Annotated in this window: 65 protein-coding genes (2 of these 65 only partly in view); 21 read left to right on the forward strand and 44 right to left on the reverse strand. The window is 35.8% G+C overall.

Translation table 11 applies throughout. The annotated features are described in order from the left end of the window. Together MHH95_RS13100 and dapF are read right to left on the reverse strand one after the other, a co-directional pair. On the reverse strand, window positions 1–1,016 hold the beginning of the coding sequence (locus MHH95_RS13100) for a diguanylate cyclase domain-containing protein (protein ID WP_340727944.1). It extends 1,018 nt beyond the left edge of the window; only the first 1,016 of its 2,034 coding nucleotides appear in the window; the start codon lies at window positions 1,014–1,016; its stop codon lies beyond the left edge, outside the window. Between the two features lie 24 nt (window positions 1,017–1,040). Next, complete coding sequence (dapF, locus tag MHH95_RS13105) at window positions 1,041–2,006, reverse strand: diaminopimelate epimerase (protein ID WP_340727945.1); 966 nt, start codon at window positions 2,004–2,006, stop codon at window positions 1,041–1,043. 383 nt (window positions 2,007–2,389) lie between these two features. Here dapF and MHH95_RS13110 point away from each other — a divergent pair, with 383 nt between their 5' ends. After that, window positions 2,390–2,938, forward strand: a complete 549-nt coding sequence (locus tag MHH95_RS13110) for a GNAT family N-acetyltransferase (protein WP_340727946.1) — start codon at window positions 2,390–2,392, stop codon at window positions 2,936–2,938. A 92-nt stretch (window positions 2,939–3,030) separates the two neighbouring features. Here MHH95_RS13110 and MHH95_RS13115 read toward each other — a convergent pair whose 3' ends face one another. The 10 genes from MHH95_RS13115 to MHH95_RS13160 all read right to left on the reverse strand — a co-directional run bounded on the left by MHH95_RS13115 (window position 3,031) and on the right by MHH95_RS13160 (window position 13,759). Beyond that, a complete protein-coding gene (locus tag MHH95_RS13115) occupies window positions 3,031–4,107 on the reverse strand; it encodes an undecaprenyldiphospho-muramoylpentapeptide beta-N-acetylglucosaminyltransferase (protein WP_340727947.1) in 1,077 nt (358 codons plus the stop codon). Between the two features lie 739 nt (window positions 4,108–4,846). After that, window positions 4,847–5,566, reverse strand: coding sequence for a CAP domain-containing protein (locus MHH95_RS13120; protein ID WP_340727948.1), 720 nt, complete (start codon window positions 5,564–5,566; stop codon window positions 4,847–4,849). Window positions 5,567–5,744: 178 nt separating this feature from the next. Beyond that, window positions 5,745–6,644 (reverse strand): CobW family GTP-binding protein, encoded by a 900-nt coding sequence (locus MHH95_RS13125; protein ID WP_340727949.1) that lies wholly within the window; start codon window positions 6,642–6,644, stop codon window positions 5,745–5,747. Between the two features lie 69 nt (window positions 6,645–6,713). After that, window positions 6,714–8,222 (reverse strand): lmo1851 family serine protease, encoded by a 1,509-nt coding sequence (locus tag MHH95_RS13130; RefSeq protein WP_340727950.1) that lies wholly within the window; start codon window positions 8,220–8,222, stop codon window positions 6,714–6,716. Window positions 8,223–8,389: 167 nt separating this feature from the next. Then, a complete protein-coding gene (locus MHH95_RS13135) occupies window positions 8,390–9,238 on the reverse strand; it encodes a DUF6612 family protein (RefSeq protein ID WP_340727951.1) in 849 nt (282 codons plus the stop codon). Window positions 9,239–9,454: 216 nt separating this feature from the next. Continuing rightward, window positions 9,455–9,916 (reverse strand): RND transporter, encoded by a 462-nt coding sequence (locus MHH95_RS13140; protein ID WP_191698958.1) that lies wholly within the window; start codon window positions 9,914–9,916, stop codon window positions 9,455–9,457. A gap of 219 nt (window positions 9,917–10,135) precedes the next feature. Next, window positions 10,136–10,675: a DUF2179 domain-containing protein gene (locus MHH95_RS13145; protein ID WP_340727952.1), complete on the reverse strand. Its 540-nt coding sequence runs from the start codon at window positions 10,673–10,675 to the stop codon at window positions 10,136–10,138. 150 nt (window positions 10,676–10,825) lie between these two features. After that, the gene (locus MHH95_RS13150) at window positions 10,826–11,761 is read right to left on the reverse strand and encodes a hypothetical protein (RefSeq protein ID WP_340727953.1); all 936 of its coding nucleotides are present in this window, start codon (window positions 11,759–11,761) and stop codon (window positions 10,826–10,828) included. 28 nt (window positions 11,762–11,789) lie between these two features. Beyond that, window positions 11,790–12,152 (reverse strand): hypothetical protein, encoded by a 363-nt coding sequence (locus MHH95_RS13155; RefSeq protein WP_340727954.1) that lies wholly within the window; start codon window positions 12,150–12,152, stop codon window positions 11,790–11,792. A gap of 86 nt (window positions 12,153–12,238) precedes the next feature. Next, on the reverse strand, window positions 12,239–13,759 hold the full coding sequence (locus MHH95_RS13160) for an SH3 domain-containing protein (protein WP_340727955.1): 1,521 nt from the start codon (window positions 13,757–13,759) through the stop codon (window positions 12,239–12,241). Between the two features lie 302 nt (window positions 13,760–14,061). On the opposite strand from MHH95_RS13160, the gene MHH95_RS13165 reads away from it, so the two are divergent. After that, window positions 14,062–14,298 carry a DUF2651 family protein gene (locus MHH95_RS13165; protein WP_340727956.1) on the forward strand — a complete coding sequence of 79 codons (237 nt, stop codon included), beginning with the start codon at window positions 14,062–14,064 and terminating at the stop codon, window positions 14,296–14,298. A 109-nt stretch (window positions 14,299–14,407) separates the two neighbouring features. Here the strand turns inward: MHH95_RS13165 and MHH95_RS13170 are convergent, their stop codons facing one another. Genes MHH95_RS13170 through MHH95_RS13180 form a run of 3 tightly spaced genes read right to left on the reverse strand, consistent with a single transcriptional unit; the run spans window position 14,408 to window position 16,054 of the window. Further along, entirely contained in the window at window positions 14,408–15,061 is a 654-nt protein-coding gene (locus tag MHH95_RS13170; protein ID WP_340728766.1) for a YesK family protein, read from the reverse strand. 17 nt (window positions 15,062–15,078) lie between these two features. Continuing rightward, a complete protein-coding gene (locus tag MHH95_RS13175; protein ID WP_340727957.1) occupies window positions 15,079–15,567 on the reverse strand; it encodes a hypothetical protein in 489 nt (162 codons plus the stop codon). A gap of 4 nt (window positions 15,568–15,571) precedes the next feature. Continuing rightward, a complete protein-coding gene (locus tag MHH95_RS13180; RefSeq protein ID WP_340727958.1) occupies window positions 15,572–16,054 on the reverse strand; it encodes an RNA polymerase sigma factor in 483 nt (160 codons plus the stop codon). Window positions 16,055–16,413: 359 nt separating this feature from the next. On the opposite strand from MHH95_RS13180, the gene MHH95_RS13185 reads away from it, so the two are divergent. Next, window positions 16,414–16,752 (forward strand): hypothetical protein, encoded by a 339-nt coding sequence (locus MHH95_RS13185; RefSeq protein WP_340727960.1) that lies wholly within the window; start codon window positions 16,414–16,416, stop codon window positions 16,750–16,752. 467 nt (window positions 16,753–17,219) lie between these two features. Here the strand turns inward: MHH95_RS13185 and deoD are convergent, their stop codons facing one another. Both deoD and MHH95_RS13195 read right to left on the reverse strand, forming a co-directional pair. Beyond that, window positions 17,220–17,927, reverse strand: coding sequence for a purine-nucleoside phosphorylase (deoD, locus tag MHH95_RS13190; RefSeq protein WP_191698952.1), 708 nt, complete (start codon window positions 17,925–17,927; stop codon window positions 17,220–17,222). A gap of 185 nt (window positions 17,928–18,112) precedes the next feature. Then, window positions 18,113–18,334 carry a YozE family protein gene (locus tag MHH95_RS13195; RefSeq protein WP_191698951.1) on the reverse strand — a complete coding sequence of 74 codons (222 nt, stop codon included), beginning with the start codon at window positions 18,332–18,334 and terminating at the stop codon, window positions 18,113–18,115. A gap of 104 nt (window positions 18,335–18,438) precedes the next feature. On the opposite strand from MHH95_RS13195, the gene MHH95_RS13200 reads away from it, so the two are divergent. After that, complete coding sequence (locus MHH95_RS13200; RefSeq protein ID WP_340727961.1) at window positions 18,439–20,217, forward strand: methyl-accepting chemotaxis protein; 1,779 nt, start codon at window positions 18,439–18,441, stop codon at window positions 20,215–20,217. Window positions 20,218–20,262: 45 nt separating this feature from the next. Here the strand turns inward: MHH95_RS13200 and msrB are convergent, their stop codons facing one another. The 5 genes from msrB to MHH95_RS13225 form a co-directional block, all read right to left on the reverse strand. Continuing rightward, window positions 20,263–20,691: a peptide-methionine (R)-S-oxide reductase MsrB gene (msrB, locus tag MHH95_RS13205; RefSeq protein ID WP_340727962.1), complete on the reverse strand. Its 429-nt coding sequence runs from the start codon at window positions 20,689–20,691 to the stop codon at window positions 20,263–20,265. Then, the gene (gene msrA, locus MHH95_RS13210) at window positions 20,692–21,219 is read right to left on the reverse strand and encodes a peptide-methionine (S)-S-oxide reductase MsrA (protein ID WP_340727963.1); all 528 of its coding nucleotides are present in this window, start codon (window positions 21,217–21,219) and stop codon (window positions 20,692–20,694) included. It abuts the gene before it with no gap. A 17-nt stretch (window positions 21,220–21,236) separates the two neighbouring features. Beyond that, complete coding sequence (locus MHH95_RS13215) at window positions 21,237–21,803, reverse strand: YpmS family protein (RefSeq protein ID WP_340727964.1); 567 nt, start codon at window positions 21,801–21,803, stop codon at window positions 21,237–21,239. 4 nt (window positions 21,804–21,807) lie between these two features. Next, window positions 21,808–22,710 (reverse strand): GDSL-type esterase/lipase family protein, encoded by a 903-nt coding sequence (locus tag MHH95_RS13220; protein ID WP_340727965.1) that lies wholly within the window; start codon window positions 22,708–22,710, stop codon window positions 21,808–21,810. A gap of 203 nt (window positions 22,711–22,913) precedes the next feature. Continuing rightward, a complete protein-coding gene (locus MHH95_RS13225) occupies window positions 22,914–23,759 on the reverse strand; it encodes a DegV family protein (protein WP_191698945.1) in 846 nt (281 codons plus the stop codon). A 199-nt stretch (window positions 23,760–23,958) separates the two neighbouring features. Between MHH95_RS13225 and trhA the strand changes: the two genes are divergently transcribed. After that, window positions 23,959–24,603 (forward strand): PAQR family membrane homeostasis protein TrhA, encoded by a 645-nt coding sequence (gene trhA, locus MHH95_RS13230; RefSeq protein ID WP_339216676.1) that lies wholly within the window; start codon window positions 23,959–23,961, stop codon window positions 24,601–24,603. 44 nt (window positions 24,604–24,647) lie between these two features. On the opposite strand, the gene MHH95_RS13235 is transcribed toward trhA, so the two are convergent. Together MHH95_RS13235 and MHH95_RS13240 are read right to left on the reverse strand one after the other, a co-directional pair. Further along, window positions 24,648–25,118, reverse strand: a complete 471-nt coding sequence (locus tag MHH95_RS13235) for a dihydrofolate reductase (RefSeq protein ID WP_340727966.1) — start codon at window positions 25,116–25,118, stop codon at window positions 24,648–24,650. A gap of 12 nt (window positions 25,119–25,130) precedes the next feature. Beyond that, window positions 25,131–26,111 (reverse strand): thymidylate synthase, encoded by a 981-nt coding sequence (locus MHH95_RS13240; protein WP_340727967.1) that lies wholly within the window; start codon window positions 26,109–26,111, stop codon window positions 25,131–25,133. A 162-nt stretch (window positions 26,112–26,273) separates the two neighbouring features. On the opposite strand from MHH95_RS13240, the gene MHH95_RS13245 reads away from it, so the two are divergent. After that, on the forward strand, window positions 26,274–26,828 hold the full coding sequence (locus tag MHH95_RS13245; protein ID WP_340727968.1) for a TVP38/TMEM64 family protein: 555 nt from the start codon (window positions 26,274–26,276) through the stop codon (window positions 26,826–26,828). Between the two features lie 25 nt (window positions 26,829–26,853). Further along, window positions 26,854–27,528 carry a serine/threonine protein kinase gene (locus MHH95_RS13250; RefSeq protein ID WP_340727969.1) on the forward strand — a complete coding sequence of 225 codons (675 nt, stop codon included), beginning with the start codon at window positions 26,854–26,856 and terminating at the stop codon, window positions 27,526–27,528. A 148-nt stretch (window positions 27,529–27,676) separates the two neighbouring features. On the opposite strand, the gene MHH95_RS13255 is transcribed toward MHH95_RS13250, so the two are convergent. Beyond that, window positions 27,677–27,868 carry an ABC transporter permease gene (locus tag MHH95_RS13255; protein ID WP_191698937.1) on the reverse strand — a complete coding sequence of 64 codons (192 nt, stop codon included), beginning with the start codon at window positions 27,866–27,868 and terminating at the stop codon, window positions 27,677–27,679. 378 nt (window positions 27,869–28,246) lie between these two features. Between MHH95_RS13255 and MHH95_RS13260 the strand changes: the two genes are divergently transcribed. From MHH95_RS13260 to MHH95_RS13270, 3 genes are all read left to right on the forward strand, one after another. Further along, window positions 28,247–28,603 (forward strand): DUF378 domain-containing protein, encoded by a 357-nt coding sequence (locus MHH95_RS13260; protein WP_340727970.1) that lies wholly within the window; start codon window positions 28,247–28,249, stop codon window positions 28,601–28,603. Between the two features lie 125 nt (window positions 28,604–28,728). After that, window positions 28,729–28,983: a translation initiation factor 2 gene (locus tag MHH95_RS13265; RefSeq protein ID WP_340727971.1), complete on the forward strand. Its 255-nt coding sequence runs from the start codon at window positions 28,729–28,731 to the stop codon at window positions 28,981–28,983. Window positions 28,984–29,275: 292 nt separating this feature from the next. After that, window positions 29,276–29,935, forward strand: coding sequence for a hypothetical protein (locus tag MHH95_RS13270; RefSeq protein ID WP_340727972.1), 660 nt, complete (start codon window positions 29,276–29,278; stop codon window positions 29,933–29,935). A gap of 55 nt (window positions 29,936–29,990) precedes the next feature. Here the strand turns inward: MHH95_RS13270 and MHH95_RS13275 are convergent, their stop codons facing one another. From MHH95_RS13275 to MHH95_RS13285, 3 genes are all read right to left on the reverse strand, one after another. After that, entirely contained in the window at window positions 29,991–30,362 is a 372-nt protein-coding gene (locus MHH95_RS13275) for a hypothetical protein (protein WP_339216694.1), read from the reverse strand. After that, window positions 30,355–30,579: a transcriptional regulator gene (locus MHH95_RS13280; protein ID WP_191698932.1), complete on the reverse strand. Its 225-nt coding sequence runs from the start codon at window positions 30,577–30,579 to the stop codon at window positions 30,355–30,357. Before MHH95_RS13280 ends, MHH95_RS13275 begins: the two co-directional genes overlap by 8 nt. Window positions 30,580–30,725: 146 nt before the next feature. Then, window positions 30,726–31,136, reverse strand: a complete 411-nt coding sequence (locus MHH95_RS13285; protein WP_340727973.1) for a VOC family protein — start codon at window positions 31,134–31,136, stop codon at window positions 30,726–30,728. A gap of 162 nt (window positions 31,137–31,298) precedes the next feature. Between MHH95_RS13285 and MHH95_RS13290 the strand changes: the two genes are divergently transcribed. Then, window positions 31,299–31,760: a DinB family protein gene (locus MHH95_RS13290; protein ID WP_340727974.1), complete on the forward strand. Its 462-nt coding sequence runs from the start codon at window positions 31,299–31,301 to the stop codon at window positions 31,758–31,760. A 66-nt stretch (window positions 31,761–31,826) separates the two neighbouring features. Here the strand turns inward: MHH95_RS13290 and MHH95_RS13295 are convergent, their stop codons facing one another. Further along, window positions 31,827–32,420 carry a YpjP family protein gene (locus MHH95_RS13295; RefSeq protein WP_340727975.1) on the reverse strand — a complete coding sequence of 198 codons (594 nt, stop codon included), beginning with the start codon at window positions 32,418–32,420 and terminating at the stop codon, window positions 31,827–31,829. Window positions 32,421–33,328: 908 nt separating this feature from the next. On the opposite strand from MHH95_RS13295, the gene MHH95_RS13300 reads away from it, so the two are divergent. Next, window positions 33,329–34,384, forward strand: a complete 1,056-nt coding sequence (locus MHH95_RS13300; protein WP_340727976.1) for a nucleoid-associated protein — start codon at window positions 33,329–33,331, stop codon at window positions 34,382–34,384. A gap of 288 nt (window positions 34,385–34,672) precedes the next feature. Here MHH95_RS13300 and MHH95_RS13305 read toward each other — a convergent pair whose 3' ends face one another. The 3 genes from MHH95_RS13305 to MHH95_RS13315 all read right to left on the reverse strand — a co-directional run bounded on the left by MHH95_RS13305 (window position 34,673) and on the right by MHH95_RS13315 (window position 39,533). Next, the gene (locus tag MHH95_RS13305; protein ID WP_340727977.1) at window positions 34,673–36,469 is read right to left on the reverse strand and encodes a M3 family oligoendopeptidase; all 1,797 of its coding nucleotides are present in this window, start codon (window positions 36,467–36,469) and stop codon (window positions 34,673–34,675) included. Between the two features lie 431 nt (window positions 36,470–36,900). Then, complete coding sequence (cls, locus tag MHH95_RS13310; RefSeq protein ID WP_340727978.1) at window positions 36,901–38,349, reverse strand: cardiolipin synthase; 1,449 nt, start codon at window positions 38,347–38,349, stop codon at window positions 36,901–36,903. Window positions 38,350–38,900: 551 nt separating this feature from the next. Beyond that, window positions 38,901–39,533 (reverse strand): hypothetical protein, encoded by a 633-nt coding sequence (locus tag MHH95_RS13315; RefSeq protein ID WP_340727979.1) that lies wholly within the window; start codon window positions 39,531–39,533, stop codon window positions 38,901–38,903. A gap of 604 nt (window positions 39,534–40,137) precedes the next feature. Between MHH95_RS13315 and MHH95_RS13320 the strand changes: the two genes are divergently transcribed. After that, window positions 40,138–41,136 (forward strand): formamidase, encoded by a 999-nt coding sequence (locus tag MHH95_RS13320; RefSeq protein ID WP_340727980.1) that lies wholly within the window; start codon window positions 40,138–40,140, stop codon window positions 41,134–41,136. A 190-nt stretch (window positions 41,137–41,326) separates the two neighbouring features. Here MHH95_RS13320 and rsgA read toward each other — a convergent pair whose 3' ends face one another. After that, window positions 41,327–42,388, reverse strand: a complete 1,062-nt coding sequence (gene rsgA / locus MHH95_RS13325) for a ribosome small subunit-dependent GTPase A (protein ID WP_340727981.1) — start codon at window positions 42,386–42,388, stop codon at window positions 41,327–41,329. Between the two features lie 610 nt (window positions 42,389–42,998). Between rsgA and MHH95_RS13330 the strand changes: the two genes are divergently transcribed. From MHH95_RS13330 to MHH95_RS13360, 7 genes are all read left to right on the forward strand, one after another. Further along, the gene (locus MHH95_RS13330) at window positions 42,999–43,514 is read left to right on the forward strand and encodes a GNAT family N-acetyltransferase (protein WP_340727982.1); all 516 of its coding nucleotides are present in this window, start codon (window positions 42,999–43,001) and stop codon (window positions 43,512–43,514) included. A gap of 9 nt (window positions 43,515–43,523) precedes the next feature. After that, complete coding sequence (locus tag MHH95_RS13335; protein WP_340727983.1) at window positions 43,524–44,126, forward strand: FMN-binding negative transcriptional regulator; 603 nt, start codon at window positions 43,524–43,526, stop codon at window positions 44,124–44,126. A 128-nt stretch (window positions 44,127–44,254) separates the two neighbouring features. Beyond that, window positions 44,255–44,782, forward strand: a complete 528-nt coding sequence (locus MHH95_RS13340; protein WP_340727984.1) for a YceI family protein — start codon at window positions 44,255–44,257, stop codon at window positions 44,780–44,782. Between the two features lie 670 nt (window positions 44,783–45,452). Next, complete coding sequence (locus MHH95_RS13345) at window positions 45,453–45,710, forward strand: hypothetical protein (RefSeq protein ID WP_340727985.1); 258 nt, start codon at window positions 45,453–45,455, stop codon at window positions 45,708–45,710. Window positions 45,711–46,011: 301 nt separating this feature from the next. Continuing rightward, window positions 46,012–46,488, forward strand: coding sequence for a DUF5412 family protein (locus tag MHH95_RS13350; protein ID WP_340727986.1), 477 nt, complete (start codon window positions 46,012–46,014; stop codon window positions 46,486–46,488). Window positions 46,489–46,490: 2 nt separating this feature from the next. Further along, window positions 46,491–47,144 carry an HAD hydrolase-like protein gene (locus MHH95_RS13355; protein ID WP_340727987.1) on the forward strand — a complete coding sequence of 218 codons (654 nt, stop codon included), beginning with the start codon at window positions 46,491–46,493 and terminating at the stop codon, window positions 47,142–47,144. A gap of 21 nt (window positions 47,145–47,165) precedes the next feature. Further along, window positions 47,166–47,423, forward strand: a complete 258-nt coding sequence (locus MHH95_RS13360) for a translation initiation factor 2 (RefSeq protein WP_340727988.1) — start codon at window positions 47,166–47,168, stop codon at window positions 47,421–47,423. 51 nt (window positions 47,424–47,474) lie between these two features. Here the strand turns inward: MHH95_RS13360 and MHH95_RS13365 are convergent, their stop codons facing one another. From MHH95_RS13365 to MHH95_RS13400, 8 genes are all read right to left on the reverse strand, one after another. Then, window positions 47,475–47,732, reverse strand: a complete 258-nt coding sequence (locus MHH95_RS13365) for a hypothetical protein (RefSeq protein WP_340727989.1) — start codon at window positions 47,730–47,732, stop codon at window positions 47,475–47,477. Window positions 47,733–47,785: 53 nt separating this feature from the next. Continuing rightward, window positions 47,786–48,037 carry a hypothetical protein gene (locus tag MHH95_RS13370; RefSeq protein ID WP_340727990.1) on the reverse strand — a complete coding sequence of 84 codons (252 nt, stop codon included), beginning with the start codon at window positions 48,035–48,037 and terminating at the stop codon, window positions 47,786–47,788. A gap of 473 nt (window positions 48,038–48,510) precedes the next feature. Next, window positions 48,511–49,242 carry an alpha/beta hydrolase gene (locus MHH95_RS13375; RefSeq protein ID WP_340727991.1) on the reverse strand — a complete coding sequence of 244 codons (732 nt, stop codon included), beginning with the start codon at window positions 49,240–49,242 and terminating at the stop codon, window positions 48,511–48,513. Window positions 49,243–49,251: 9 nt separating this feature from the next. After that, the gene (locus tag MHH95_RS13380) at window positions 49,252–50,037 is read right to left on the reverse strand and encodes an ABC transporter ATP-binding protein (protein ID WP_339216720.1); all 786 of its coding nucleotides are present in this window, start codon (window positions 50,035–50,037) and stop codon (window positions 49,252–49,254) included. Window positions 50,038–50,043: 6 nt separating this feature from the next. After that, complete coding sequence (locus tag MHH95_RS13385) at window positions 50,044–51,066, reverse strand: FecCD family ABC transporter permease (protein ID WP_340727992.1); 1,023 nt, start codon at window positions 51,064–51,066, stop codon at window positions 50,044–50,046. After that, the gene (locus tag MHH95_RS13390; RefSeq protein ID WP_340727993.1) at window positions 51,056–52,066 is read right to left on the reverse strand and encodes a FecCD family ABC transporter permease; all 1,011 of its coding nucleotides are present in this window, start codon (window positions 52,064–52,066) and stop codon (window positions 51,056–51,058) included. The genes MHH95_RS13385 and MHH95_RS13390 overlap by 11 nt, the downstream gene beginning before the upstream one ends. 136 nt (window positions 52,067–52,202) lie before the next feature. Next, window positions 52,203–53,189, reverse strand: coding sequence for an ABC transporter substrate-binding protein (locus MHH95_RS13395; RefSeq protein ID WP_445683026.1), 987 nt, complete (start codon window positions 53,187–53,189; stop codon window positions 52,203–52,205). A gap of 117 nt (window positions 53,190–53,306) precedes the next feature. Continuing rightward, window positions 53,307–54,113 (reverse strand): AraC family transcriptional regulator, encoded by an 807-nt coding sequence (locus MHH95_RS13400; RefSeq protein ID WP_340727994.1) that lies wholly within the window; start codon window positions 54,111–54,113, stop codon window positions 53,307–53,309. Window positions 54,114–54,378: 265 nt separating this feature from the next. Here MHH95_RS13400 and MHH95_RS13405 point away from each other — a divergent pair, with 265 nt between their 5' ends. Next, window positions 54,379–54,717, forward strand: a complete 339-nt coding sequence (locus tag MHH95_RS13405; protein WP_191699416.1) for a GlpM family protein — start codon at window positions 54,379–54,381, stop codon at window positions 54,715–54,717. 78 nt (window positions 54,718–54,795) lie between these two features. On the opposite strand, the gene MHH95_RS13410 is transcribed toward MHH95_RS13405, so the two are convergent. From MHH95_RS13410 to MHH95_RS13420, 3 genes are all read right to left on the reverse strand, one after another. Further along, complete coding sequence (locus MHH95_RS13410; protein ID WP_340727995.1) at window positions 54,796–56,040, reverse strand: hypothetical protein; 1,245 nt, start codon at window positions 56,038–56,040, stop codon at window positions 54,796–54,798. Further along, entirely contained in the window at window positions 56,027–56,545 is a 519-nt protein-coding gene (locus tag MHH95_RS13415) for an RNA polymerase sigma factor (protein WP_340727996.1), read from the reverse strand. Before MHH95_RS13415 ends, MHH95_RS13410 begins: the two co-directional genes overlap by 14 nt. A gap of 108 nt (window positions 56,546–56,653) precedes the next feature. Next, window positions 56,654–57,522, reverse strand: the 3' portion of a protein-coding gene (locus tag MHH95_RS13420) for a TraB/GumN family protein (RefSeq protein WP_340727997.1). It continues 484 nt past the right edge of the window; only the last 869 of its 1,353 coding nucleotides appear in the window; its start codon lies beyond the right edge, outside the window — the gene reads right to left on this strand; it ends in the stop codon at window positions 56,654–56,656.

Raw genomic sequence — 57,522 nt, forward strand, 5'->3', positions numbered from 1 at the left:
TCCCCATTCTTCTTGCGATTACAAACTTCATCCCGCCAAACATTCCCATCTTTGACTGTGCTCCACAAATTTTGGAAAAACTCTTTGTTATGGGTACCTGAATTGAAAATATGATGTGTATTTCCGATGATTTCTTCACGACTGTAGCCGGTATTTTTTATAATACGGTCATTAATATCCGTTATAACTCCATGAACATCGGTAAAAATAACATCCGCTACTGAACTAATTGCATTTTTAAACATTTCTAAGCCATGTGATGCTGTACGCAAAGCTTGCTGTTGTTTAATAAACTCTGTAATCTCATGCAGCATAATAAATACAGCAATCGTCTCATCGTTACTAGTCAGTGAGGAGAAGGAAGCAGTAAAACATCGTCGCTCATTATTTTTATCAATAAAATATAGCATCTGCGATTGAATACTTTCCCCATTTTGAACGCATTTTATATATTTTTTAAGATGCTTTACACTCTTACCGTCCATAAAAGGCATTTCAAACAACTTTTGAGTAAGAGCATCTTCCATACAAATATTAAATTCATGAATAAAAGTAGGATTTGCTTCGAGCAAATGCATATCATTAGATACTAAAAGTGTAGATATAAATGAACTGGAATGTAATGAGCGCATGAAAAGATATTTGTCTTCCAGGTCACGACCAAGGGAAACTTCTTTTGTAATTGCCAAAACATAAGTTTTTTCATTTATAATAATTGGTATCGATGTCGTACGCTGTTTTCGAACTTCCATTTTATCATACGTATAATCTTCGTATTCCATTTGTTTTTGATTTTGTATAGTCAAATTATAATTTTGAATAATCGGTTTTGCTAAATGGGAAGGTACGACTTGTTCTAATAACTTACCGGTAGGATTAACGTTTATTAATTCTATAGCCGCTTCATTAACATAAATATAGCGGTACTGATCATCTACTCTTTCCATAAAGAAAACAGCATCACTACTATTCTTGAATAACAAATCCAATTGATTTATGGAAAAAATGGTGTTCATTACTTGCTCCCCCTATTGCACTATTCACTGTGTAAAACTTCTTAACCTGTTTTCTGTATAAATATTACATTTATCATATTGTACTTGCTCTTCAGTTATAACACAATCAGTAAACTCTATTTTATTATGACTATATTCTATTTCATAATACCCTACAATAGTTGCGTTTCCAATAAGTGACAGTTTCCATTTATCATTATACTGTTCAACCGAACACTGTACGAAGCCACCAGGATTATATACCGTTATTAAATTACCCGAAACAATATTCTCCATTGTAGAAATCAATGCTGAAGCGGTCATTGCAGTACCACATGCATTTGTAAAACCTACACCACGCTCATATGTGCGAACGAAAATTTCATCGTTTGATATAGGCAGCACATAGCTGACATTTACACCGTTGGGGCAATATTCATTATCTGAATTTAAAAAGGCAGCTAACTGCTGTTGATGAGATGTATTTTCTATATATTTTTTCTCCACTATCCCAATTAAATGTGGGTTAGGGACAGAAACTGCTGTAAAGGGAATATCTTCAGAAAATGCCTCAATTCGCTCATGGTGCAATTCCTGCTTTTCCTCCAAGAACATCGGCAAAGATGATAATTCAAATGAAATAGGGGAAATCTCTACTGAATATGTTGGAAGCTGCTCAAAAATAGGCGCTTCTTTTCTAACTGTTAAACAAGCATGCATCGTTTCAATAATCGCTTCATCGACTTCCAATTTTTCGCATACATGTCGAGCAACACAGCGTAAGCCATTGCCGCACATAGAAGCTTCCGAACCATCCGCGTTTATGACGCGCATTTTGGCATCGGCAATATCGGAGGGCAAAACGAGCAACAGTCCATCTGCTCCTCCATTTATAGAAGGATTACATAATTGCTTAGCCATGTTCACATAATCAAGCTTATCGTCATATAATGCTTCGTATAAATAAAATGTATTTCCTGAACCGTGAACTTTAACTAATTGTACTTTCATTCTTTCGCCTCACCTTCTCATAATTACTATATTATACTTTGTTAAAAATCAAATTGTCATCAATATTATTATTAATTAGACAATTCAGAATATATAGACTAATAGTAGAAAAAAATGTTTTTTTCGAGCTTGAAAGTTGCGCCAAGAGAATATATTATAATAAAATGTAGATACAATTCTTATTTCGATATTGTTTTATTTGTCTAGGATAGAGCGAGACCGGCAAATTATGTTCCATAGTTTAACGTCAAATTCTTTTAGGTAAGATCAAGTTCGAAATGACTACTGCCTTATGATAAAGAACCTTTTAGCATTAGAAGATTATTTGCACTATTTCTTTACTACAGGCTCTACCATTTTCTTCTTAAAAGGAGGCGTTTCACATGTTAAAACAAAGAGAACTTCATGAAACTGCAGAATTATACGAATTATTACGTCATCCATCTGTGTTTCCTTATGTACGTCAAAAAGCAGCTTCTGCTGAAGAGTACTTATTTATGACAAAACAATTAATCGAAGAAGAGCAAAATGGCCAAACAATCTCACGTACGATCGTTGATGAATGGGGCGCTCCAATCGGCACAATTAGTATCTTTGATATTCAGGATGGTGCCGGTTTTTTAGGTACTTGGATTGGGAAGCCATTTCAAGGAGTAGGCTACAATCAAAAAGCAAAGCTGGCGTTTTTAAATGAGTTGTTTTTTGATTATGATTTCCATACAGTATTTTTACGCGTACGGGAAGAAAATGGTCGATCACAGGCAGCTGCATTAAAATTGCCGTATGTAATCGATGCTGAGCTTACAAATCCACTGCTTTTTGAAGAAATCAATCAAGGCGCTACAAAATTTCGTTTATTCAAAATACCAAAAGATCTGTTCTACTTAACAACTGCCAACACGCAAGAAGAAGCAGAAGAACAAGCGATGTAAAATGAATGTTTTATAAATCAGGCTTACATTATCAATAACTTATAAATTAAAGCGAAAGGCATTCTCCACATTGTTGGGACGCCTCTCGCTTTTTATTTTTCGTATTGAGTAATTAAACCGACCATTTCCTTCGGTGTTTTTGGATGTTCAACTTCAGCCATATGGTCAATCATTTCATCTGCTTTTGCAGTAAGGTGATTGACGGCTTGTAAAAATGATTCTTTTGTCAATTTTTCTTCATCCAATACTTGTGCAAACCCCTGCTTTTTAAATAGATTTGCATTCAATATTTGATCCCCACGACTTTTTGACGCAGATAGTGGAATTAAAAGCATTGGCTTATGCAATGTCAAAAATTCAAAGATTGAATTTGAACCCGCTCTTGATACGACATAATCTGTTGCATATAACAAGTCCGGCAATTCATTCGTCACATATTCAAATTGGCAATAGCCTTCCAGATTATTTAATGACGCATCTTTATTCCCCTTGCCGCAAAGATGAATGATTTGGTATTTTTCGAGCAATGCCGACAAGTTATTGCGAAGTGCATCGTTAATTACCACCGAACCTAAACTGCCGCCCATAACAAGTAGTACTTTTTTGTCCGAAGTAAAATTGCATAGTGCTAAACCACGTTCACGGTTCCCTTCAAAAAGTTGCTGCCGGATGATCGAGCCAGTACATGTGGCTTTATCGCTCGGCAAATGCTTCATCGTCTCTTTAAATACGGTAAAAATATGCGAAGCGAATGGCAATGAAATTTTATTTGCCAAACCTGGTGTTACATCCGATTCATGCACAACGACTGGAATATTTGCCAGTTTGGCTGCTATTACTACCGGTACCGACACAAAACCACCTTTTGAGAAGATGACAGTCGGTTTCACTCGCTTAATAATAGTAAAAGCTTGTGTAACCCCTGCTAACACTTTGAACGGATCCGTAAAGTTCTGCATTGAAAAGTAGCGACGTAGCTTCCCGCTTGAAATACTGTGATAAGGTAATGTCGGAAAGGCGTTCCCTATCAGTTCTTTTTCTATGCCATCATGCGAACCAATATAATGTACTTTATATCCTGCTTCTAATAAGGATGGAATAATTGCCTCATTTAAAGATACATGACCGGCTGTTCCTCCACCTGTTAAAATAATTGATTTTTCGTTCATAATTTTCTCCTAACAAAGCAAATGTCATTTTTTATATTTTATGCATCAAGACATTTCAACATGCTTCGATAAATATCATATTATTTAGTCTGCCATTTAATTTAAGTTAATTTTTTATTGAAATAGTTTTTTTAGGCCTATTTTCTACATTTATTCATGTATGCCTTTAATAATTATTATTTTTAAAAAGTATTTATGGGTAATTCACCACAATTCACATAACAATTTTAAATCGGTTTATTTTAAAGCAAATTTAAGTATACCGTTAATTGTAGCATAATTGAAGCCAATATAAAATGCTTGTGTTAAAGATAAACGGATGTCGACCAAATTCAATTTAGATATTATAAAATAATTATTATTCCAATAAAATATAAATAACACGGCTTAACATTTAGTAAATCCTCCGCGCGCGTACGTTAACTAGCAATAATTAAAAAGATAAAAAGGTCCCGAGAGTTCGTCTCTCGAGACCTTTTTTCGTCAATCTTGGGGCTGGGACAAAATTTTCTGTTTCTGCCAGAATTGATTTCCGTTACGGGGACGCTTTCCGGGGGCACGGCCTGAGCCTGTAGTCTCAGGCGTCGGTGCTCCTGCGGTTACTCGTCGCAAAATAAATTTTGCTGTTCCCCCAGGAGTCGCCCCTTCACTCCAATCAATTCAAATAATAGCAATTTCTTCATAAGAGTATTTCTCTTTTACAAAGAAATTTCTACTTATGTCCCAGCCTCAATAATCTTTACTTTTTAATAAATTGCTGTGTCCAAATATGGCCGTTTTTAACATAACCTACACCAATATGCGTGAAATTTTTATCTAGAATATTAGCGCGATGTCCTGCTGAGTTCATCCAAGCTTCTACAACCTGCTCTGGTGATTTTTGACCTTTTGCGATATTTTCACCTGCAGCTTTATACGAAATCTTCAATGCTTTCATACGATCAAATGGGCTACCAAATGTCGGTGAAGTATGAGAGAAATAGTTATTGTCTTTCATATCCTGTGATTTCTCTCGAGCTGCTGCCATTAAAGGACGGTCTATTTGTAATGCCTTTAAACCGTTTTTAGTACGCTCTACATTTGTTAGTTCTACTACTTTCTCTTCAAATGCCGCTACTTGATCAGTAGCAGTATTCGTTACTGCATTCGTATTCTTTGCTGTCGATACTGTTTCAGTTTTTGGAGTTGTTGCATTTGTAGAAGGACTAGTTGTTGTTTGCTTTTTAGTAACTTCTTTAACAGATGTATTTTTACTTGTATTTGATGATACCTCTTGTTTTTGATGTGTATTTTTTTGAGAGTTATATTTTTGATTCAGCTTCATCTTATATTCTGCAGCTGATTGATAGTAGTTGATTCCTGTAGTTGTTTTGCCCCCTTCGTTTGCGTTCGCATTCGCAACGGGTGCTTGTGTTGCAAAAAGTATTACTGCACAAAATGGTAATATTAATTTTTTCATTTTGTACGCCTCCTTTCGTAATCACATCGTAAATGAAAAATCCATAAAAAAATGGCCTATAAATTGGTAATTTGTCCATCTACCAATTTATAAGCCTTATAATCTTAAATCTCACTTCATTTTTCCCATAAATTTATCCAATTTCCTCAAACATTGCATTTGAAAAGGTATTGACGAGTTATTGTCCAATAATTTCCACGTCTTTTATATTCTCTCCGATTATTACGAGGCTTGGTGTCATCTTCACGTATTCCGGTAGCCATTGCACCATACCGTAAGCATATTGAAACAGCATCGGGTTTTTTATCCCTTCAATCGGCACATATCCCTTCATGCGGTAAACCGTTTCCGGAAGTTCCCGTATCCACCCCTCAAACTGTTCTTGAGTGAAACTAGTATCAAAATGTACTAATCTAGAGCCTAAGTTAAAGCTTTCACCGATGCGCGCCGATACGATGTCATCCTTTGAAACACGGGCTGTCGATTGCATATTTTGCAATAAGTGAAGTGGAACACGACCATTCGTTGTTTGTAAGATGAACGCTTTTGAATTAAACCCTTGCAGCTCATATACAACTTGAGCTTGTTCAGAATCTGTCAGCAAATCCGTTTTATTCGCTAATATTAAATGTGCATGACGAATTTGTTCCATAAACAGCGAACGAACTTGTGGTGTTAAAGTGGTGCGATCTAACCATAATCGACTATCTGCTACCGTAACAATACCTTTTATATTCAACTGTTCTGCAAATAATGGTGAATACACGGCATCCAGTGCCTCTACAGGATGGGCTGCACCTGTTGTTTCAATAATTAATACATCAAATTCCTGATCATGCAAAAGCGATTGAATTTGCGCTTCTGTCTTTTCTGCACCACTGCAGCAAATGCAACCTTCGAGCATTTCCTTTAAAGGTACATCAGCCTCTACGGATTGTGAGTCAAAAGGGAGCTTGCCTAACTCATTCATAATGACGGCTGGTTTTAAACCTGCTTCCTTCAATTGACGAATTACATCCGTTAACATGGAAGTTTTGCCACTTCCTAAAAAGCCACTAAATAAATAAACATCTTTCATATTTTCACTTCCTATAATAATGGGCTAGCAATAAAGTGATTTCCACTTTATACTAGCCCATCTTTTGTATTAGTCTGCTGTTTTTTCTTCAGGCGTTACACCTAATAGTTCTTTAGCTTTTAAAATTTGCGGATCTTCAGTTTTTAGCTTTTCACTAATGGCATCCATTAATGCATATGTTGTATCTCCTGTTAAGATCCCCGTAATTTCTAGCTCATTTTCTTCTTGATACGCTTTTAATGCCGCTTCAGTTGCTTCATCAAACTTAGTATTCACTTCGCCCGGATCATAGCCCAGTACCTCGAGAATACGTTTTGCTGTTTCAATAGCTACATGTTCGGTACCTAATTCATAAGTTTGAGTTGGGTCAATATATGGCAGTGAGGCGTAATCTGGATAATTCACTTTCACGTCAGGCGTGATTCCTTTTTCATTTACCCAGTTTCCATCAGGTGTTAGCCATTTACCCGTTGTAAACTTTAAGTTAGCGCCATCTTCCATGTAAATTACTTCTTGCATTGTGCCTTTACCGAATGATTTTAAGCCAATAATTTGTGCATTTGCCGATTCTTTTAAAGCTCCTGCCAAGATTTCAGAGGCAGAGGCGCTTCCTTCATCGATTAATACCGTTATAGGCAGCTTATATTTTGAACGATTATCCGCCGCAACAATTTGAGGATCTAAATTACGCTCTTGAATTTGTACGATTGTTTTACCTTGTTCAACGAATAGGTTTGAAATGTCGATGGCCGCTTTTAAATACCCACCAGGATTTTGGCGAACATCTATAACAATCCCCTTCAATCCTTCTTTTTCAAATTCGATTAGAATTTTTTCAAGTTCTACTGCTGTATTTTCACTAAATGATGTAATTTGAAGATGAGCTATACCTGATTCATCTAAATCACCATATACTGTTTCCACAGGGATGTCATCACGTACTAGCGTCAAGTCAAAGCTTTCCGCATCTCCGCGTTGAATTGTTAATGTCACCTCTGTACCTTTTTCTCCACGAATAAGGAGTACAGCTTCAGTGGAACTCATCCCTTTTACACTTTTGCCGTCAACTGCCAGCACCATGTCTCTTGGCTGTAAACCAGCTTTTTCAGCAGGTGTATTTTTAATTGGAGAGACAATCATAATGTAGCCGTTTCTCTCTTGAATTTCTGCACCAATGCCTTGGAAACTTGAAGAAAGGTTTTCGTTAAACGAACTGGCCTCTTCTTTGTTCATATAGTCTGAATAAGGGTCTCCCAATGCATCAAACATTCCGTTGATTGCACCATATACCACTTCTTCTTCATTTACATCTTCGAAATATTTTTGCTGAAGTGTATCATATGCATCATATAGCTTTTTAAATTCTGGTCGTTCAATAGGTACCTTTACTTCAACGACCTTTTGCTCACCAAACGTTAATGCAAAGATAGTTAAACCAGCTGTACATATAATTGTTAGGAAAATGAGCATAATGAATGCGAATGGTTTCATCCGTAAATACTTACCAGCAGGCTTTTCAATTTTAACTTGCTGCTCACTTTGTTCTGTTTGTCCTTCATCTCTTTTTTGTTCATCCATTTTAATTTCACCACTCTCATTTTTACACTGACTGATGTCACACTATATCAATAATATCAGTTTAGTGGCGACTAGAAAAGGACAGACGATAATTTTTTTATTTTGTTTCCTATGTACAATAAAAAAAGCAGTGGATAACGTAAAAATGCGCATCCACTGCTTGTCATTTATTCAGCTACTGTTGCTTCTTTTAACACTTCATCCGGAATTTTAATTGTATCTACCTCATCGAACTTCGAGTACACAACATTAACATCATTTTCGATCGTTGTTTCCTGACCTTCGATGTTAGTGATTATCTTTAAGTCCAAATCGATTTCTTTCGTATCAAATGTATCTTTTGCAACTACTATATTATACTGGGAATCTTCAAACGACATATTCTCTAATATATCGTTGGACATTTCCATGGATTCACCTAAGCTTGCACCCATTTGGGAAAGAATAAATTGTTTAAACTCATCACCTTGAATATTTAAGGTTAATAAGTAATTTTCATCGTCTTGTTCAAATGAAAACTCATCAATGAATTGCTGTAATTGTTCCAATTGGTCTGTTGCATTTGCCTGTGCGCCAGCTTGTGCCATAATTTGTTCATATTGCTCGTCCGGCAGTTTGATCCATTCGTTTGTTTCGCCGTTCAACATATAAAACCCATCTTCTTCGGTCATATACATTTCCATTGGCATATCGAATTTCTCGCCACTCATATCCATTTCAATATTACCGTTTGTATACATTGCCAATGGATTTTGTGTGATGTCCATTGCTAAATTAGAGGTACTCGTCATTTGCATTGTTTCGCCGTCCATCATTAAATTCGTCACTTGATCCATATTTGTTTCTGCATGGACGCTTTTTAAATTTTGTTGACGTTCCATTGCTTTTTCAAAAACTTGCTGCAATGTTAAGCTTGCTTCATCTTTAGTACCATCTACTGGTTCAGCTGTATCTCCGCAACCTGCTACAACTGCAATTGACAGCGCGCTCATGGCAAAATAATATCTTTTTTTCAAATTGTCCATCCCCTTAGTAAAAATAAACTACTTATATCCTTTACCCTTATTTAGATAATTTTAGCAGAAATAATAGATATTCGTTATATATGCCCATCATTAAAATGTGTTTTATGATATACGAACTAACCAAAATGCAGCAAATATCAATAAGCTATCAAAAATAAAGAGTCAGGAACTTTGATGTATTCCCAACCCTCTTATGGTTGATTCTTTTCAAATATTGATTTGATATTGTTCTTCGATGAACTTATGTAATTCCACATAAGTTGCAAAGGCTACACCTAAGACGATTTCATTTTCATCGGCCCCTGCTGTAATCGAATGGTTTTCATTATAAATATGAAAATCGATAGGTAATTTCTTTATATCTTCATGGATATTGTGGGCAGCTTTATTTCTCCAATGGTTAAGCAACCTTAAGTTTTCATATAATTTTTGTTCGATTAAACCCATCGAATATACAAAATATAATTTTGTTGAATAATTGGAATCGAGTATAGGGATATATGTCTCCCCTTTATTTTTTTTGGAGAAATCCTCGACGCCAAAAGCCTTAGCTTTAATTAAGCTATTAATCGCATTTTCACAAAAAAGGTGCACTGTTACGATGTTTGATAATGGATCACTATTATTCATTATCCTTTGTACAAATATCTTCCCAACTTCTTTACTCATCTTTTCACCTCTTTTTATTCATTATTTGAAGAAAAGAGGATTTCCATAACATCATTTTTAAAAAAATATACAGTCTATAAGCATAAAAAAGGCGCGAAGGACGAAGCCTTCTGCGCCGAAATCATTCGATGGCTAACCGACCATCAATAATAGTGTGGGTCATTTTCAATTATTTATTCATGTTAATACTGATTATTTAATTCTTAATTATTAACTATTTTATGACTTCTTTTTAAGTTTAAACTTTTTATTACGCATTCGATCGACCAGGAAACCGCCTTTGAATGATTTAGGCTCATATGAAATGATAAAGGCCTTAGGTTCAATTGATTCTACAAGTTTGAACAATTCCTTTTCACGATTTCGTTTCGCCAAAATTTCGTATTTAAATCGGTCGCTGTCACGTCCTTGGCTAATATACGTCGTGATGGCAAATCCATTATCTCTTAACATATCAATTAATTCCTGATTTTTTTCCTGCGTGTTGATCGTAACAGAAACATAACCAACAGCTAGTTTACTTTCAATCATTGTTCCTAATGGGATTCCTAATCCAAAACCGAGTGCATATACGAGCATCGCTATGAAGTTTTGATCGCCACTGAAAATGATAGATAACGCAAATACATTAATAAGTACTTCTAAAACGCCAAAAATCGAAGCGAGAAGTCTCATATTTTTTACTAAGAAAATCGTTCGCAATGTCATTAAAGGTACATAAACTAGTTGTATTGCCAAAATTAGAAGTATTTCTTGCATGTTAACGCCTCTTTCATAATAAAATATTTTCTTTACTTCTACCCCAAAATTATTTTTATAGTCATATAATTTTAATAGAGTAAGGGGAATGAAAATATTAAATAGCGTATTTAGCTACATGCAATGCTTGAATTTGCTATTCTAAGTAGTTTAAATATTTTCAACAAAACCTTTTAGCATAGCCTCCTCATCAAGAAACCATACATTCTTTAATTGTGGAGAATGATGCGGATTATCTTTCTGAAGATAAGGTTGTGAAATTATGCTTTTAGCGACAGGTGCCATGAAAATTTGATTAAGAATTCCCAAAGATGGTGGGTATTCAAAGTATAAATATAATTTTGGGTGTGGATTCTCATTTCTCCATTTTGCAAATCCTTTAGAGAAGTTCTTGTGTTCTGGCATTTTGATCTGTTGAAATAGCTCTGTTGGTATTAGTTTTTCTGCCAAACTATAAAGACCATGCGCTGGCACACATAGCTGTTTCATTGCTTTAGTAAAATCTGCACGCATGTATCCTGTACAGAAATCTTGTAAATGTTCCCCCACTGCTTCCACATCTTTCTTATGTAAAGAAAGTAAAAAGGCAACTCCTGATCGCTCCCATTGCGGTTTTTTTGTGCCAATAAATTTTTCGGCAGCAGGAATCGCTAATTTTAATAGGGTATCATCTTTATACCACAGGGCCATCAAGAGATTGCTTATCACTATATAGAATGGGTATCCATTCTTTGTTAGACCTAGTTCATGTGGGAGAATGCGCTCCAATACATTATTATCACCGCAAGCAAATGCCTCTAAAACAGGTAAAATATTACGGCAATGGTCGTACCCTCCACTGGATCCCGGAAGTAACCGATAACGCATTTGCTGAAAAATTAAATTATTCAATTTTTGCCAGTCTTCCTGTAATAAGCACTGTTCCAGCCAATTGTCGTAGTTGGTTTTGATGAATCCATGTGACATTGATTTAATAAGCTTTGCTAATACTTCGTTGTTTTCTGCAGTTGCTACGTTTGTGTTATTTTTAATCTTTTCATATTTTATAATACATTGCTCAATGTATTGAGTATTAACCATATCCATTTTTTCACAACCCCGATTCCAAATTTTCTTATTTAAAAATCTCTCCAATATTTAGCGTAACTCTCTCCAAACAAGTCTCTTTTAAAAATACGGTTTCTTTGTCGTATTCAACGTAATCAGTTGCAAAATACTTCGAAAACCTAAAGCCTTTCTCTATTAAATCTTTCGCATTTTCGATTGAATACCAATGTGTTAAATCTTCAATGTTGGAACAACTACTAAACCAGTCTTTACCATCTTGTTTATATCTTTCATCAAACCCCATTGGCAGATCTTTCGTTTTACAGTTTTCAATTTCGGCGAGGGTTAAAACGAATTCTCCATTCTCGTTATACCAAAGCCCTTGATTTGGATTGGTACTCTCTAATCTGTAAAGCCATTTAGGTTCCATGCAACCTTCCCTTCCCTTTTTAATGATTTCCACCGCTGTAAAATTAGAAAAACGATTGCAAGAATGCAACCGTTTTCTATGTTTAATTATTTTTGCTTTGATTCGAATGATTCATATCTTTGAATAAACGCAGATATATGAGCACGAGTTAAAATTCGGTCAGGTTCATATTCAACGATTGATTTAGCTGTAGTAATCCCGTTATCCATGAAAAATTGAATTGCTTCGTTTTCACTTACTTGTTTTCTTAAGTGGTAAGAGACCATCAATTGCGCTAATTTACCACGTTTAATGCCACTTTCAGCTAAAGCTCTAGATGCTTTTGATTTTTCATTTGCCAGTACAGGCATTTTATACTTTTCTGCCATGTTGTATATACCACTTCTGCTCCAAGACGACGTGCCTTTTACATTTGCTAATTCATCATTTTGAGCATAACGGAAGAAGATTGTTAAGAAGTGAGCTTCCGTTAAATGTCTGTTCGGTTGTAGCTGGGTTTCGTATTTCTTTGTTTTTGCGTTCCATTCGTCATTGTACCCTTTAATTAAGCCTCGATCGATTGCCCAAATCATATCATCTTTCCACCAGGCTGTAGGGTTGAAATCAGCATACTTTTTAGTATAAGCCGCGTAGTCCGTTGGTGTTACCTCTGCTGGAGACGGTATCGGTAACGTTGTCATTTCCGGGTACTCTAAATAACTTGAAGCTACATACCCCTCTGACCCATCACTTCTTTTTACTGGATACCAAACAAAATGGTTTTTCTTCGTTGAAACTTCATCGTATACAAATGGACCAGTAATGGTAACCGTTTCGCCTTTATTTAAAGTACCTTTAATATTTTCATTATTCGTAGTAGGTGTTGACCTAAATTTAGGATTAGCTGTTGCACTTACTTTTTGATTCGTTTTGAAAAAATACTTTGATTCTGTTAATGGTAAATCAAATTTATAATTCAGTGCTGAGAATTTAATATTGTCCTTGCTGTTAGAATCATATAGGAAATGTTCACTTTTAAATGGCAGTTCCTTTAAGTTTATTAATTCAGATTTTCTAACAATTTCGAGAATTTTTTCTTGATAGGCATTCACATTTCTTTCACCCGTTGCTTGGACAATTGGACTATTTACGGGTTTAGTCCCGTTATAAGCCATAATCGCGAAATACCAATGTTCCAATACTTCTCTTTCCCCGCTGTTAATGCCAGGTAAATCCTTGCGATTAAACATTTTATCCAGCGTCTCTACGCCAGCCTGAATATTATAGACAAGATCCGTTTTTAGCTTTTCTTGATCGTAACGCGCTTGATTAGTAATTTGCATTAGACCAATTCCGTTATCAGCCGTTACAATCGCTTTTCCATTTTGATCAAAATGTCGCCAATTTCCACTTTCACCTTCCGCTACCGCCTTCACAATTTCAGGAGGCACATTATATCTCAGTGCTGTTTCGGTTAACAAACAGTTCATTGTGGAATAGTCTGGGTTTGCCTTTGATGATGTATCATACTCACATGTATCCGCAAATACATTTTGATTTATATTGATAGATAGCGAGAGTGCACCAATGGCAACAACACTGATCAAAGGTTTCAATATCTTTTTCATATGTGATTATTACACTTCCTTTTATTTTGTAACGTTAAAAGATTCAGTTACATGTTACCATAAATACCCTATTCGAGATAGTGTGAAAATTCGGCGATTTTTGTTACTCGATACACTGAATGTTCACTATCAAAATTTGATACTATTCAACAAAAAAAAGAATAAAGCTTCCATGCGATAAATTTCTTCTTTGTATACAAAAAGTATACATCTATATCAACCATTAATTTCCTATGTTACAATTTTAATATGAGAAAGTATTAACATAGTTTTAGCAAAAGCTGATGTTTTAGGAGGATGGTATGGAATATTTATTTGTGTTTTTAATTTTACCTATTATAGTTCATATTGTTTCATCAATAAGTTATTGGTTATTTAAAAAATGGTTCATCGCTCCAGTAGTCGTATTTAGCGTATTAACAATACTTACGTTTACAACATTTGGTGAAACATTCTTCTTTTGGGTGATTATCTTTACGATTTTCTCGATTATCACTAGTATTATGAACACTAAAAAAAGGAAAAGTACTTGTGCGTAAAGCTACATACAAGTCTTTTTCCTCTTTCATCCTAGCGTACATTAAGCACCATTATTTGGTTTGGCTTACTCTTTAACTTACTATAATTTCTATTCAATATTGGATAACTTTACTCCCGTGGGCTCCCTAATGATTCAAAAATATCGCCATCCGTTGTTTGTACTTTCAATGGTTCGTTTATTTCATATAGACCGATCTTTATATAAGGAACTTTATCATCATCCCCTCCATCTACAAATTTCAAAATTATTTCTGTAGCCCCTCGTTTACTTACCTTTTTCACTTCAATCTCTTTTCCTAGGTATTTTTCCCCTAGTTGTAAAGTGACTGCTTTGCTGCCTTCAGAGATAGTGGTAATTCGGTAACCTTCTGTTTTTACAGGAGTAGCGCTTGCCTGTTCAATAATCCAGTAGCCATCTTCAGAAATTATGGATATCCCGATTGTTGCAAAAAATAAGATAGGTAAAAGGAACAAACTGATTTTATCTTTTCTATTAAACGATTTTGATTTAACCTTCGGGATTAATAACGGTAACAGCAATGTCCCTACAATACTAACTACAAGAAATCCTACTGCTAAAAATAAATACCCCATTCCTTCGAATCCTCCAACGAGAAATAGGCTGTATGCCACAATCATCCCCGAAAACAAAAAGGTGATGACCGGTGCTAAATAATATTTGCCGCTCTTTTTTGAAGCAATAAAAACAAATGCAAAAAATATAATACCTAAAAACAATCCAAACAACATGACTAAATACATCAATTTAACACCTCCATTTATAAAAATAACTGCAGCACTTTTTCTAAAAATAAAATAATTACTAAATCAATCACCAACGATATCCAAACCCATTTTTTATTGAAGAAAGTAAACGTAAATACAAGTAGAAATATGGCAGCTGGTATGTAAAATAGAAATATCCCCGATCTGAAATACTCTATCATTGATGTAACAGACTCCACACCATAATATTTAACGCTTGAGTAAACAATATAGAATAAAATTAACGCTCTTACAGTAATGAGTAATAACTTTAATCCATTATTAAACTGCACTAATTTTTTTAAAGGCTTTAACTCCACATCCTCTGAGTATTCTTGCTTTGGCATACTGGAATTAAAGTCCTCTGTACTATCATATAATTTTTTGCACTCTTCACAGTAAGTGATATGTTCTAAAACAACCTGTCTTGGCTCATCATCCAGGTCATTGATTATGGGAATCAATTCCAGAGATAAAAGATGTATTTTTTTGAAAGAATCCATAGAATTACCTCACTTTAATCATTCTTTTTCTCATTCTGAACACTATCGATTTTATTGTGGATACGGGTATATTTAAAAGATCACTAATTTCATTATAGTCATAACCATAATATTCTTTTGCTATAATAATTGCTTTTTCAGAAGTCGATAGCTTGCTTAAAACCATTTCCAATTCGTTGTTAATTGTTGCACTTACTTCTGGTGTATAATTATCAACCAACAACGTTTCAATAATATGCTCATCTTGAAGCAACTCAGGCTTCTTCTTTTTATAGTAATCAAGTAAAGTGTTCTTAACCCCTGTTATTAACCAACTCCTCATATACTTAACTTCTGTAACGACTGAGGGTGAAACTAAAATTTTTGTGAAAAAATCTTGAATAATATCATCAGCGATTACATCACTTTTAGTTAGACCTATTAAAAAGTTTCTTAAATACGCATAATGCTCGTTGTATATTTCTTCAATCAGAACTAAAGGATTCATTTTCGACATTTTTTAATCTCCCTGAATCATTTTCCCTTCACAAGTGAGACGACAAAGAATTTGCTAAAGTTGCTATTATTTTTTTAATTTACCATATAGTGTTTTTATTACCTAATTACCCACAATTTCATTCCATATGAAAGTTGGGTAAACGAGTGAGAGCAGGCAGTTGCTGATGCTTGTGAAACAATACTGAACACATATTTACATGCTATTGATTCTTTCGACTAAAAAGCACCTAACAAGTTACCAACTATTAGGTACTTAAATCCTAAATATGTAAATATGTTACACTGTAACTAAACAACTGATCATTCAGTTTTTAAGCGTTGAATTAAGTAAAAAAAAGGAGGAGTGAAGTGACAAAGATGAAGAGAGGTACTTCAAAGTGGATTATGTATATGGCCATAGGAATGGCACTTCTAGGGATTGGCGGATTTATCACATGGGAGTTTGTTGACGGAAACAAAGAAATTCAACAAATAGAATCAAAATTGGGCTTTGATATTACTGTGGTAGATAGACAATCACACGGGGAGTTGTTGGCAGCAACGAGAACTTATCTTGTGAAGCCATTAGAAGATGATGAGGGAAGTAATATAGAATACTTGCTTTACTTGAATAAAGAAAACAAGATTGAACAATGGGCGAAGCTCCGAAATGGAAAGATAATTCAGCCCATATATTATGAAGACTAACGGATGCTTTTGTTTCATAGGATAGGATTTGTATTTATGAATGATCTTCAAAGATGCAAGTCCTTTTATTATAATTTCTCATTCCCTCCTACCGCCACTAGCACTTTTCGTTTTTATCTCCATTTAGCATGAAAAATAAACGGTTTGTTTCCAAAAAAGTTACCAACCATTATGACCACTCTAATCTCTTTAGCTCTTGTATAAAGCTTATCAATCATAGCCATGACCTCATGCTTAGGTTGCGCTACGTGACCACTCACTTGCATCTGCTCTGCATATCTCGAACATGCCAAAATACGTGAGACAATTAAAACGTATTCACATGTAACATCGGAACAGAAACAAACTGCAACGTCCCTATTTGACTCATTGCAATAAAAAAGTACCCAACAGACTTTCACCTGTTAGGCACTTTCAAAATTACGTTATGGATGCAAATTAAACTAAATCACAATCCCTTGGTACGCTTACTCTTGAATCGCAGCTTCCAACGCAATAACCATCATGTCATTGAACGTAGTTTGACGTTCTTCTGAAGTTGTTACTTCACCTGTTAGAATGTGGTCAGATACAGTTAATACTGTAAGAGCTTGACGACCGAATTTAGCAGCTAATGTGTAAAGTGCAGATGTTTCCATCTCTACAGCTAACACACCGTATTGTGCTAATTTTTCGTTTTGTGCTTCGTCAGAATAGAACATATCAGCAGTGAAAATGTTCCCAACACGCACGTTTAAGTCTGCTTCTTTTGCAGCATTGTATGCTTTTAATAATAAATCGAAGTCAGCTGTTGGAGCAAAATCAATTGTACCGCCGAAAATAACACGGTTTAAACTAGAATCCGTAGATGAAGATTGAGCAATGATTACATCGCGCACTTTTACATCTTTTTGGATCGCTCCGCAAGTACCTACACGGATTAACTTTTGTACACCATACTCTTGCATTAATTCTGTCGCATAAATTGAAATCGAAGGTACACCCATGCCTGTACCTTGTACAGAAATACGTTTACCTTTATACGTACCTGTATAGCCTAAAATATTTCGCACTTCATTATACTGAACAACATCTTCTAAAAATGTTTCAGCAATATATTTAGCACGCAACGGATCTCCTGGTAATAATACGATTTCTGCAATGTCGCCTTTTTTGGCATTAATGTGAACGCTCATTTATAAAACCTCTTTTCATCATAATTCTTCTAAATTGTAAACGTTTTCGTATAAATATTCAATCGTTAGACGTCTTGCTTTTTAAAAATATTGGTTAAACATACAATATTTTGTCAAATGTCAGCAATTTCACATCTACGGATTTTAGTACAACTATACCTAAAAACTCGTGGGTATGCAAAATATCAATTGAATTTAGCCTCATATAAATCCCACAGTGAATCAAACGCACTTATTGTTAAATATTCATCTGCCTGTAATTCAATATAGGTCGAAAGTTCCTCGAAATTATCGGATTGCTTTGGAAATGAATGATCTATGAACATACTTTCAGCAAAACGGACTTTTTCATCAGACCATTCTCCCCCTCTATAAGTTAATACATAGTGATAAAATGACTTTTTCAATATTTTCCCTCCTACTTATATATTTTTACATTATTATAGTGAAAAATCCCCATTAGTGTAGTATTATAATAAAATATTGATTTTTCAGAAAAGATGGTGAATTTATGCTAAAGAAAAAAAAATCAAGTACGAAACCAGCAAAAAATAATAAAAAAATGAAAACTGCTAAAAAACCACTTCATTTCTTCCACCTCATTCGAGGTAAAATTTTAATTGCGTTTACAATTTTAATGGCAATTATCCTTGCTATGCAAATTTTATCGTATATTAATATAACAAACTTACAAAATAGCTTACGTAGTTTTGCAGATGAAAATTTAAAACAGCAATTTCAAATTAACAATCTGGCTTCTGATATTGCAAAACTTTCAAGCCATGAACAGACCTACTTAATTACAGGTGACGAAAAGTATCTGCAATTATATGAGGATACGAAAGAACTAATACATAACAATCTGACATCTGTTCAGAAATCCTTTGAGAATCAGGATGAAGAGTTGAAGATTGTTGGACAAATTCAGCAATTTTATACGAATTATTTATCCTATTCTAAATCTACAATTGAGGTACGTCAAAAATACGGATATGAAAATGCGGCAAAACTCTTTCAAAATAGCGGAAGCCAAAGCTTCAAATCATATATTGATGATAATACATCTAAATTGATTCAAATTTTAGAACAACGTAACGAGGAATCCATAACGGATTTAGAGCAATTTGCTTTAGCCTCTAAAATTTCCTTTTTCGTATTAGCTTTTATTGCGATTATATTAACTATGACGTTAGGCTATATGCTGTTTAAATCAATCCGAAGAAATACAAAAGCAATTAATGAGTCCATTTTGGATATTGCACAAGCTGGTGGCGATTTAACACGTCGTGTAAATGTTAAAACTAAAGACGAATTTTCTGAAATTGCCAACTCAACAAATATACTAATCGAGTCTATATCCGTATTAATAAAGCGTGTTTCCAACCTCGCGGATAATGTATCAGGCAGTTCTCAGGAATTAATGGCTTTAGCAGATGAGAATGCACGTACGATTGATTTCATTGCAAACTCTACGATGGATATTGCGAATGATAGCACAGAGATTTTAACTAGTATCGGAAATGCAGCAAACGAAATGCAAAAGCTTGAACAATCGATGCATGAGTTAAATGAAAAGGCATTGGAAGTTCAACAAGCCGCTCTACACATGAAGGATGCTGCACATATCGGCAGTAATTCGGTTACGCAATCTTCAAACGTGATGCTAGAGATTGAAGAAACGATGGCAACTACATCGGCAACAGTTGAAAATTTAGGCCGTAAATCTGAAAATATTACATCTATTATTAGTACCATTACAGCAATTGCTGAACAGACAAACTTATTAGCTTTAAACGCTGCAATCGAAGCCGCACGTGCTGGAGAGCATGGACGTGGATTTGCTGTTGTTGCTGATGAAGTACGAAAGCTTGCAGAGCAATCACAGCAGGCTGCAAGTGAAGTAGCTGTAATTGTTGGATCTATTCAATCCGAAGTAAAATCAATCATTGCTCAAAACCAAACAGGCGTACAAAAGGTAATTCGTGGTGTCGAAGTAACAAATGAAACAACGGATTCTTTGCAAAATATTTTGTTACAGACAGAAAAAACATCGGATATTTTAACACATATGGTTGGTCAAATTGAGCAAACATTGCACAATAGTCACGATGTGAATTCTTCCTTTGTTCATGTTGCTGCGGTTGCAGATAATACAGCCGCTAACACGGAACGCAGTGCAGCTGCTGCTTCTCAAGGCTCGGCTTCGATGGAGGAAATTAATGCGTCGGCTGTCGAATTGGCCGCGCAAGCTGATAATTTACGAAGTGTTGTTAGTGAATTTAAAATTTAACATTAAAAAACAACTCGCTTATGGGATTCCACAAGCGAGTCGTTTTTATTTGAACATTGATAAATATTGAGGATAACCTTCCTTTTCCAAATCTGAAACTGGAATAAAGCGTAATGCTGCAGAATTGATGCAGTAACGTAATCCGCCTAATTCCTGTGGTCCATCCGGAAACACATGTCCTAAATGCGAGTCGGCAGTTTTACTTCGAACTTCTACACGACGCATACCGTGAGAAGTATCAAAATGCTCTGTCACTTCCACTTGTTCGATTGGTTTTGAAAACGATGGCCAACCACAGCCGGCATCATATTTATCCTTTGAACTGAATAATGGTTTCCCAGATACGATATCAACATAGATTCCCTCTTCAAAGACATCGTTGTATTCATTTCTAAATGGTGGTTCAGTTCCTTGATTTTGCGTAACATGATACTGCATCTCTGTTAATTGCTTTAAGCGTTCTTCTTTGTTCATTTACTTCGACCCCCAATGTTTTTCAATAAATCCAGCTCGTCCGGAACCAATGGAATATCGCTCGTAATGAGCAGGATTCTTTTTATAGTAATGTTGGTGATATTCTTCAGCCACATAGAACGGCTTCGCTTCTAAAATCTTTACAGCAATTGGTACTTTGAATTTCCCGCTTGCTTCTAACTTCGCCTTTGATTGTTCGGCAATTTGTTTTTGAACATCATCATGATAAAAAATAGCCGTTGAATAGGATTCCCCGCGGTCATAAAATTGTCCGCCCGAATCAGTAGGATCAATTAATGTCCAATAAAGCTCAACTAATTTCTCATAAGGGTAAATAGCTGGATCAAATGTTATTTGCACAGCCTCTAAATGACCAGTTGTCTCACTACAAACTTGTTCGTATGTTGGATTCTCAACATGTCCTCCTGTATAGCCCGACACAACCTCTATAATACCGGGTTGTGTATCAAATGGCTTTACCATACACCAGAAGCATCCCCCTGCAAATGTCGCTTTTTCATATGCCATAAATCTGCCTCCTTTTTCTATTCGTTTGGAATAACTACTTCTAATTCTATTTTATCATTAGGAAGGTCAATTTCCTTTGCTCGGACTCTTGAGCCACTCGCAATATTAATACGAGATAAATCTACATAAATTTCCTCGTCGTTTGGCTTCACCGTAATCCAATTTGGGAAATCAACCGCGTCATCAATCATTTTCAATACAAATTCAGGAGGTATATTTGCTTTCCCGACATGGACTGCTTCTTGATTCAATACAATATTTCCGTCCTTCACAACAGGGATAAAATCCATCTGAATCGGCAAGTCGAAATTAAAAATGGTTAATGTACTGTATAAATAAATTTTCTCATCAATAACGATCTCTACAGGAACTGGGGATTGTTTCATCGCTGCTGTTAAATATTGTTTCGCAATTGCTTCAAATTCCTTTGCTGTCGTTTCAACTTTTAATATATTGCCCTCTATCGGGAGTGGAGGTTGTTCTGTGACTTGTTTTCCATCTGCTGTTAAAAGATAGAGAACCGAAGCTAGTGTTAATAACACTGTGCCCGCTAGTAATAAAAATGCTACTTTCCATTTGTTCATATACTCACTCCCCAAATCCTATTAAACCGTCTGACATCTCTTCTATGTTACATGCTTGCATTGTTTCAATAATGCGTTCTGCCATGCGGTCGTATCCTGTGCTGTTCGGATGAAAGAAGTCTACATGATATACCATATCCTCATTTGACACAAATAAATCCTCTACAGTTACAAAACATGCTTTTCCGTCCTTTACTGCCAATTGTTCGATGGAGTAGTTCCATTCAGCAATAATCGGATCAAAAGGTGTTACTTCATCTACTACAATCGAAAAAGGGTTATAAAAACCGACTAAAATAATTGGTGCATCAGTATTAATTTCACGTATTTCTGTAATTACCTGTTCATAGCGCTCATTAAAACGAGGTAATTCTTTGTCAAACATTGTTTTAGTCATTGTAAATAAATTATTTTTCACTATTTTCATGACATCATTACCACCAAGTGATATAGAGATAAGGTCTGCTTCTGCCAGCTCCTCATCATAATGGCCACGCTGTAATAAATCTAAAAGCTGATCGCTGCGTCGACCATTTTTGCCACGGTTATCAAGTTCTACCGATTCAATCATCGGCCATTTTTCAAGCTCTTCCTGTAATCGTATCGTATAGCCGTATTCCATGGTTTCATCGCCAACACCACGTGTCAATGAATCTCCTAAAGCTAAATACTGTATAGGTTGAGCATTATCTTCTTTACGATTAGACCAATCTAGTTGAAATACATCATTTATTATATCGAAAAAGCCCGTAGTTTTTTGTTCAGATTCATCTTCCGAACTGGACTGCTCATTATTTTCAGTACTCGAATTGTCGGTTAATTGCTCTTCCACTAGATTCGGGTCAACTGTAATGGAGCATGCGGACAAAACAATAACAGCCAAAGTTGCGAGTAAGAACCGCCACATACAATTTCCCCCTTTATATTATATTATATTATATTATTTAATTATAAAATATTTTCTGCACCATGAGGAATGATTTGCCTATAAAATCTGGATCTATGGAAAATTATCATTATTTTATATTATGTAAGTAATTGCATAAAGAATCTCAATCATAAATAAAAAGGGTAATTCTAGAGGTACTGACCTTTAGAATTACCCTATTTTTATTCGGTATAATACATAAAGCCGATTGCACCTTCACCAGTGTGTGTACTGATTACCGGCGATGTAAATGCTACTTCTACTTCTCCTGTAAAGCCTGTTGCTTTTACTTGCTCTATTAACGGATTAACTAATGTATCCATTGAATTCGCATGAGAGATTCCTACAGACATAACTTTTTTGCCTTTTGTATCTTTTTCAAATTCACTCATTAAAAATTTTATGATTTGCTTATAGCTTCGTGGTTTGGCACAAATAGTAACTTCGCCAATATCCAAGTGGCCAATCGGTTTAATATTCAGCAATGAGCTGACTACCGCTTTACCTTTTCCGATTCGTCCGCCCTTCACCATGTTTTCCAATGTATCCAGTGCAACGAAAAGACGTGTGTTTTCACGGACTTTGTTAACCCCTGCCACAATTTCCTCTACAGATGCTCCAGCGTCACGTAATCGAATTGCTTCACGAAGTTGGAAGGCAAGCCCGAATGCGATATAGCGTGAATCAATTACTGTAACATCCGCACTACTCATTTCTGCTGCCTGGCTAGCAGATTGGTATGTTCCACTCATACCGCCTGTCATGTGAATGGAGACAACTTGCGCCCCATCCTTCCCTAACTCATCATACAATTCTTTAAATACGCCCGGAGAAGGCTGAGAGCTTTTAGGCAACTCTTTTGCTGTTTTTAATAATTCGATAAATGTATCCGGTTGCAGGTTTACGCGATCTGTATACGTTTTATCATCAATTTGTACTGTTAGTGGTACTACATGGATTCCATGCTGTTGAATTTCTGCATCTGTTAAATCACATGTAGAGTCCGTTACAATATGAATTTGACTCAAAGAAAACACATCCTTTTTCTATCTTCCTTACTATTATAAAGAAATCATTTTTGTTTACCAATATGACATTTGTCATAGCAAAACATGTCTCTTTATCATCACTCTATTATGACATATAGTAGTATAACATTATGACATTCAACTATCACAATTATTTACAATTCGTACTATACTAATATAAAGAGGAGTGTGATGTACGATGCAAAAAATAGATACATTCGATTACAAAAGTTGGAAGGAAGAGTTGTGGAACGCGATTACACATGGCATTGGCCTGGCAATTAGTATTCCCGTCTGTATATTGCTTATTATCTATTCTGCAATAAATGGATCTGCCTTGCATGTTACTTCATACGCCATTTTTGGAGCTTCATTAATCTTGTTGTTTTTAATGTCAACGCTATTACATAGTGTTCCGGAAAAATATAAACGTATCTTTGCAATTTTAGATCATTCATCGATCTATATATTAATTGCAGGTACCTATACCCCATTTTTACTTATAGCAATCGGAGGAACATTTGGCATTGTCATGCTATGTATTATATGGTCCCTAGCGATTTTAGGGGTTGTATTTAAAATCTTGTTTATCCATCGGTTTGAAAAATTATCTTTAGTATTATATATAGCGATGGGATGGCTAATTATTATCGCCATTCGTCCCCTCTACAGTTTTTTAACTTTTGATGGGTTTATGCTACTTTTATATGGCGGGTTATTTTTTACTTTCGGTGCCATTTTCTACGCTTGGACTCGGTTACCTTATAACCATGCAATTTGGCATTTATTTGTTATTGCAGGATGTGGCTGCATGGTTGCCTGCGTTTATTTATACTTAATATAAAAAGTAACGTGCTGAATTTGTGTTACACAATTCAGCACGTCCTTTTATTTTTCGTAAATACAGTATTGGAATGTAAAGCCTTCGTCCGACTTTACTGGCTCAAGACAAGAAGTTTTGTTCCAATCGTCGTAGGTTGGAAAGTACGTATCTCCCTTAAATGTATGGTTGATTAAAGTAATGTACAGCTTATCAGCTATCGGCATTACTTGTTCAAAAATTTGAGCGCCGCCAATAATCATGATTTCCTCAGTGTCTTGAACAAGTGCCAATGCTTCCTGAAGGCTTCCTACAACTTCTATTCCTTCTGCTTTATAATCTGTATTTCTTGTGATCACAATATTACGACGACCTGGTAATGGGCGTCCAATCGATTCGAAAGTTTTTCGTCCCATAACAATTGGCTTGCCCATTGTCATCTCTTTAAAATATTTCAAGTCACCAGACAAATGCCAAGGAAGCTCATTTTTATAACCAATAACCCGATTTTCATCATGTGCAACAATTAGTGAAATCATCTCTATTCCCCTTTATACCGCAATCGGTGCTTTAATCGATGGATGTGGATTATAGCCTTCAATCGTTAAATCTTCTAATTCAATATCAAAAATCGATTGCTTATCTGCATTAATAGTTAATGTTGGTAAGTCTCTTGGCTCACGTGACAGCTGTTCTTCCACTTGCTCAACATGGTTTAAATAAATATGTGCATCTCCGACTGTATGAATAAATTCCCCAACTTCAAGATTACACTCTTTAGCCATTAAATAAAGCAGCAAAGCATAAGAAGTAATATTATAATTAATTCCTAAAAAAGTGTCTCCACTGCGCTGATATAATTGACAGCTTAATTTATTATTAGCAACATAAAATTGGAACATGACATGACACGGAGGCAATGCGGCTTTACTTCCTTTTGCACCGGCATTTATTACGTCTTCTGGATTCCATGCATTTACAATTAATCGACGTGAATCAGGATTCGTTTTGATTTGGTTTATGACATCTTTTATTTGATCAATTTCATTTCCTTCAGAGTCTGTCCAGCGTCTCCATTGCTTACCATAGACATTTCCTAAATCGCCGTATTTTTCAGCAAATTCATCATCATTTAATACTCGATCACAGAAATCTTTCAGCTCTTTTTTGTACAGTAAATTAAATTCTTCGTCTTCTAAACAACGACGGCCGAAATCCGTCATATCCGGACCTTCGTATTCGTCCGATTCAACCCATTTCTTAAATGCCCACTCGTCCCAGATGTGGTTATTATGCTGCAAAAGATAACGAATATTTGTATCACCTTTAATAAACCATAATAATTCACTAGCAATTAGTTTAAATGATGTTCTTTTAGTTGTGAATAACGGGAAACCTTTTGATAAGTCGAAACGCATTTGATAACCAAAAACGCTAATTGTACCAGTCCCAGTACGGTCTTCTTTTTTTACCCCGTTATCTAAAATGTATTTCATAAAATCTAAATATGTTTTTTCTAATTCATTCGACAAGATAAACACCCTCCAAATTCATTTCATATCTATTATAGCTATAAAAAATAATTTATGTAACAAACATCTAGGCTATTTTCTTTTAAATGCACCTTTTTCTCTATACGTGCGTCTTATTAAAGAACGGATAATATATTAACATAACTATTAAGAGGATATAATATGGAACAACAAATTTTAGACCTCGTACAGAATGAAAAACCATATGCATGGCTTTATCAGTTTTTAATAATGGTGCTAGTTTCTATGATTCCATTTGCGCCTATCCCCGTGCTGGCCGCATACATTGCCAGTCATCATGATTTTATGCCGGGTTTCATGATTAACCTGCTCGGGACGACTACGGGATCCATTTTATTATTTTTACTAAGTAAGAATTTATTACGAAGCATTGCACTAAAATACTTAACAAAACATCAATATTTGACGAAATATGTAGAGCTCATTCAAACAAATGGCTTTTTAGCAGTACTCCTCGGGCGCCTTATCCCTATCCTACCTTCCGCAGGTGTAAATTTAATTGCAGGTATTTCTAATGTCCACGTAATCACCTTTATTGCCGCAACAATTATTGGGAAGGTACCCACTATCTTAGCCTTTTCACTAGCAGGACATCAAATAGCTTCAGGAAACTGGGAGATTGTCTTGATCATTGCCCTTTACTTAGTCGCTTTATTCTTACTCGGAAGAAAAATAAAACAAAAGTGGACCCGTTAATTCAGAAAATGAACGGAGAGATTATATGAATAATGAATGGGAAAAAGATATAAGTTCTCTTTCAAAAATTAAAGTTTATTCAAATCCTAATAACCAGCCGGTAACTATAATTGGGGATGCGGATAATTTGAAGTGTATTGGTGTCGGTACAGATGCAGCCGTTTTTCAGTCTCTTTCTGCTCCCGCTTATGCGTTTAAATTATATGCACAGGATAAAGTAGAAAAAGTAAAACTGGAAGCAAATGTTTATGAACAATTAGGAGAATCACCTTTCTTTCCAACGTGTTATGCTTCATCCGACGAATACCTCGTTTTAAGTTACGAAGAAGGAAAAACGCTATTTGACTGTATTCTGCAAGGTATCCCTATCCCGCAGCACGTTGTGAGTGAAGTGGAGGATGCCAGAGAATACGTACGCAGTAAAGGATTGAACCCACGTGATATCCATTTGAAAAACATTTTGCTTCAACATGGCAAAGCAAAAATAATCGATGTGTCTGAATATACACAATCCGGCAATGATTTTCGTTGGGAACATTTAAAAAGAGGTTATGAGCAGTACTATCATTTAATTGAAGGAAATGCTGTGCCGTTTTGGCTAGTAGTAACAATTCAAAAGTGGTATAACCAGCGAGGAGAAACGTCTTTTTCATATGAAGAATTCACGAAAACTATTTCAAAGCTTATATTTAAAAAATAAGCTCTTAAAGCAAAAAGGTTTTGAACTATGTATGGAAATTTATAAAATAAGACAACATAAAAGGCGCTACTCGTATTTCATTTGCTGAGTAGCGCCTTTAGTCAAATGTGTCTAAATCATCGTAGAGCTCAATAGTTTGCATCAATTTTTATGTTGCCTCCCTAAGAATCGTTTTGTTGTTCTCTAAAATTTGAATCATCTGTTGCAAAATCTTCTCCTCAACTTTTTGGGAGCCATTTACTTCTTTTGCAATCACTTTCGTTAATTCTAAAACTGTACTTACGTCGAGCTTATGTTTTTCCGCTAATTGGAATGCTCGCCCTAACTGACCGGTTATCATCGGCAGTCCTCCTTTTTCTTATAGTATACAAATATTATACCTTGAGTTACATAAAAATTCACCTTAAAAAACTAAATTTTTAATAAAATTATTAAAAATCGCGTCTTTTACTAACAGGAAGCAGCAGTAACCTCTATATAGTGTAGTACGCCTCATTATTTAATATGCGTTATGAATGCTTTTTGTTTGTGCAATTGTCCTTTTTTTAAGTCAAAATTTTATGTTAGTTGGCTTTTTTAATGAACAATCCTAATCGAATATAAATAGTATAAATCAGCTGTTTCCGGAGAAAATATATGAAGATTAAGAAACGAAGTCCTGTTTGTTTTTAAACGCCAGGACATTCGAGTCAAAAAAAAATAAAGGAGATGTTACAAAATGGGAATATTATATAGAACAGCATTAGTTCTAGTCATTATTGGTGCAATCAACTGGGGACTTATTGGATTCTTCCGGTTTGATTTAGTGGCTTCATTATTTGGTGGACAAACATCTGTATTATCAAGAATTGTTTATGCTCTTGTAGGTATTGCAGGACTTATATCGATTCCGATTCTTATGAAACCGTTAGACGATGTAGAGGAAAATTCCTACAACACATCTAATCGTGCGAATACAAGACCAAATTATAATATGGAAGCTGGTAAAGAAGAAGATTTTTCGGAATATAAGAAAACAAGTGATGATACTAAAGCCAAGCATTACAGCAGTAACAGCGATCAGAACAAAAAATAATTATCATTGACCAGGCTCACTTATGAGTCCTGGTCTTTTGTATTTAATTGCTAATTGGTTGTGCCCTATCTGCTCTCTACATATGATGTAATGACAATCGATATTTAGTGGTGAGGAGGAAATAAATGAATAACAATAAGAAAAATTCAGAACAATCCTCAGGTTCTCAGGATATTCAAATAGCGAGACTTGCTTTTATAGGAGCTTCTATCGTTACATTAGGAGACTTAATTTCTACACTTGCTGCCGGTCTCGCACTGGATGCTTTGGAAAAATCTAAGAACGGTGATTCCGGCCCCCCGCCGACTCAGTCAAAAGATATGCAAAAACAGCTGGATTATTTAATAAATGAATTAAGACAAATAAAGAAAATGATGTAAAATACTTTTCTATAGTAAATCTCCTAACCACCCTTCGCTCATTTAATTTGCGGAGGGGTTTTTTATTGAAATTATGCGACTTTTTAAACTTTACATATTTATAGTGCACTTATAATTACTTTATAGTAATATAATAAATTGAAAAGGAGTGTTTAAACTGGATACAATATTTATAATCATATTAATTATAGCTTTACTAGTAATGTTGGTGTGCATTCTTAGCACATTTGTTAACATTGTGAAAAGAAATCGATCAAAATCGGTTAAAATGTTTAAGTATAGTGGAATAGCATTGTTAGTCTTAATCATATCATTTATAGGTGTTGGTGTGACAAGCGATGGAACGGAAGTAGCTAATGAACCTGAAAAAGCGGAAGCTACTGCAAGTAAGGAAAAAACAAAAGATGATTCGGAGAAAGCAACACCTGAACCAGCAGAGAAGGTTGAAGCAGATAAAAAAGCGAAAGCTGATGCTGATGCCAAAAAAGCTGCTGATAAATTAGCAGCTGAAAAAAAATCATATTTAACTGAAGTAAAACCGAAAGTGGATACTATGATGAGCTTGTATGATAAAGCATGGAATGAGCTTTGGAAACCTACTTTTGAAGGTCTAGGCACAACTGTAGATGTGTATACAGCTTACGGTAATATGAAACAGCTGGAGCAACGCTATGATAGTCTTTACAAAACTATCGGATCAATCGACGGCAGTGGTTTATCTAAAGAAAATGAAGAGAAATTCAATGAATATAAAACAAACATGAAAAATGCCGCTATGTGGCGAGGTGAAGCAGCCGAAAAAGCGCGTAAAATGTTTGATGAAGGAAATTATAGTCCTTCAAAATTCGATAAGGTGAAAACAGATGTTTCATATGCAGATAATGAAATGATGAAAGCCATCTTATCTTTAACATCATTAGAAATGGCTTTAGGTGTAGATAGAGAAGAATAATTTATGGCCTTCCGCTCGTATATGGTGGAAGGCTTTTTTCTGTTTTGCCCTTTTTTTACTTTCTATCTTGAGGTGTTAAATATTCCATTCCTAGGACACGTCTCATTTCATGGGATACCCAGTTACGGATGGCGATGTTCGTGTAAGTTCTTGTTTCTGTTACTCCTCTAAACAAAACAAAATACTCCGTCACAAATTCATCTGAGCGTTGTTTTTCAATCTTACATCCTTGTTTATATAAATAATCCCTCAACTTTTTCAAATCCTGAAATGTCTCATGGGATTTTTGATCATACCATTCTTCTAAAATTTTGCCCATTTTCAATTGCGAAACGTACAGTTTGTCGCGGTCAAGCGTTTTTAAAAACATCTCTAAAATAATAAAACGGTGTATATCATCGCTAAAATTCATAATATCTTTATGCATTAACGACACTCACCCTTTGGATAGCAGGGTATGCTGCTAAAATGTTGTCGATAATAAATGTACGCTTTGCATGACGTGTAAAACAATAAGCCTGCACGGTATTCCCTGCAATTTTAATTAATTTGATACGACGTTTTGAAATTGCGTGAGTTTTGGATAAGTACATAATGTCTAGAGTTTGATTGTACTGCATTGCTTTTATTATTTGCTCTTTCATAAATACACTCCGTTCTTTTTTATTTCATTATAGAACAAGTGTTCTTATTTTAGAACCGGTAATTTTTATAGTTTACAGTAAATAGTTGGATAAATTGAAAAAGCACTACACAAAATAATTGCGCAGAGCTTTGTTTTCTAATTCTATTAAATCCCCTCTGTGTTCATTAGTACAATTCGCCAGCCATCAGGGTCTGCAATCGTCACACCTTTTTCTTCCCAATATGGATTTTCCGGCGGAACTTGAGGATAGCCCATTTTATCAAGGCGTGTCTGTACAGCTTGAATTTGTATAGGATCTGGCATATAAAAAACGAGCAAATTATCCTCTGTCGGTGCGGGACATGGGCTTCCTTCAATATGCTCGGTAAACTCCAAATGATACGATGCATCCGGCAAGCCAATCATAATGCCAGTATAACCTCGATGTCCCTTAAATTCACCAAGTTTTTTAAGACCAATACCTTCACAATAAAAACGTTCTACCTGTGCTAGTTTATCCGTTGGTCGTGCGATACGAAATTGTGCAATATGCAATGTTTCTGTCCATTTCTTCATATTCATCCCCCCTACTTTCATTTTAAAGAACAAGGAAGGAAAATGCTCTACGACATCTGGATGAAAATTCCTATCTGAGAGTCAGTAAAAGCATATTTGAAAAGGAAATACGTTAACTATTGACGAAATATTTTACTAGCTATATAGAAAGGAGTTTTATTAATGAAGGAAAGACATGAAATATTTTTTAACCAGTTAAAAAGTTACCGTAATGACACTCTTAGCTTATTGGAAGATGTTAGTGTAGAAGAAGCTGAAATCATTCCAAAACGGTTTAACAATAATATTCGTTGGAACATGGGACATATTTATCTCGATCAATATTTATGGATAAAAACACTAACAAAAGAAAAAACAAATGCACCAACGGAATATAATAGTTGGTTTGGATATGGTACATCTCCTGCTGATTTCAGCTCTGAAACACCTTCTTATAAAGAATTAAAATCACTTTTAGAAAATCAAATTGAAGATATTAAAGACAAATTTGCCGATAAATTAGAAATTGTGTACTCGCCAACCGAAATGGGAATGAATACGATTGAACAAGTATTAATAAGAACGATTTTCCATGAAGGAATACATTTTCAGCACATATTAAATTTGAAGAAATTTATTAAATAAATCTCAGGCGATCATAGATTTCAGACATAAAAAAACACCTGCAGCAAGTACAGGTGTGCAATATTGTTATGACAACCATTTCGGCGGTGTGTTTTTCGACCAATAAATATCGCCAAGGTTATAATGCTTTGAGTAATTATCTTCATATGTGTGGTAATGGAAATTATAATAATAGCCTTCAAAAGGACGGTTCTCTGTTCTTACATGGAAACGGATTATGTCTTTTTGAGAATTCGCATCGACTAAGTGAAAGATTTTTTCAGCATAGTCGCCACTTGGCTTTTCAGTAATCGTTAAGTTGCGAAGCTTTTCTTCACCTACTCGGTCAATAGTCGTTGCAATGGCTTCTTCAATTTTCGGGAAAATCTTTGTTTCAAACTCTTGTTCAATGACAGGACCAACTCTTGTACCGAATTTTATGTAAGACTGCTCTTTTGCTGCGGAAACAAAATAGTCGGTTGTTGGTAATGGCTTTTCATCAACTAAAATATCATCAAGTTGATAGGCAGATGCAATATGGTTGTCACTAGGTCGATCTAATGTCGATTGATTATGACGTGCCTCTTCGAAATTTGCCCAGATTTCATGATTTGGTGTAATTAAACCAAACGATAATAAAGCGACGGAAACAACGAGAGATTTGTAAATCCATTTCTTCAAGTTTATCACCTTCTTAAATTATGTATAATTTTTAACACTGTTATTAAATCTATACGAATAAAATACGAAAAGGTTTCATCTTTCTATTAATCATTGTACAATAAAAAGGAAGATATTGTAGGTTATTTAAGGGAGGTTTTTAAAAAAATGGACATTGTTATGGGTGTTGGCTTATTATTAATGCTTGGTTATATGACTTCTTTATGCTTCACGGACTAATACTATTTTTTTCGCACCATCCAATTTCTTGGGTGGTTTTTTAATACTTGTAAACAAGCACTCTAATATAAGCGGAAGATCTCCGGCTATTTACAAAATCGCTCGGAAATATCGATAAATAAAGGTATGATTTCCGCTTATTCAAGAAAAAAGAACTTAAATTTTAGTTTTTTTAGTAAATAAGCGGAATTTCTCCGTCTATTTTGGCTGTTTTTTTAAATTATCGGCAAATAAACGGAATTTCTCCGTTTATTTCGCACTCCATCTTCATGAACTTCCCGATAAATTGGACAAGGGGCTCCCAATAAAGCTTGGGAACCCCTTTAGTATTTAATAGATAGCAATATAAATAAATGAAAGTCTCAACCCGATCATCCGGGGAATTTTATTTTATTCGGAGTAGCATAGCTCCAGTTTTAACCGCGGTAAAATTCTACTAATCTTCTCTAACTTAAGCAACATAGTCCCATCCTGCTACTATGTCCTTGCAGCCCTTAAGCTTGCGCCAGTGTGAATAAGTATCTTCAAAAACACTAGCAGAAATGCCAATTCATTTATAAGCGCTATCTACAATAGCACCTAACTATAATAACACATATGTTCTCATTTGTAAAATCTCTTTCGTTCGTGCAAAACAATCGAATGTCCGTTATACTTGAAAAATCGGAATTAAAAGGAGTTAGTGAATGATGAATGAAGTAGAAACAACATTGGCAATTCAAATGAAACGTATCGCTGTAACATTGCTAGATATGGAACAAAGCCGTTTCGTCTCTGCCAGTCAAACGATGGATTTATCTGCAATACAATCAGAAGTTTACAGCAACTTTTTTGAATCATATATAGATACGACCTTGAACAGTCCTAAGTCAGTTGCAGGTAAATTTTTAGACCGCGATAATGATATTATTACAAAGATTAATCGCTATGTAGAATATCCGGATGACACCCATTTTATATCTTTAGCGAACGACTTATCGAATAAGCTATATCAAATTATGCAGAACGTTTCAAACAGTAATGGCTCTGTGTTTGTGGCACATATTGAAATTATTGATGAGCCCTATATTTTATTTTTAAAGCTCGATCCGAAAGAAGCCGTACAAATTGATTTGGAAACGTTAAATTTAAATACAATTGAAAATATTTTACCTGACGCTTCTAGCCGTGTGCAAAAATGTGCACTCATTCGAATGAACTATAATCCGCTTGAAGAAAACGTTTATGTGCTTGATAGACAATCAGATGGAGAACCAGCGAAGTTTTTCATGGAGACGTTTTTACAGGCTACACCGATTGCATCTGATAAGAAGAAAACAAAGATGCTAATGAAAGAGCTATATGAGAAAATTGCGGAATCGATCAATGAAGAACAAACGCCCCACCTCCAAAAAGTGATTGATGAGGAATTTGAAAATGGTAAATATATTGAGCTAGATGCATCTGTACATAACATATACGAAGCCATTGCTCCTCCTGAGAATCGCAATGATTTTGTTGAACAAGGTGCAAAGTTATTTATCGATGAGTTTACAGACCGTAACCCTGACTTCACCCCTACTTTTGAAGTGAAGCGTGATGATTTACATGTCGTGTATAAATCCGGTGAAGGTGAAGTGTTATTCCGTTATGATAAGCGTCTTGAAAATATTGACGTGCACCATGATCAGGTGAATGGTACTTATACAATAACAATTCGAGATGCAGACAAGATTGATTTTACTTTGCATAAAAAACCGTTATAACATGAAAACGGGGCTTGAACAAAACCCACCTAATAATCAAAAGCCTTTCTAATTTTACAATGAGTAAAATTTGAAAGGCTTTTTTGTCTACTTCGTAGCCGTTGTTCTCCGTTACGGCGGACGCTTTCCTGGGGGCACGGCTCGAGCCTGTAGTCTCTCCCACGTGCTTGTCCCCAAGGAGTCGCCGCCTTCACTCCGAACAACTAATTTTCACTTCAATATCAAGTAAAACTCTGCATAATTTCAAGCATGAAACGACAAAGAATTATGTCCCAGTAACTTTTTCTATTACTTAGAAGTTAATGCAATAAATTCTTCAACATCTTTCTCACAAAGCGCGATTCCTTTTAACCAGAAATCTTCAGTCGTGATGTCAGCACCTAAATGCTTCATCGCTAAATCTTCCACTGTCATGATCGCTGTATCACGAAGTAATGCCATATATTTTTCCTCGAACCCTTTGCCCTCTTCTTTTGCTTTTGCGTAAATGCTTAAAGAGAATAAATAGCCGAATGTGTACGGGAAGTTATAGAACGGCACGCCTGTAATATAGAAGTGCATTTTTGATGCCCAGAAGTGTGGATGTGCTTCACCTAATGCACCGCCATGAGCTTCGATTTGAGCTTCTTCCATTAATTCATTTAAACGCTTAGAAGATACGATACCTTTTTTGCGCTCCTCATAGAAGCGTGTTTCAAATAAATAACGAGCATGAATGTTCATGAAGAACGCTACTGAACGTTGGATTTTATCTTCTAATAGTGCGATCTTTTCTTGCTCATTTGATGCTTCTTCAACCGCTGCATCTGCTACGATCATTTCTGCAAATGTTGAAGCAGTTTCGGCAACATTCATTGCATAACGACGGTTTAATGGATGAACCGGGCGAAGTGCATATGAATGGAATGCGTGACCAAGCTCATGTGCTAATGTTGAAACGTTCGACATTGAACCTGAATATGTCATGAAAATACGTGATTGCTCGGATAATGGCATTCCTGTACAGAAGCCACCTGGACGTTTATTGTCACGGTCTTCCGCTTCAATCCAGCCATCTTCAAAAGCAGTACGTGCAAAGCTTTCCATTTCTGAACCGAAACGACCGAAATGTTTTAGAATAAATTCCGCGCCCTCTTGGTATGACATTGTAGCTGTTGAATCCGTTACCGGAGCATCGAAATCAAACCAATCTAATTTTTCACTGCCTAATAATGTTGCTTTATGTGTTAAATAATCCGCAAATTTGGCTTTACGTGACGTAATTGCGCCCCACATCGCATCGATTGTTTCCTGCTTCATACGGTTAATTTGTAAAGGCTCTTTCGTAACTGAGTCCCAGCCGCGCTTTTTGTATACTGCTAAGCGGAAGCCAGCTAAATGGTTTAAAGTTTTTGCGAAAAACTCTTCGCGGTCTGTAAATACTTCCTCTAATGCATCAAATGCAGCTTTCCGAACTTTACGGTCTTTATGAGAGCTTAAGTTATTTGCTTGTCCTACTGACATTAATTTCTTTTCGCCGTCTACTTCGACTTCTACTTTAATATCACCGATCAACATGTTATAAAGCTGACCCCATGAGCTATAGCCATCTACACCTAAAGCAGAAATTAGCGCTTCTTCTTCCTCAGATAAAGATTCCTTCGACTTTTCGCGCCATTCCGTCAAAATAAATTCAAACTGTGCTAATTCATTTGTTTGTAGTAATTCACCGAAAGTCGATTCGTCGATTTTACCGAGCTTTTGATTAAAGCTTTCCAAAATTGGAGAGAAGTTGGCTGAAATACCCGAAAGCTGACCTTGTAATAAAAGCGCTTCACGATCTGTCGTATCTTGAGCCGTTAAACAAGAAAGCATAGCACCTGCCTGTGATACATGCATCATGACTTCTTTAATATTTTCTAAAATAGATTGAATAGATAATGCTGCATCTGTATTTGTAGGAACATCGAATTTTTCAACCATTTCTTTTAATACATCCATTTTAGGGTTTAAATTTTCGATATGTTCTTTTAGTTGTGGTGATGCACTACCACCTTCGAAAAATACATCTAAATCCCAAACTTCAGGATATTTTACGTTTTGCATAGTATAGCCCCGCTTTCTGAATTGTAGTTCAATTCTTATTTTACTAAAAAATGAATAAAATTGCTCGAAAATATTTCGGTTTATGAAATAAAAAAAGCTAGCCTCATAGACTAGCTTAAAAAGGGTTTGTTAAAAATTAAATTAACTCTGAACCGTTGATTTCCATTCCGTGACCGATGCTTTCCCCGGGCACGGCTCCAGCTAACTCAAATGTGCCTACAACGGCAGGCACATTTGAGTGGATCTTCCGCGCGATGCTCCTGCGGTTACTCGTCGCAAAATAAATTTTGCCATTCCCGGAGGAGTCACGGTCCCTCCACTCCAATCAACTTATTAATCGCTTTAAATAAAGTGAGATATGATTTCTCTAATGATTTGTAATCAAATAATGAACGTGAACAAATCGTTTCCGCCTAAGCATCTAGTTAAATTTATAATATTGGAGATAACAAACGTGACACTGATTCACGGACTCTAGTCCATGTTTTTCGTTTTTCAAAAAGCTCTTTTGTTAATTCGAAACTCTCTTTTATATCTGCTTCGAATAGCTCTCTACACTTAATCGCCAACCGTTCATCATATAAAATCGCATTGATTTCGAAATTTAGACTAAAGCTCCGGACATCAATGTTTGCAGTACCGATTGTTGCTAATTCATCATCGATCACAAGCATTTTAGCATGAAGGAATCCTTTTTTATAACGATATACTCGACCACCAGATTCAAGCAGGTCTCCACCGTATGCAGAATTAGCACCATATACGAAGGGATGGTCTGTTTTTTCAGGCGTCATAATGCGCACATCGACACCTGAAGAGGCAGCAATTTGAATTGCATGCAAAAATGCCTCATCAGGTACATAATAAGGGGTTTGAATATAAACATATTTTTTAGCGCTTAAAATCATGCGAATATATGTGTTTTTAATGGATTCAAAATCTGTATCCGGGCCACTCGATACAATTTGGACGGGTGTGTCCGCATCGACTGTAAATGAGGGGAAGTATCGTTGCTCGACATCTTTCAGTTCTTCATTCCTTGCCTGATGCCAATCAAATAAAAAATGCGCCTGCATATTGTATACGGAATTGCCTTCTATACGTAAATGCGTATCTCGCCAATACCCTATTTCGTCATCAAGACAGGCATACTCCTTACCGACATTAAAACCGCCAATATATCCAATCCGACCGTCTATAATAATGAGTTTTCGATGATTCCGGAAATTAATTCGAGGATTGAATAATTTCAAATACGAGGAAAAGAAAGCTTCTACTTGTCCACCGGCATCCATCAATTTCTTTAAGTCTTTTTTACGTAAAGTACGTGAACCTAAATCGTCGTAAATCATTTTTACTTCAATGCCCTCTTTAGCTTTTTTAACAAGCGCATTAAAAATACTTTTTCCGACCTCATCCATTTTGTAAATGTAATATTGAATATGAATCGTTTGCTTCGCATTTTCAATATCTTCAATGACAGAGCGGAATTTTTCTTTCCCTTCAGCTAAAATCGCAACATCATTTTTAGAACTTAATAAAGCGTGATTGTAATCGACATTCATTTTTATTAACCCTTGATGCTTTTTTGTAATCTCGTTTGGAAATTCATACGTTCCTTCTGCAAGGGCGGAATGCTGATCCTGGAAAGCCTCTATAGATTCTTCCTGTTGAACAGCATGCCAGCGAACGAAATGCTTCTTTTGTAAATTTCGTCCCAATAATAAATAGAAAATGAACCCAATAACCGGTAAGAAAAATAGGACAAAAAGCCATGCCCATGTTGATGAAGCACTTTTACGACTGATAAATATTAGCATGAGTGCAAATAAAATATTCAAAAGGTACACAGTAACCATCAAAAAACCTAAAAGTGTCATTAAAATCACCTCGTTTCTTTTTTTATACTTGTAAAATGTTTGCAGTTTTTTCAAGTGATTAACTATTCCCTCAAATTTAGAAATCAAGACATGTAAGCCAAAATTTATTTATTCGTCCTAACACTAAAATACCGCTTACTGTATTAGTAAGCGGTCAGACTGTAGCCATACTTTTAAATAGTGTTTGTTTACAGTTTTTTATTTTAAAATTAATTGAATCTAGACATCGTTGATTTCCGTTCCGGGACCGATGCTTTCCCCGGGCACGGCTCCAGCTAACTAACTTGAGCCTACGACGGCAGGCCCAAGTTAGTGGATCTTCCGCACGTGCGGTTCCCGGTGGAGTCACGGTCCCTCCACTCCAATCAACTTATTAATTCCTTTATATTAAGTGAGGTAAGGTCTAATATGACTAGCAATCAAATTAATTAACAAGAAATAGGGTAAGAACGTTTGAACAACTTGTTCCCGTAAACGCACCTAGAAGAACTCTCGTAACCTTTTGTCGACAACCTGACCGCTTACTGTATCAGTAAGCGATACCTTTATTACTATCTAATTTCCATTTCATACTCTAACTTTGCTTTTTTAAAGCTATAGTGTAATGAGTATCGTTGAAGTCCTTTTGCTGCTTCAACTGACTGTCGTGCAAAATGGTCAAATGCTTCTAAATTACGTTCTGTTAATGCTAATTGTGCTTCAATCCCGTACTTCATCCATTCGGACTTCAAGGAATAACTAATAGCTTCTTCCCGATTTCCGGCTACTGCGGCAATTAATGCTTTACCATATGGACCATTCTGATTATCCATTAATTGATCTGCGTAGTATTGAGCACGTTCGAAATCGTCGAGACGAATTGCACGGTTCATTTCATATGTATTTTTAATAACCGGTTGTTTATAGTGAGCAATAATTTTTTCCATTGCTTCGATTTCCTGTTCTTTTGTGCCGACTTCCAACGTGTGTATGTAATTCATTACTGGATCTTTTTTATGCTTTACAATATATTTTCTGATTTTCGCTAAATTTGTAGAAGCGTATGCAATGTAAAACATATAGCCAATTGAACAAAGAGCAAAAACTAGAATGATGGAGATAGATACTACAAATGGCCAATCAAACATGGCACTTAGAAAACCTACTGCTAAGCCTAAAATTACTACATAAACCCAATTTATCATTTTTTCACCTCTTTTATTTACTCCATTTATTATAGCGTAATAATAATGTTATTCAATCCAGAGATCATAAAGCAGATGTTCCCTTTCTATGCACATAACGTTAGAAAAACTAACATATTAAAACTAAAAATCAGGCTATCAAGAAGAGACCTGCCACAAAAGTACGCTTATCTGTATATAGACCCTATATAATAAACCGTTTTCATTATATTTTATACCGCTTTCATTGTTAAATGTGTAAAATGTTACATTCAATATATTTTATATGTCATAATATCTAACATAAAACAAAGAAAGGAGGATAATCAATTTATTTAAAACAGTGTAACATTGCGCTGTTTTCAAAAAATAATATAAACGGAGAGTGTTGCTTTGAAGTTTGCTGAATTAATAGTTATAGCTATTTTTTATCCTGGTATTCGTTTATCATAGCTTGGTTCTTTGCAGCTGCTACAGCCATTTATTATGTTGTTATTAAAGATGTACTTAATGTTAGAAAAGAAAGTGTTGAATTAAGATTTAACGCTCGACAGGTTTCAACATCAAATTAGTTTAATAAAAATATTTTCAATATTTCAAATATTATATTTTGGGAGGAATTATAATGGGTAGTATAGGAAGTATGGTTAAACCAATGAATGGATTTTTAACGGCATTAATTCAATATCCGGTACCAGTAGTAAATTCTAGAGCGGATATTGATGCACAAATTCAGCAAATTATTAAAACTCTTCATTCAACAAAAGCTGGTTATCCTGGAGTTGAATTAATTGTTTTCCCTGAATATAGTACACAAGGTTTAAATACTAAAAAATGGACTACAGAAGAGTTCTTATGTGACGTACCAGGAGTTGAAACAGAAATGTTTGCTGCAGCTTGTAAAGAAGCTGAAGTATATGGTGTCTTTTCTTTAATGGAAAGAAATCCAGAAGGTGGAGATCCGTATAATACAGCTATTATTATCGATCCAAACGGAGAAATCATTTTAAAATATAGAAAATTAAATCCTTGGGTTCCTGTAGAACCATGGAAAGCGGGAGATTTAGGACTTCCTGTTTGTGATGGACCAGGTGGTAGTAAATTAGCTGTCTGTATCTGTCATGATGGTATGTTCCCTGAAGTCGCTCGAGAAGCAGCTTATAAAGGTGCTAATGTTCTAATTCGAATTTCTGGATATAGTACACAAGTGAATGATCAGTGGATTTTAACGAATAGATCCAATGCATGGCAAAATTTAATGTATACCCTTTCCGTTAATTTAGCTGGTTACGACGGCGTATTTTATTACTTTGGAGAAGGTCAAGTGTGTAACTTTGATGGAACGACTTTAGTCCAAGGACATAGAAATCCATATGAAATTGTTACAGCTGAAGTATATCCGGAATTAGCAGATCAAGCTCGAATTAGTTGGGGACTTGAAAATAACATCTATAACCTTGGAGCCCGAGGTTACGTCTCAACACCAGGTGGAGTGAAAGAAAATCCATATACATTTGTAAAAGATTTAGCAGAAGGTAACTATAAACTGCCATGGGAGGATAAAATCAAAATCAAAGATGGTTCTATATATGGTTACCCGGTAAAGGAATTGGTTGAAAAATAAAATGTTTACACGAGGCTGGGACAAACCCCACCTCAAAACCAAGAGCCGTTCAAATTTTACGATGAGTAAAGTTGAACGGCTCTATTATTGTGTCTACTTCTTATCCGTTGTTCCCCGTTACGGCGGACGCTTTCCTAGGGGCACGATCAAAAAGCAGATGTACACTTTCTATGTACACCTGCCCGTTCATTCATTTCATTTTCTTTATGCTTTTTGAGACTTGCTTCCATTTGCGTTTTTCTGCAAGCTGGGCATCGGTATTTGCCTTTTTCTCAATGTATACGAGCTCGCGTTGCAATTTGAAAAAGCTTGTTAGTCTAGCCGATTCCAGTTCCCCTACTTTTACTGCCTTCAATACAGCACAACCCGGTTCATTTTTATGTTTACAGTCCCGGAAGCGGCAATTGTCGGCCAGTTGATCAATATCAGAAAAGCTAGCAGATAAACTGTCTCCTTGATCCCAAAGCTGCAGCTCACGCATACCTGGTGTGTCGATTAAGCATGCCCCGGACGGTAAAACTACGAGCTCACGATGTGTTGTCGTATGACGCCCTTTCGCATCGTCTTCACGGATATCGGATACTTTCATTTGGTCAGTATTCAATAATGCATTTGTAAGAGTGGATTTTCCTGCACCGGATGAGCCTAATAATGCGGCTGTTTTTCCTTCTGTCAAAAATTCCTTTAATGCTGAAATCCCTTCGCCTGTAACCGCACTTACTGTTAAAACGTCTACACCGAATGCGACAGACTGCACTGCTTCTATAAGCGCATTTTCATCTTCACAAAGGTCTGCTTTTGTTAAAACAATGAGCGGTGTCGCACCTGAATCCCATGCTGCCACTAAATAGCGTTCTAGGCGACGGACGTTAAAATCTGCGTTCATACTCATGACAAGTAAAATATAATCCACATTTGAGGCAACAATTTGTTCATCGACTTCTAAGCCTGCCATTTTCCTTGTGAATTTTGATTTACGGTCAAATAAATGATGAATAATGGCGCGCTCTTCTCCCGGCATTTGTTCGATTATAACGAAATCCCCTACTGCCGGATAATCCTTTCTTGAAAAGGAATGATATGCAAAGTTTCCGGATACTGATGCCAAAAATTCACCTTGTTCTGTTAAAACCCGGTATGAATGCTTATGTTCTAAAATAATACGTCCAACTAATCTTGTTGCACGGTCAAACGTTAAAGTTTGTAATTGTGTTTCAAAATATTTTGTAAAACCAAGTTGTTGTAAATTCAATGAAATTGCCTCCTAATGGCGTATAGTATTGGATTGTTTTTAGGCAAACAAAAAACCTTATGACCGCAATTTTGCCCGTCATAAGGTCTCATACGCACAGTGAAGAAGCGTGACACTTCTATACTAGAAGGCACAAAGATGGCGAATGTTATATGACAAGCTAAATTGCATCGTTTCAATCTCATGTAATTTTGTCATTGTCATCACCATCTTCCTTCAATAATTAATACAACTATAACAAATTATAGGAATTTATGTCAATATAATTTTACAGATAATTTTAAAATAATTCACTAATAGAACGCTTCAAGCTTTCGGTAAATTGGTTTGAAAAAAATTGAATATTTTAGAAAATTATGAAACAATTCAGATAGAACAAAATCGGAAGGAGTGTTTTATCGATGAGGAAATGGGCTTTTTCAACTATAATTTTTATTGTGTATTTTATCGTGTTATTTACTATCGTTAATTCACTGGTTTCGTTTTCTTCAACAATAATCAATTTCTTCTTTTCTATTCTATTTATTTTTATCGTTCTTTTTTTAACAGTATTGACTGCCAGAAGGCTTTCTCTTTAGAGGAAAAATATTTAAAGCGAGGTATTCTACATATGAACATTCAACTAATACAATGCACTACAAACAATTTAACAGACTTGCAATTGATAGGCCGTGATACGTTTTATGAAACATTTCATGATCAAAATAATACGGAAAATATGTCCACTTACTTAGACGAAGCTTTTTCAACTGAAAAACTAACAGCCGAGCTCCAAAATCCGTACTCACTATTTAAGCTGCTTTTTGTAAATGAGGAGCTTGCGGGATATTTAAAAGTGAATACCGATGAAGCTCAATCAGAAAAATTGGGACCTGACTACTTAGAAATTGAAAGAATATATATTTTAAGCCGTTTTCATAAGTTAGGTCTAGGGAAAGTCTTAATGGAAGAGGCAATGAAAATTGCGCTACACATGCAGAAAACTAAAGTTTGGCTTGGTGTCTGGGAACAAAATTCGAATGCCATTGCGTTTTACGAAAAAGTTGGCTTTCAAAAAACAGGCACTCACTCATTTTTCATGGGTGAAGACGAGCAAATTGATTTTATTATGACAAAACAATTGTGAGGCGAAAAAATGTATATTCCAAAGCAATACCTATTAAAAGATGAACAGAAAATTCGTCAGTTTATTAAAGAGTATAGTTTTGCATCGTTTGTTTCAATGCATGATGGTGTGCCTTCTGCAACGCATTTACCGCTTTATTTAAGTGCAGATCATCAATACCTATACGGACATTTTGCACGTGCAAACCCTCAATGGAAAGACATTGAAGGTCAACAAGTGCTTGCAATTTTCAGCGGTCCGCACAGTTATATCTCCTCTTCCTGGTATGAAACGAAAGATTCGGTGCCTACTTGGAATTATGTAGCGGTTCATGTAAATGGATCTATTGAGTTTTTAAAGGATGAAAAAGAAATTCGCTTATCATTGCATCATTTAATTGATAAGTACGAAACTCCAAATAGTACATACGATGTCAATGCAGTTGATTCGAATTATATGAACAGCTTATTAAAGGGTATTGTGCCTTTTAAACTTCACATTACTTCTATAGAAGCTGTCGCAAAGTTAAGCCAAGGTCATTCAAAGGAGCGACAAGGGCTCGTTATTGAAGAATTATTAAAGAGAAATAACGGATTTGATGCGGAAATTGCAAAATTAATGAAGGAAAACTAATCGCTATTAAAATATATAACTTTTACCCGTATGAATGATTTGACACTTTTATCCTAATATGGTAAATTTATCTCGAATTCAAGATAAAGATTGTCTTGGAGTTTCATAATAGTTGGGAGGAATTTAACATGGCAAAATGGCAAATCGATCCGGCACATTCATCAATAGGTTTTGAAGTTAAGCACATGATGGTTTCAAAAGTTAAAGGACAGTTTACTAACTATTCAGCAGATATTGAAGCGGATGATTTAGCTGACTTAACATCAGCAAACATTGATATTTCAATTGATGCAACAAGTATTACGACGAACAATGATGATCGAGACAATCATTTAAAATCAGCAGAATTCTTTGACATTGAGCAGTTCCCTAACATTAAATTTAAATCGACAAGCATTTCAAAAGATGGGGACGATTATAAAGTATCAGGCGATTTGACAATTAAAGATGTTACGAAACCGGTTGTACTTGATGTAGAATATGGCGGTAAAGGGACAAATCCATGGGGCGTAGAGGTTTACGGTTTTGAAGGAAAAGCAAAAATTGACCGTGAACAATTCGGCTTAACATGGAATGCTGCTCTTGAAACTGGTGGCGTATTAGTAGGTAAAGATATTAAAATTAAATTAGAGCTTGAGTTAAACCCAGCACAATAAATTACATGTCGAGGCTGGGATATAACCTTCCTCTATATCAAAAGCAGTCCAAGTAAAGTGAAATTTGGACTGCTTTCTTTCACTTCGCCTTAGTAGCCGTTGTTCTCCGTTACGGCGGACGCTTTCCTGGGGGCACGAGGCCAACAGGATGTTGGTCACAAAAGCGTTGCCACAAGACGTGGCGTTTTTAGCTTTTGTTCCTTACGTCTCTCCCACGTGCTCCTGCGATTACTCGTCGCAAAATAAATTTTGCTTGTCCCCTAGGAGTCGCCGCCTATTAAAAAACTATCAATTGAACAGCTTTTTGGGGTTTCTATTTCCTTTGTAATAGCAGTATCTATTGCCTTTGTTTGTATATTTTTTGGTGGGAATTGGGTTGTAGATCAAATTCCAATCAAATTTCTTAGTGTTGGAGTTTTTATTCTGATTGTCTTATTTACTTTATCAATCGTACAGTTCTTTTTTGGGAAAATCTTATTTAAAATTACAAAGGGTTTGTTTGGTTCTTCATATATTCATATAAATGAAGAAAATATAAGAGAGTAACCCGTTAAATTTGTGAAAGGATGTACTTAAAAAAATGGGTGCGTTGATCAAGGGATTAACGCTCTTTTTATTGAATTCCTTATTGTAGAAACGGGGCAGTTATGTTCAACAAGGATAGTGATTTTTGTGGCAAAAAAGTTATAGTGGAGAGGTGATTGTATTGAAAATGGTAGTCGGAACAATAATCGGTTTTTATATCCTGAGTTTTTGGATTTTCCCCTTTATTTATCAATTTATATTTCCTTGGGGTGGTGTTTCTGAAACACATTTACATCCGATTTATATGGGATTAATTTTACTTAGTGGACTTATTGTAGCTTGTACAAAGATTATATTGGAAGAAATTAAGAGGAAAAGTGACAATAATAATACTGAGAAGTAGTGTTATTCAACTATCGGGGGCTTTAGTATAATAAGAAAATAAAGCAAACGGAACTTCCAACTTATTGAAGTTCCCTTTTTTCTTTAGTTTATTTTCAACAATCAACTTTAACAGAGCCAATATTTAAGTATTCTACCACTAGATTTTAATAAGTGGCACTATGCAACCTTCCTCCCCTATTGCCGTCCTCATTTAAAACATTATTTTCCATATAAGAGGTGCTTATTTGCGTAATTTTTATTCGGCGGTTGCGATATTTTGTTCAAGCATTGCATTTTTGTTTTTTTGCTTTTATTTGATAATGAATACATTATGGACATTTTCCAATATGACCCTGATTGTACTGAACATTCTCTTTGTAATAGTCATTTACATTCTAATAAAAGAGTTTAAACAGCTTAACCTCTCTAAAAAAATTATCGCTATCTTCATTAACACAGTTTCCTTTATTTTCATGGGACTCATTCTAGTGTATTTTGCATTAAAAATACTCATTTTTTCAGTTGGTGGTGCAGAACATTTATTCACTTCCAATTCACCAAACAGACATTACACGCTTGATTTTTACGCATTTGATGCAGGTGCGATGGGAACGTTCGGTATTCGTGCTGAACTTGATGGTCCTTTAGGCTTTAAAAAGCAACTCTATTATGAACGGCATGGAGAAGAAGCCGATATTCAGTGGGTTACAGATGAAATTGTTATCATTAATGGTCATAAACTAAATTTAAAAAGTGGCGACACTTTCGGTTATACAGTGCCGGAGAGAGGAAAATAACGATGAAAACAGCAATTATTTTTGATATGGACGGAACATTATTTCAAACGAATCTTATATTAGAACCCGCATTGAAACAGACTTTTGAATATTTACGTGAAAACGGACTTTGGTCAGGTGATACTCCTATCGAACAATACCGTCAAATAATGGGCGTCCCATTAAATGTCGTATGGGAAACTTTATGTCCGGATCTTACAGATGAAATACGAGAGCAGAGTAATGAACATTTCCAGTTAAGGCTTATTGATCAAATCCAACAAGGAAATGGAGCATTATATCCAGATGTACTCCCTACTTTACAAAAGTTGAATGATCATTATCCTTTGTATATCGCGAGTAACGGTCAAACGGCATATTTACAGGCCATTGCAGCACATTACCGTTTAGACCGCTGGATAAAAGCGGTTTACAGCATAGATTGTGTCGATACGAATAACAAATCTCATTTAGTTCAGCACATTATGAAAGAACATCATATTACCAATGGCTATGTAGTTGGCGATCGTGCTTCCGATATCAATGCAGCAATCGATAACAATTTAACATCTATAGCAGTAAACTTTGATTTTGCACAACTTGATGAATTAAAAAATGCTCATTTTATAGTGGATCAGTTTATACATATTTTTGATATTATAAATAGACCGGATTAAAAATGGAAGTGTGGTGTAGGTATGGATAAAAACAATGATGTACTTAAATTAAGTTTGATTTTTGCAATTATCGGTCTAGTATTCATTGTATTTAATGGTCACTTCGCAAATGGTTTTGGGTCTGTCTATCTTCAATCAAATGGAGGGATGATGGATACCGGGGAATATTTATTTATGAAAACGAGTTATGCTAATGCTTCCCTAGTCATTGGTGGGATTTTATTTAGTGTTAGCTTCCTTGCTATGATATTTAGTTGGTACCAGTGGAAAAACAAATAACAATAGGAAAGGCATCGATTTTTTTCATCCGATGCCTTTCCTATTTTTCTATTATGCCTTACCGCTTTTATATTTTTCCTGAACGGAAGTTTCCTGAACGGGTTCATCCGGCAGGCGATTATACGATTCTTTCTCAGTTATCAATTCTTTATCCTGCTGAACTTCTTCTACATGGCTTCGTTCGTTATAATTTTTCATTTCTTCATCATTCCGTTCATCCGGTAATCGATTGTACGATTCCTTAACGGTTACAATACTTTTATCTTGTTCTGGTGTTTCTACGTGACTTCGTTCATTGTAATTTTTCATTACTTCATCATTCCGTTCATCCGGTAATCGGTTGTACGACTCCTTAACGGTTTCTACTTTTTTTTTTCCTCATTCCCATCTACATGACTTCGTTCATCGTAACTTTCCATTTCTTTATCATCACGCTCATCTGGTAAGCGATTATAGGACTCTTTATTTGTCTTTAATAATAGGTCATCTTTAATTGATTCATTTTGAACATTTACATGCTTTGTCTCATCAAACTTTTTCACTTTTCGATCGTCACGTTCATCCGGTAATCGGTTGTATGATTCTTTATTCGTTTCAAATTCTTTGTTTTCCATCATGCATTCCTCCTACTGATTTCAGAAGTCCCTAAACAATGTTAGGAGCTTGGTAGTTTATCTTTTCCCTTAATAAGCTGTATAAAAACATTTTGCATAACTAGCTGTACAATTAATTAGTAAAGACAATAAAAAAAGCCTTCTAAAAGAAAGGCTCAGACTGTTGACAGACTCTTAAAATGTGTTGTTTAGCATTGAACCGTTGATTTCCATTCCGGGACCGATGCTTTCCCCGGGCACGGCTCCAGCTAACTAAATTGTGCCTACAACGGCAGGCACAATTTAGTGGATCTTCCGCGCGTGCTCCTGCGGTTACTCGTCGCAAAATAAATTTCGCTGTTCCCGGTGGAGTCACGGTCCCTCCACTCCAATCAACTTAGCCATCACTTTAAATAAATACGTTTGAACAAATTGTTCTCTAGAGACATTTTGTCGACAATCTATCTTAGCCTTAAGAAAGGCCTTTCTTTCAATCAGTTTGATTTTAAAAAGCGTAAAACTCGGCTTAATGTCGTTGGAATGACCGATGCATGATTTTCATCTTCTGCTATAAAAAACTCACTGTTAATTCCCTTTTGAATTGCTTTTGTATAGAAGCTTTCGGCATCGACTACCATATCGCCTTCATTGCCCCCTACAGATATATATAAATGTGCAGTATAACTATGTTCTACGTGTTGCAATCGGGTTACTATCTCATGATTATTCCACCAAATCGATGGACTTATTGCAGCATATTTATAAAATATATTAGGATAAGTTAAATAGCTCCACAGCACGAACAGTCCACCTAATGAATGGCCATAAATGGAGATTTTATTTTTGTTTATCGTGTATTTTTCCAGAAGCAACGGGATGATTTGATGTATAAGATAATCCATGAAATACTCCGCGCCGCCAGCCGGTACTTCTTTCATTGCTCTACCTCGGCGCACTGGAAAATGATACTCTGCTGCAGGGGCAGTAAAATCATAAAATCGCTGTTTTTGAATATCTTGTTCCTGATGCCCAATTCCTACAATGACTGCAGGCTCTATGTTCGTCTTCACACGATTGCGGATTTGGTTTGTTACTGTTTCATGGAATAGCTTACTATAGCGTGTTCCATCCAACACAATAATAACAGAAAAGCCATTTGCAGGAGGAGCTTCGTCCGGTACATAAATATCCAATATATAAGGATAGTTATTATAGTTTGATTGCATTGTATTCACCTATTTCATTAAATTATAAGAAAAGCAGACTGGCACTTGATGCTCCGTATCGACTATAATTTTAGCATCAATTTGGAAAACTTCTTTTAAAACTTCTGTAGTCATTATTTGCACTGGTGTACCGGTATGAAGCACTTTGCCTTTTCTCATAACAATGAGTTCATCCGAAAACCGTGCCGCATGGTTTAAATCATGCAGCACCATAATAATGGTACAACCAAAATTTTTATTGAGCTGCTGTACAATTTCCAACACTTCAAGCTGATGTGCCATATCTAAATATGTTGTCGGCTCGTCCAGCAGTAAAATATCCGTCTCTTGTGCCAATGCCATCGCCAGCCAAACTCGTTGACGTTGCCCTCCGGATAATGCCGCTAGTTCTCGGTCCCGAAACTCCTCTGTATGTGTCACTTCCATCGCCCAATTAATTTTATCTATGTCTTCTTTCGTAAGACGCCCAACATTTTTCCGATGTGGATAGCGACCGTAAGCAATCAGCTCATGTACTTTTAACTGCCCTGGAGCAGCAGGTGATTGTGCTAATAAGGCAAGTTTTTTTGCTATTTCCTTTGTCGACATCGTATTCATATTCTCCTCTTGAAGGAAAATATCACCGCATTCCTTTTTTAAAATGCGCCCAATCGTTTTCAGGAAAGTAGATTTTCCGCAGCCATTCGGTCCAATAATCGTCGTAATCTTCCCTGTTTGAATTGATACATTTAAATTCTCGATAATTCGCGTATTTTCATAACCTGTAGTTAATCTTTCGACTTGAAATGCATACATAACGCCTCACCCTTTCGATTTTACTAATAAATATAAGAAATACGGAATGCCAACGAGGGACACGACAATACCAACCGAAAGTTCTACAGGAGAAAATACCGTTTTAGCAATATAATCTGAAAACACAAGTAAAATAGCCCCTATAAAAAGACTTACCGGCATCATATACCTGTGATGAATTCCGACAAGCTGGCGCGCTATATGCGGTGCCATTAATCCAATAAACCCAATACTGCCGGAAACCGATACACACGCACTTACTAGGCCAACACTTGCAAGTAATAACTTCACTTTTTCTTTTTCAAGTGAAATACCTAGACTCAAAACCGTCTCTTCTTCCAACTGAAAATAATCGAGCAAATAGGCCTTTCTATAAATATAGGTCCCCAATATGATAAGCCATGGAAGCATCGCACTTACAAAATACCAATTGGAATTATAGATCGAGCCATTCATCCAAATGGCTGCAGCCTGATAATCTCCCTCATCCATTTTTAACGACCAAAAAAGGGTGATTGCACTAAAACCTGTATTAATCGCAATACCCGTCAATATAAGCTTTTGCATATCCATACGTCCTTGTTTATACGAAATGGCCAGAATAATAGCAGCTGCAATGGCGCCTCCTACGAAACCAAATAACGGGACAATCAATATTTTCAACAGACTATTTATTTCAACGTTTACTAATTCCACCTGGAAAAAGAACATAAAGATTACAATGGCACAACCCGCCCCTGCATTGATTCCAATAATGCCGGGATCAGCAAGTGCATTTTTAGTAATTCCCTGGAGCACGACACCAGCCATAGCAAGACCCATTCCAACTAATGCTGCTGTTATAATTCGAGGCAAACGAAAATCAAATATCACTAAATCAAATTGCGCTGTTGACTCAACACGCAGCAATGTTTTAATAACTTCCGGAGTAGTCATTGCAAATGCACCGCTCGTTAAATGAATATACATAGCTAAAAGAAGGAGAAGTATTAATGTACCGCTCATAAACAACCATTTTTTATGCTGCATATTTTTCACCGCCTTTTCGACGAATCAAATATAAGAAAAATGGTACGCCAATGATTGCAGTAATGACGCCAATTGGAGTTTCGTATGGGAAATTTATGTATCGGCTAATTAAATCACATGCGGCTAAGAAGAATGCGCCCATCACGGCAGAACAAGGAATAATTACGCGATAATCTACCCCCATTAACATTCGTACAATATGCGGAACGACTAACCCAACAAATGCAATTTTTCCGACAAGAGCTACGGCGGTACCCGTTAAAATGGCAACAGCTAGCATGCTAAGTATTTTTACAGTACGCGTATTTTGCCCTAAGCCAACCGCCACATCTTCACCAAGTGCGGTTATTGTAACAGCACGAGCTAATACTATCGTTAAAATAAGCCCAATTAATCCAATCGGTACACATAAAAACACTAACTCCATTTCAACCATATGTACTTTCGAGTTATACCACATTGTGACAGTTTGTGAGATTTGATAGTACATGGCGATTGCCGTTCCTATACTGCTAATAAATGTACCAATCACCGTACCGATAATGGCTAACCTTACAGGGGATAACCCATTTTTTATAATGGAAGCAAACCCAAAAACGAGTGCACCGCCAAACAGTGAGCCAAGCATTGATAGCAATACTAAATTAAAGCTTGATAGACCCGGTAAAAACACGAATGCCATCGTTATGAAAAAGGCAGAACCATCTGTTACACCCATTATCGATGGCGAGGCAAGAAAATTTCGAGTAACTCCCTGCATAAGGGCACCAGCTGCTGCTAAAAATGCACCGACAAATAAGACAGCAAGCGCTCGTGGAACCCGTCCTGACCAAATAATTTGGTGATCTATATTTTCTTCATCATATTGGATAATTGCTTCTATAATCGTTTCAATTGGAATCGATTTCGTACCCATTGAGATCGATAGAATTGTCACAGTTACGATTAAAATTGGCATTATTATTGAAAATAAAATGAAATGCCTATAGGAATTTTTCAAAAATAATGGCCTCCTTTGAAAAAATAAAAGAAAGAAGCTGCCCGGAAATCATTTCGGACAGCCCCCTGCACCCACTTTTTATGAGGCAGTTCTAACTTAACTACCCATACTAGCAAACGCTTTAAGTGAATCCAGCTTATTTTAATACGTTTTCATTAAACGCTTTTAGGAAATTGATTTTTGACCAGGCTGTTCCCCCTTGTGCCATTGCATCAATCAGATTGACATGCACATTATTCGTTTTTGCGGCAGTTGTACTGCTGAAAATCGGATTATCCAAAATCTCTTTTAATAATTCTGGCGTTTCTTTATTTTCATCATCTGCATATTGCAGGAAAATCATATCCGGGTTCCACTCAGCTAATGTTTCATATGTAATAACCGTTTGTGCTTCGATTGCATTTAATTCTTCTGGGACACTAAAACCAAAATCTTCATAGATGGAAGGGTTTAAATAAACACCTGCTGGGTACACAGCCAAGCCGCCACGTACTCGGATAATCAACACTTTTTTATCATTTAAATCACTGCTTGCAATAGTTTCTTTCGTATTGGCTAGAGTTGTTTCATAGTCTTCCAGTGCTTTTTGCGCTTCTGCTTCCTTACCCGCTAATTGTCCGAATAACAGGAGATTTTCTTTCCAGTTTGTAGAAATATGCGAATACGGGAATGTTGTCGCGATTTTGTTATAGTTTGTCATTTGCGCTTCATCCCATTTGCTTGTCCCTAAAATTACATCCGGGTTTAAAGAAAGCATTGCCTCTGTATTCGGCTCTTTTTTCGAACCGACAACCGTTGCTCCGGCTAAATCAGCTTCCAAGTATTTAGGAATTGTCTTACCATCATTTGAAATAACGCCTGCAGGTTTAACACCAAGTACTGCAGCATCTTCCATCGCCTCTAAACTTGCAGCAATAATCGTATCCACTTTCGCTGGCACATCGTAGTCGTTCCCTAAATAAGATACTTTTTGTACAGTTGCCTCATCAGCTACAGATTGATCATCTTTAGAAATTTGCTCTGTATTAGCTTCAGATGATTCCACCTCTTCATCTGCATTACAAGCAGCTAGCATTAAGGCCAACGCCGCGAAACTTACTAACGTACGGTATTTTTTCACAATTAGTTCCTCCTGATTTGTTGATAACGATTATCATTATCATTTTATTTACAAATCTGATGTTATCAAACGGCTGTATGTACGTAAATGGAGTTTTTTACAAAAGAAATGGACTTTTGCTTAATCGCTATAAAATTGTTTTCGGAAATTAGTCGGTGTTTGCTCATATTGTTTTTTAAATACACGACAAAAATAAAATGCATCTTGATAACCTACTAAATCAGCAATGTCCTTAATCGGTATAGATGTTGTTCGCAATAATTCTTTCGCTTGCTTTAAACGAAATTCTGTTAAAAACTGAATTGGTGACATCCCGATTTGCTTGTCGAATAAGTAAGCTAAACGTCGACGATCACACCCTACCTCTTCTGCAATATCTGCAATGGAAATAGATGCTGTATAATGTTCAGTCATAAATGTAATGGCCTGATCAACGACATTGTTTGATGTTTGCATTTTTGCACATATGACGATGAACTCTATAAGCTGCAAAAATAAGGATTTGCACTTCAACTTATTCAAATCACCGGGTATTTTTTCAAAGTGAATCAGTTGTTGGACAAGATAATCCATTTTATGGTGTTGACCTGTAACGATTTCAAAATGGCCTGTTTTAATTGATTGAGTGCTGTTCATTGATTTGTAATGAATAACCGTATAATGCCACGGTTCCTGACTTGTAACTAAAATATCAATTTCCATATTCGGTCCCGCGTGTAAAATAACCCCTTTATGTAAAGCATACACTTGCCCATTCAATGAAAAATTCGCACTTCCTGATAGTGTTATCACAAGTCCATTTAAAAGCGGTGCTGTGTTTCGACTGTGATCATGTGCATTGACACCTAAGCTTGTAACGAATAAATCTTCATATTGTATTGTTGTATTGGCAAAGTATTTTATTAAGTCGTTTGTCTGAATTGTCATCGCATCCTTCTTTTTCTAAAATTGCATATGCAAATGATAATCATTTTCAACAAGGGTACACTACTATGCTGTGACAGTACAACCTATTTTAGAAAAAAGGGTGAAATTATCGACTGATACAGAAAAATATGTTTGTAAAAAGCTCCTTTCTATCACATTAAATCTCACTTTTCCTAATTGATTCTATTTTCAAAAATTGATATTGATACTTTAGAAATAATGATTTATATTTATTATATTTTAATGGAATAGAGGTATGGGGATCGTGTTTTATTTAATCCAGTTTATTATTGGCGGTACTGTCATGCTGCTAGCTACATGGCTAAGTCGTTCAAACTTGCATTTTTTATCTGGAGTCATTACGCTTTTGCCGATTTTAACGTTACTGAATATGCGGCTGCAGATGAAAAATATGACGGATGAAACCTTTCACATTGTGCAGCAAAACGCTATTTTTGGAGCTGTAGGAATGGTTTTGTTTACCGCGCTCGTGTTTTATTTTTCGAGTTACTGGAAACCCGGCCAAGCTGTTCTTAGTGCGCTTTCAATCTATGTTATTTTTATGTTGATTGGCAAGCCGGTTTTAGCATTTATCCAAGCATAATAAAAAAAGCTGCATAGTTTTCCCTATGCAGCCTCGACTATAGATACACTCTTAATAAGTGTTTGTTTATAGTCTTTTTTATTTTAAAGATTTCTCTATTTGTTCTGTGGAGGATGGTCGATTTACTTCATCATATAGAGAGCAACTAAAGGTGAATAAATAAATGAGTATATGCAATAGCATTAACTGTCCTCTAAATGTTCTGTTATTCGGTAAAATAATACACAATCCGATAATTAATAGTAATGGGAAGCTTATCACAAGCATGCCTGCCCCCACAAAGCCGTCTCCAGATATAACCCCTGTACTGAATGAAACAAGCCACGTTAATATTGGTGTATGGAGCACCACCCAAACAATGGACCATATAATTTTCGTAATTTTTTTCGAGGCATTTTTCAATAGAACATGTAAAATACTAAAGCTCACAATCGAAATAAGCAGACAAATGAGCATTGTCTTTCCGCCACGATTCAACCAATTGTCCTCAATCGTTGCTTCCTCTAAATTTAACGTACGAATTTCGTTATTGACGATAAAGTCCTTTACAAATTCATCCATCTGCTGTTCATCTACAGGTGCCGTTTCACTGTAGCCAATATGATAAATTAACCCATTGTGATAGCTGTAGTATTCGTTTGCTGAACCAGCATTCGTATAAATAGCATCATCATTTTCATTATAAAAATAGTAATTATAGACGAGTCCTGAACCATTATTTCTTTTCTGTTTCACAATTGCTGTAGACTCGTTAATCTGTTCTATCTCCATTGGATTGCCAGCTGCATCGACTAAGTTTTGTTGAAGCTCTTCAACATTTACAGGGTTAATCCACGATGGAGCAATTGAAATATTTAAAAAATGATCATCCGACTTAAAATGAAACTGCAGCTCTGTAAAGAATCCGTCATTCACTGCAATGACCGTTCCGTTTTCCCGATCATATGGCTGCGGTAAATTCGGAAAAGTGACGCCACTCAATTTCAAAAAATCAGTTAATGAAATTTCCCTGTAATAGCGTAATGACCGGATATGCTGCATATCCTGCTCCTTGAAGTTTTGACTATAAGCAACACCTGTGCCCTCGATTTCATGGAATATATTTAAAAGAGTTGGTGTTTCAGTCGCTTGAAGCCGGTTTTGCTCTGGATTCAATTGATTCATCACAAAAATTATAATGGCTGTGCTAATTAGAGCTGTAATTAACGTAATATGAAAAAATCGTTTCGGTTTTCTTTGCTGAATTTTCATTTGTACGGCTTGTTGAATATTCTTTTCATGTAGTGACGTATTTTTCAACTCTTTCAGTTTATAACGTGTCATTTTTTAACACCTCCCACTCCATTGACTGTAACTTATCCTTTAATAAATTCCTGCCTTTGACAAGTCTCGATTTTGCCGTGTTTTCATTTAAATTTAAAATTTCTGCCAGCTCTTTCACTGAATAACCTTCCAAATAATAATAGGCTACTACTTCGCGCTGCTTTAACGGTAAGTCTAGTACAGCCTCACTTATGAGCTGCTCCTCATCCTGTACGACTAATGCATCAGTATGTTTATGAGAAGATGTATGAAGCCATTTTTCCTGCAAAATGATTTTTCGGTAATGCCAACTTTTTAAATAATCTTTTGATTTATTTGTTGTCATCGTAATCAAATAGCGTTCCACTGAAGTGGGATCGAGGTCCATTTTCCTTTCATAAATTTTAATAAAAACATCTTGAACAATATCTTCGGCTGTATGTAAGTTTTTAGAATAATAATAGGCAATGCGAAAAAGCTTTGCTGTATGTTGTTGCATCAATAAATTAAGTTGTTGCTCATCCACTCATTTCACTCCTTTCTACTATAATAACGAATGTAAATATGGCTAGGTTGAAAATATAAAAAAAACACGGAGCATTTACTTTCGTAAACAAACTCCGTGCTGATCATATTATTGATAAAACGGTTTTACTTCATATCCGCTTTGCTCTAAATGATAGCGAATATTTTTGTCGACTAAAAAGTGACCTGCACCAACTACTACAAAGAAAGTACCTGGTTGTTTTTCCAATACTTCCACAAGTTTTGCTGCCATTTGTTCATCGCGCTTACCGAATAGCATTTCGTTAAATTCCGAAGTATCTTCGTTCATTTCCTGTAAGCTTTCAGCAAATTTTTCAATGTCGCCATTGACCCAGTTCGTAAACCAGTCGGCCATGATTTTAACATCTTCATCTGTTTGCTCAGCTGGTTCTAAAATGCTATCAAGGGCCTCAACTAGGGATTGTTCCTGTGATTCCTGAGACAAGCCATCAAACATATCAACTTGGGCATTCATACCTTCCAGCTCATAAATAGGTTTTTGCTGTAAATAAGCACTAAGTAAAAATTGGATATCTACCCCATGCATTGCCATTTCCTCTGGTGTTAAGCCAAAAACGCCATCCAATGACATAGATGAAAAATTACTTGAAATAAACCATGGTTTTTGTAAAGCTAACTCTTCCATAGGCATTCCCAATTGCTCTGCAACTTTTTCCAGTTTTGCATACGTTTCTTCACTTACGACATCTTTAATTGTGCGACCATCCGTAAACATCGCTTTTTCCATATAGTAATCTAAACCGGATGGGTCCAATGAGTTTACCTCAACAAATAGACCATCTGAGTCTTTAAAGGCATTTGTAAGCTTTTTGTGCATTGGATGTAAATCCGGTGTACCTACATGAATAGAGCCTAATAAGTATACTTTTGTATCTTCGTCTTCTACTACCCAGGCAACCCCTTTTGCACCTGCATTGGCCTTTTCGAAAGTATCTT

Origin of the sequence: Solibacillus sp. FSL K6-4121, assembly GCF_038002585.1 — a bacterium.
Lineage (GTDB): Bacteria > Bacillota > Bacilli > Bacillales_A > Planococcaceae > Solibacillus > Solibacillus faecavium.

What these genes read in the sequence shown, in the direction of transcription:
- MHH95_RS13340 (WP_340727984.1), top strand. Translation starts at nt 44,255, where the DNA reads ATGGCAAAATGGCAAATCGATCCGGCACATTCATCAATAGGTTTTGAA.
- MHH95_RS13215 (WP_340727964.1), bottom strand. Translation starts at nt 21,803, where the DNA reads ATGAACAAATGGAAAGTAGCATTTTTATTACTAGCGGGCACAGTGTTA.
- MHH95_RS13145 (WP_340727952.1), bottom strand. Translation starts at nt 10,675, where the DNA reads ATGCAAGAAATACTTCTAATTTTGGCAATACAACTAGTTTATGTACCT.
- MHH95_RS13330 (WP_340727982.1), top strand. Translation starts at nt 42,999, where the DNA reads ATGAACATTCAACTAATACAATGCACTACAAACAATTTAACAGACTTG.
- MHH95_RS13375 (WP_340727991.1), bottom strand. Translation starts at nt 49,242, where the DNA reads ATGCAATCAAACTATAATAACTATCCTTATATATTGGATATTTATGTA.
- MHH95_RS13305 (WP_340727977.1), bottom strand. Translation starts at nt 36,469, where the DNA reads ATGCAAAACGTAAAATATCCTGAAGTTTGGGATTTAGATGTATTTTTC.
- MHH95_RS13130 (WP_340727950.1), bottom strand. Translation starts at nt 8,222, where the DNA reads ATGGATGAACAAAAAAGAGATGAAGGACAAACAGAACAAAGTGAGCAG.
- MHH95_RS13165 (WP_340727956.1), top strand. Translation starts at nt 14,062, where the DNA reads ATGGAATATTTATTTGTGTTTTTAATTTTACCTATTATAGTTCATATT.
- msrA (WP_340727963.1), bottom strand. Translation starts at nt 21,219, where the DNA reads ATGGCATATGAAAAAGCGACATTTGCAGGGGGATGCTTCTGGTGTATG.
- MHH95_RS13140 (WP_191698958.1), bottom strand. Translation starts at nt 9,916, where the DNA reads ATGAGTAAAGAAGTTGGGAAGATATTTGTACAAAGGATAATGAATAAT.
- MHH95_RS13380 (WP_339216720.1), bottom strand. Translation starts at nt 50,037, where the DNA reads ATGTATGCATTTCAAGTCGAAAGATTAACTACAGGTTATGAAAATACG.
- cls (WP_340727978.1), bottom strand. Translation starts at nt 38,349, where the DNA reads ATGACACTTTTAGGTTTTTTGATGGTTACTGTGTACCTTTTGAATATT.
- MHH95_RS13410 (WP_340727995.1), bottom strand. Translation starts at nt 56,040, where the DNA reads ATGACACGTTATAAACTGAAAGAGTTGAAAAATACGTCACTACATGAA.
- MHH95_RS13355 (WP_340727987.1), top strand. Translation starts at nt 46,491, where the DNA reads ATGAAAACAGCAATTATTTTTGATATGGACGGAACATTATTTCAAACG.
- MHH95_RS13275 (WP_339216694.1), bottom strand. Translation starts at nt 30,362, where the DNA reads ATGCATAAAGATATTATGAATTTTAGCGATGATATACACCGTTTTATT.
- MHH95_RS13160 (WP_340727955.1), bottom strand. Translation starts at nt 13,759, where the DNA reads ATGAAAAAGATATTGAAACCTTTGATCAGTGTTGTTGCCATTGGTGCA.
- MHH95_RS13385 (WP_340727992.1), bottom strand. Translation starts at nt 51,066, where the DNA reads ATGCAGCATAAAAAATGGTTGTTTATGAGCGGTACATTAATACTTCTC.
- MHH95_RS13360 (WP_340727988.1), top strand. Translation starts at nt 47,166, where the DNA reads ATGGATAAAAACAATGATGTACTTAAATTAAGTTTGATTTTTGCAATT.
- MHH95_RS13120 (WP_340727948.1), bottom strand. Translation starts at nt 5,566, where the DNA reads ATGAAAAAATTAATATTACCATTTTGTGCAGTAATACTTTTTGCAACA.
- MHH95_RS13320 (WP_340727980.1), top strand. Translation starts at nt 40,138, where the DNA reads ATGGGTAGTATAGGAAGTATGGTTAAACCAATGAATGGATTTTTAACG.
- MHH95_RS13335 (WP_340727983.1), top strand. Translation starts at nt 43,524, where the DNA reads ATGTATATTCCAAAGCAATACCTATTAAAAGATGAACAGAAAATTCGT.
- MHH95_RS13175 (WP_340727957.1), bottom strand. Translation starts at nt 15,567, where the DNA reads ATGGATTCTTTCAAAAAAATACATCTTTTATCTCTGGAATTGATTCCC.
- MHH95_RS13365 (WP_340727989.1), bottom strand. Translation starts at nt 47,732, where the DNA reads ATGAAAAATTACAATGAACGAAGTCACGTAGAAACACCAGAACAAGAT.
- MHH95_RS13170 (WP_340728766.1), bottom strand. Translation starts at nt 15,061, where the DNA reads ATGTATTTAGTCATGTTGTTTGGATTGTTTTTAGGTATTATATTTTTT.
- MHH95_RS13180 (WP_340727958.1), bottom strand. Translation starts at nt 16,054, where the DNA reads ATGAATCCTTTAGTTCTGATTGAAGAAATATACAACGAGCATTATGCG.
- MHH95_RS13255 (WP_191698937.1), bottom strand. Translation starts at nt 27,868, where the DNA reads ATGATAACCGGTCAGTTAGGGCGAGCATTCCAATTAGCGGAAAAACAT.
- dapF (WP_340727945.1), bottom strand. Translation starts at nt 2,006, where the DNA reads ATGAAAGTACAATTAGTTAAAGTTCACGGTTCAGGAAATACATTTTAT.
- MHH95_RS13155 (WP_340727954.1), bottom strand. Translation starts at nt 12,152, where the DNA reads ATGGAACCTAAATGGCTTTACAGATTAGAGAGTACCAATCCAAATCAA.
- MHH95_RS13260 (WP_340727970.1), top strand. Translation starts at nt 28,247, where the DNA reads ATGGGAATATTATATAGAACAGCATTAGTTCTAGTCATTATTGGTGCA.
- MHH95_RS13110 (WP_340727946.1), top strand. Translation starts at nt 2,390, where the DNA reads ATGTTAAAACAAAGAGAACTTCATGAAACTGCAGAATTATACGAATTA.
- MHH95_RS13245 (WP_340727968.1), top strand. Translation starts at nt 26,274, where the DNA reads ATGGAACAACAAATTTTAGACCTCGTACAGAATGAAAAACCATATGCA.
- deoD (WP_191698952.1), bottom strand. Translation starts at nt 17,927, where the DNA reads ATGAGCGTTCACATTAATGCCAAAAAAGGCGACATTGCAGAAATCGTA.
- MHH95_RS13290 (WP_340727974.1), top strand. Translation starts at nt 31,299, where the DNA reads ATGAAGGAAAGACATGAAATATTTTTTAACCAGTTAAAAAGTTACCGT.
- MHH95_RS13125 (WP_340727949.1), bottom strand. Translation starts at nt 6,644, where the DNA reads ATGAAAGATGTTTATTTATTTAGTGGCTTTTTAGGAAGTGGCAAAACT.
- MHH95_RS13265 (WP_340727971.1), top strand. Translation starts at nt 28,729, where the DNA reads ATGAATAACAATAAGAAAAATTCAGAACAATCCTCAGGTTCTCAGGAT.
- MHH95_RS13315 (WP_340727979.1), bottom strand. Translation starts at nt 39,533, where the DNA reads ATGATAAATTGGGTTTATGTAGTAATTTTAGGCTTAGCAGTAGGTTTT.
- MHH95_RS13235 (WP_340727966.1), bottom strand. Translation starts at nt 25,118, where the DNA reads ATGATTTCACTAATTGTTGCACATGATGAAAATCGGGTTATTGGTTAT.
- MHH95_RS13370 (WP_340727990.1), bottom strand. Translation starts at nt 48,037, where the DNA reads ATGGAAAACAAAGAATTTGAAACGAATAAAGAATCATACAACCGATTA.
- MHH95_RS13115 (WP_340727947.1), bottom strand. Translation starts at nt 4,107, where the DNA reads ATGAACGAAAAATCAATTATTTTAACAGGTGGAGGAACAGCCGGTCAT.
- MHH95_RS13280 (WP_191698932.1), bottom strand. Translation starts at nt 30,579, where the DNA reads ATGAAAGAGCAAATAATAAAAGCAATGCAGTACAATCAAACTCTAGAC.
- trhA (WP_339216676.1), top strand. Translation starts at nt 23,959, where the DNA reads ATGCAAAAAATAGATACATTCGATTACAAAAGTTGGAAGGAAGAGTTG.
- MHH95_RS13400 (WP_340727994.1), bottom strand. Translation starts at nt 54,113, where the DNA reads ATGACAATTCAGACAAACGACTTAATAAAATACTTTGCCAATACAACA.
- msrB (WP_340727962.1), bottom strand. Translation starts at nt 20,691, where the DNA reads ATGAACAAAGAAGAACGCTTAAAGCAATTAACAGAGATGCAGTATCAT.
- MHH95_RS13150 (WP_340727953.1), bottom strand. Translation starts at nt 11,761, where the DNA reads ATGGATATGGTTAATACTCAATACATTGAGCAATGTATTATAAAATAT.
- MHH95_RS13200 (WP_340727961.1), top strand. Translation starts at nt 18,439, where the DNA reads ATGCTAAAGAAAAAAAAATCAAGTACGAAACCAGCAAAAAATAATAAA.
- MHH95_RS13350 (WP_340727986.1), top strand. Translation starts at nt 46,012, where the DNA reads ATGAATACATTATGGACATTTTCCAATATGACCCTGATTGTACTGAAC.
- MHH95_RS13285 (WP_340727973.1), bottom strand. Translation starts at nt 31,136, where the DNA reads ATGAAGAAATGGACAGAAACATTGCATATTGCACAATTTCGTATCGCA.
- MHH95_RS13250 (WP_340727969.1), top strand. Translation starts at nt 26,854, where the DNA reads ATGAATAATGAATGGGAAAAAGATATAAGTTCTCTTTCAAAAATTAAA.
- MHH95_RS13220 (WP_340727965.1), bottom strand. Translation starts at nt 22,710, where the DNA reads ATGTGGCGGTTCTTACTCGCAACTTTGGCTGTTATTGTTTTGTCCGCA.
- MHH95_RS13300 (WP_340727976.1), top strand. Translation starts at nt 33,329, where the DNA reads ATGAATGAAGTAGAAACAACATTGGCAATTCAAATGAAACGTATCGCT.